Raw genomic sequence first — 51,501 nt, 5'->3', positions numbered from 1 at the left:
GGGGCCGCGGGGTGCTGGAGGGCGCGTTCCTCGTGCTGGAGGAGCTGGCGCGGCTCGGTGAGGCGGGGCTGACGCAGCTGTCGTCGGCGACCGGGCTGCCCAAGTCCACCACGCACCGGCTGCTGGACCAGCTCGTCGCCCTGGGCGCCGTGCACCGCGGGGAGGGCGGCCGCTACCGGGTCGGCGCCCGCGCGTTCCGGCTGGGGCAGATGTGGGAGCCGGCGCCCGTGCTGCGGACGGCCGCCGCCCGTCCCGCGCGGCAGCTCGCCATCACGGTCGGGGAGAGCGTGAGCGTCGCCGTCCTCAACGCCTCGGACGCCCTGATCGTCGCGGGGGTGCTGGGGCGGGCCGACGAGGTCTGGCCCCTGCGCCCGGGAGCCGTCCTCCCCGTCGCGAGCGCGGCCGAAGCGGCGATCAAGGCGTCCCGGCCGCGGGCCGCCGCGCCCGACGGGTATCCCAGGACGGAGTGGACCCGGCGGCTCACCGGCGTGCGCGACCACGGCGTGGCGTTCGACTACGAGTCCGCCCTGCCGCCGCTCGCGTGCGTCGCCGCGCCCGTCCACGACCCCGCCGGGACGACCGTCGCCGCCATCGCGACCGTGGTCCTGGACAGCCGTCGCCTGGCGTCCCTCGCCGAGGCCGTCCGCGCCACCGCCGACAGGATCAGCGCCAACCTGGCCCGCATCCCGGGAGCGAGCCGCGCCCTCCGCCTGCTCGACGAGAGCGAACCCGGCTGACGCGTCCCTGATGACCTGTTGACCCGTCCATGGCCTAGTCGGTCATCGCCCGGGGTATCGCCCGTCGTGGGGCGGGCGGGCTCGTGCGCGTCCGCCTGGATTCCACCGATGAGCGGCGAGGGGGCGCAGGATGGGTTTCGTCACGACGCGCGACGGGGTCGAGATCTTCTACAAGGACTGGGGCAGCGGGCCGCCGGTGGTGTTCAGCCACGGCTGGCCGCTCAACGCCGACGCCTGGGAAGACCAGATGAGATGCGTGGCCGGCAACGGCTTCCGGGGCATCGCCCACGACCGGCGCGGGCACGGCCGTTCCGCCCAGCCGTGGGACGGCTACGACTTCGACACCTTCGCCGACGACCTGAACGACCTGATCCAGGCGCTGGACCTGCGCGACGTCACCCTCGTCGCCCACTCGATGGGCGGCGGCGAACTCGCCCGCTACATCGGCCGGCACGGCACCGGCCGGATCGCCAAGGCCGTGCTGCTGTCGGCCATCCCGCCGCTGATGCTCCGGACCGACGCCAACCCCGAGGGCGTGCCCGCCGAGGCGTTCGAGGCCATCAAGAAGGGCATCCTCACCGAACGTTCGCAGTACTGGAAGGACTCGGCGGAGGGGTTCTTCAGCGCTGGCCGTCCGGGCACCAAGGCCACCCAGGGGAACAAGGACGCCTTCTGGTTCATGGCCATGCACGAGAGCATCCAGGCCGGGCTCAAGTGCGTGGACGCCTTCGCCCGGACCGAGTTCCACGACGACCTGAGGAAGTTCGACGTCCCGACCCTGGTCGTCCACGGCGACGACGACCAGATCGTCCCCATCGACGCCACGGGCCGCAAGGCCGCCGAGCTCATCCCGGACGCCACCCTCAAGGTCTACGAGGGCGGCTCCCACGGCATCGCCCTCGTCCCCGGCGACAAGGACCGCTTCAACGAGGACCTCCTGGCCTTTCTCGCCACCTGATCCACGCGCCCACCGGCGCGCGCCCACCGGCACGCGCCTACCGGCAGGGCGGGCGGTAGTCGACGCCCGGGAAGTAGGCGGCCCAGTCGGCCGAGCTGATCGGCGGGGAGGCGGCCCCGCACAGCCACGCCTCGGCCTGGAGCACATCGATCGGCCCGGGCCAGGCAGCCGGGAACCCCCACCGCACGGCCGTGTCGTCGTCGCTGCCGGTCACGATGGCGCGCCCGTCGGGACTGAACGCCACCGACGAGAGGACGTCGGAGTGGGCCTCCATGACCGCGATCTGGCGGTGGCCGCCTGGCCCCGACACGTCCCACAGCCGCGCGGTCCTGTCCTCGCCCGCGGTGGCGACGCTGCGGCCGTCCGGGCTGAACGCGACCGACCGGACGATGTCGTCGTGGCCGGTCAGCGTCCCGACTTCACGTCCGCGGGCCGGGTCCCAGATCCGCGCCGTCCCGTCCTGGCCGGAGGAGGCGAGCCTCGCGCCGTCGGGGCTGAAGGCGACCCAGGTCACCCCGCGTTCGTGACCCTTGAGGAACGTGGGCGGGCGGGTCTTCGCCAGGTCCCAGAGCGCGACGGTGCGGTCGAAGCTCGCGGTGGCCAGCATCCGCCCGTCCGGGCGGAACGCCACGGCGACCACCTCCGCGGTGTGCCCGGAGAGGGTGCGCAGCGCGCGGGGCCTCCGGGGATCGGCGACGTCCCACAGCGTCGCGGTGCGGTCGGCGCTCACCGCCGCGACGGTGCGGCCGTCCGGGCTGAACGCCACCGCGTTGACCTGGCCGGTGTGCTTGCGGAGCGTCGACAGCCCGAAGGGGCGGCGGCGGTCGGAGACGTCCCAGAGCCTGGCCGTGCGGTCCCAGCCCGCGGTCACCAGCACGCGCCCGTCGGGACGGAACGCCGCCGCGTTCACCGAGCTGGTATGGCCGGAGAGCACCGATAACTGCGCGGAGCGGCCGGGATCGGCGGCGTCCCAGAGCCGCGCGGTGCGGTCATGGCTGGTGGTGACGACGGTGCGGCCGTCGTGGCTGAACGCCACGGAGTTCACGTTCGCCTGGTGCCCCGCCATGCGCCGCCGGTTGGGGAAGGGGAGCGCGGCGAGCACGCTCGCCCGCGCCGCGCGGGTCGGCGCGAGCTGGTAGGCGGCCATGCTGAGCTGGGCGGCCAGCGGCGGGTCCGTCCTGCGCAGAGCCGCCGCCTTGCCCGCGACGATCTCGGACAGGGCCGTGTCCCGCTGCCGTGACACCGAGCGCTCGGTGCTGACGGCGTAGGCCGTCGCGGCGCCGGTCAGCGCCAGCAGGGCGCTGAGCAGCGCCACGGCCTGCCGCAGGCGGCGGCTGTTGCGGCGGGCGAGGCCGCGCTCGGCCCGCTCGGCGGCGAGGCTGGCGTCGAGGAAGGCCCGCTCCCGTCCGGTGAGGGACGCGCCGCCCCCGGCCGCGGCCCATTCGGCCGTCCGCTCCAGCCTGACGCCGCGGTACAGCGCGCCCGCGTCGTGGCGCAGCGCCTCCCACGCGTCGGTCGCCGCCGTCAGCTCCCGGTGCAGGCGCAGCCCCTCGCGGTCCTCGGCGAGCCAGTCGCGCAGCCGCGGCCACGACCCGATCAGCGCCTCGTGCGAGATCTCGACGCTGTCGACGTCCAGCGCGATCAGACGGCTGTCCGCCAGGTGATCCAGGACCCGGCGGGTGTCGTCGTCATCGCCGAGCTCGCCGCGGCTCACGCGCCGCTTGGTGTCCTCGGTGCCCTCGCCGAGCGCGGTCAGCCGCAGCAGCAGGTCCTTCACCAGGCGGCGCTGCGCCTCCGACAGCCCGCCGTACACCGACTCGGCGGTCTGGGCGAGCGCGCCCTCGATGCCGCCCGAGGCGTGGTATCCGGCGAGCGTCAGCGTGTTGCCCCGGCGCCGGCGCCAGGTCTCCAGCAGCGAGTGCGACAGCAGCGGCAGCACGCCGACGCGCTTGGTCGCCTGCGCGACCAGCTCGGCGAGCAGGGCCGACTCCACCGCGCAGCCGGCGCGGACGGCGGGCTGGGTGATCGCCAGGCGCAGCTCGTCCGAGGTCATCGGGCCGACGGTGACGTGACCGTCGCGCAGGGCCTCGACCAGGTCGGGGTAGGCGGTGCAGTGGGTGTAGAAGTCCGCGCGCACCCCCAGGACGACCCGGCACCCGCTGTTGCCGGCCCCCGCCGCCGTGAGCAGCGCGTCGATGAAGCGGCCCCGCTCCTCCTCGTCGCGGCAGAGGGTGAACACCTCCTCGAACTGGTCGACCACGATCACCAGCTCGGTGCCGTCCGGCGCGGCCGTCCGCACGGCCCGGTGAAGCGCGCGCGGGTCGTCCCCCAGCGGCGGCACCGGTGCGCCGGTGCGGCGGGCGAGGTGGATCCCGCACTCCTCCAGCGGATGCACGCCGGGGGTGAACAGCAGCACCGGCCCGTCCAGCCGGGGAATCAGCCCGGCCCGCAGCAGCGAGGACTTTCCGGCGCCGGACGCGCCGAAGACGACGACGACGCGGGACGCCTCCAGCCGGGACGACAGCTCCTCCACCAGGCGCGCCCTGCCGAAGAACCGGTCGGCGTCCTCCGGCTGGAACGCGACCAGCCCCGCGTAGGGCGAGCCCTTCTGCCCGGCCGGCTCCGGCGGCTCCAGGTCCGCCGCCACCGCGCGCCAGCGGTCCTCCCACTCCCGGACGCTGCCGCCGCAGGCCCGTACGTAGGCCAGAGTGACCGCCAGGCTGGGTAATTTGCGCCCCGCGGCGGCCTGCGACAGGGCCGCCTCCGAATAGTGCGCTCGTTCGCTCAGCTCCCGGTAAGTCGGCCTGCCCGCGCGTTCCCGCAACGACCTCAGGTCCCGCGCGAACCGCAGCAGTGCACCGTCACCCTCGGCGAGCGGACGCTCTCGGCGCGGCATATCCCACCCCCGGCCACGTCAATTCTCCAGCTGGAACCGTACCGGACGGCACACCTCTTCGAACCGGTCGCGGACCGGCTTTCTTCGGCCTTTCTTTCTTCAGCGGCCGCCTCCGATCCTAAACAATCCCGCTGCACTACACATGACCTCAGGCGGCCAACCAGCCCGGGGCGACCGGCGAACACAACAGGAGGTGAGGCAGCACAAATACCCGCCCCGGAACCATCCGTAATCGGACCGCCGGCCGCGACCGAAAATCGGCCGGCCCCGGCATCTCGAAGGGAAGACCCAGCAATGAGAAAGCTCTACGCCGGACTCCTCGGCGCCATCGCGCTCACCACGGTGCTCACCGGCAGCGCGCAGGCGGCGGGCGCCTCCGCGGCGCCGGCCAAGCCGTCTCCGCCCGTCTCCAGCACCGTCCTCCGCGACGCCGCCCTCCCCTGCGCGCCCGGCGGGCCGTACCACGAGGGCAACGACGCGGTGTGGCACAACTGCGACGACTCGGTCGACCGCATCAAGGTCCGCCAGTACTTCCCGTATGACAACTACGAGGTCTGCGTCCCTCCGCACGGCGAGCACCGCAACAGCTGGACCTGGACGATCGACATGCACCTGATCCACGACGGCCACTGCTGACACGGTGAGCCCGGTGCCCTGGCGGACCCCACCGCCAGGGCACCGCCCCCACCCCGTCCGCGCCAGACCGCCCCAGACCGCTCCGGGCCACCGGCCGGCGGGAAACGGTGGGAAACAGGCCGCGCGGTTGCATCGCGTCGAGGCCCCCGGTGCCCGGGCGCTTCTGATCGAAGGCCGGACTCCGGGGACCTCATCTGGTCGTTCGGCGTTGTGCTGCTATCTCGGTTCCTGCTTCATCCGGCGTACCAGAAATGCTGGGTCGGCTGCCTTTGGCCGTGGGCGAAGACGTGTTGCTGGTCTCCGCTGGCGAACCCGTTCACATTGCCATCGACGCCGCAGCCCCACCGGTCGCGACGAATCGGCCGGTCGCGCTCCCACCAGAAGTGCTCCACGCAGTTGTCCTTCGTGGCGAAGGCGTGCTGCTGCTCACCGGAGGCGAACGCGGCCGGAGGGGTGTCGATGCCGCAGCCCCACTGGTCGTGCTGGACGCTATTGCCCGGCTCCCACCAGAAGTGTTCCAGGCACTCACCGTTCTTGGCGAAGGCGTGCTGCTGCCTGCCCTGGACGAAAACGGCCGGAGGGCTGTCGATGCCGCAGCCCCACTGGTCATGTTGGATGTCGTTGCTCGCGCGGCCCGGTTCCCACCAGAAGTGTTCCAAGCAATTACCGTTCTTGGCGAAGGCGTGCTGCTGCTCACCGTCGACGAAAACAGCCGGGTAGCCGTCGATGCCGCAGCCCCATCGGTTGCGCTGGATGTCGTTGCTCGCGCGGCCCGGTTCCCACCAGAAGTGTTCCAAGCAATTACCGCTCTTGGCGAAGGCGTGCTGCTGCTCACCGTAGAGGAACCCGGCCGGCGCACTGTCGATGCCGCACCCCCACCGGTTCCGTTTGATCTCGGTGCCGCCCTCCCACCAGAAGTGTTCCAGGCAACCCCCGCCTGCGGCGAAGACGTGCTGCTGGCCGGCGCCGACGTACGCGGCCGGGACGCTGTTGATGCCGCAACCCCACTGGTCCCGGCGCGGACCGCTGGCCGCCGACCACCACATGTGCTCCAGGCAGTTGCCGTCACTGGCGAAGGCGTGCTGCTGGCCGCCGTAGGTGAACACGGCAGGGCGGCCGCCCCGGCCGTTGAGGATGCGGCCCCAGGACTCCTGGTGCACGATCTCCCTCTGCACCTGCACGTCCGCCGGCTTGGCCCTGGCTGCTCCCTTGCACCGGAACGCCTGGCCGGGCGTGGGAGAGGCGGCGACCATCTTGGTCAGACAGGCGCTCAGTGCCTCTTGCCCGAAGGCGTTGGGGTGAATGGCCTCCTGCTGGTGCCCCTGGCTCTCCCAGGGGAACGTGCGCGACCTCAGGTAGGGCAGCCAGCGGACCCATTCCGCGTCCTCCGCCCTCAGTGGGTTGGCCCGACTGTGCTGGCTGCCGGCCTGATCGGCCTCGTTCGTGCACAGCTCATGTCCGGCGAACGCTTCGGACAGGTCCAGGAACGAGGCGTCGGTGGAGAACGCGGCGTCGCGCAGCATGTCCCTGATGCCCGGAACCAGGGACTTGTTGGCCCAGTCGGTGTCGGCGTCCAGGAACGGGCAGCCGCCCCGCCGGTACCGCTCCCAGAAGGCGCCGCGCTCGCGCCAGCGGTACTTGTCGCCCGTCGGGATGGGTGTCGGATAGGACTGAAGGATCAAGCGGTAGCTGCCGCGGTCCTGGCCACTGGCCTGCATGACCCTGTGGATCTCCCGCAGCGTTTCGACGACCTTGCTCCTGACCTCCGGAAGCCGGTTCTCAAGATTCCGCGCCTCGCTGACGCTGCAAAGCGCTCCCCCGCGAAGGTACGCCTCGGCGCATTTCCCGATGATGTCACCGAATCTCAGGTCGTTGCCGCTGATGGACACGACGACCGTGGTGACGTTGTACGACGCGGCGGTGGACTCCAGTTGCGTGATCTGCGGCGCCTGCCCCTTGAAGATGGTGCGCAGGATGCTGTCGGTGGTCGCCCCCGAGCAGGCGAGGTTGAACCTCTCACGCTCCCCTACCCCGTCGATTTCGGCGCCTTTGATCTCCGCCATTCTCGACTTGTGGCACCCGTTGCCCTTGTCGACGTCGGAGCCGTCCAGGTAGACCAGGCTCGGCTCGTGGTCGCAGCGGTCCTCCCGGTCGGGCAGGCAGGAGATCGCGGCGAGGTCGGTGCCCCACGCGGTCCCCCCGGCCCCGGTGTTGGCGTTGCCGGCCCACCGGCCCGCCTCGCCTGAGATGTAGCTGTCGCCGATCGCCACGATCGCCTTCGGCTTGTCCGGCGCGGCCGACGCCGGCGCCGTTGTGAGTGCTGTCGAGACGACGACCGATACCAGAGCGGCCGCCATCGTGAGAGCCAGAGCCATTGCCGTTCCGGTGCGTCTCAGTTCACGCGGTCGACGGCGGACTCCGAACCGATGTTTCGCCATCCACTGACCCCTTTCTGGACGTGGTTGTATTCACTTTGAGTCCGCGAGTCCGGCCCGATCGACCCTGCCTGCGGGAGTGTGCCGGTACAGTCAGCACCACCATCGTGAATCCGCCCTGACCAGAGGGGGTAAAGCCCTTTGACTCCCCCTCTTCGGGGGGAGGGAAGTCAAATGTTAATGCTCATCGAACGAAATTCACATTGACGCCTTGCCGCGATCGTCCTGAGAACCGGGAGGGGCGGCGTCAGCTCTGCGGGGCGTTGGAGCGGGGGGCCAGCAGGAGGCGGCAGGCGAGCCGGATGTCGCCCTCCACGTCGGCCATGGACGCGCGTCCGTTCAGGCTCGCCTGGAGCACCCCGTACCAGCACTGCATCAGCAGCCGGACGAGCGTGACGTCCTGCGCGGTGGGCACCTCGATCCCGACGGCCCGCAGGACGATCTCGCGGAGGGCGCGGTCGATGCGGGCCGTGTCGGCGACGGTCGCGACGTTGGCGGTGTTCGACGCCTGGAGCATGGAGGCCGACAGGACGGGCTGGGCCATCAGCTGGCGGCTCGCCCGCACGAGCAGATCGGCGACCGCGTCCTCGGGGGCGGTGCCGGGCGCGGGCCGGGAGATGCTCTCCTGGAAGCGGTCGACCTGCGCCGCCATCACGGCGGTGAACAGGTGGATCTTGGACGGGAAGTACCGGTACAGCGTGCCGATCGCGACACCGGCGGCCTTGGCGACCTCGTGCATCTGGACGCGCTCCAGGCTCTTCTCGCCGCCGATCCGCGCCGCCGCCCGCAGGATGCGCCGGCGGCGGTCGTGCTGCTCGGGCGAGCTGGGCTCGGCCGACAGCCGCGCCGCCGCGATCCTCGCCACGCGTTCACTCCCGTTCTCGTCCGGTGCTGGCACGACAATACATAGCCGCAGAGCCGGGGATGCGCGGGACCGCGGTCACCAGCCGGAGACGGGGAGTTCCAGGGGGTCGTTGCTGAGGATCCCCTCGCGCCACCGGATGTCCTTCTCGGCGATCGCCAGACGCAGGTCAGGGAAGCGCTGGGCCAGGCCGCTGAAGATGACCCGGAGTTCCGTGCGGGCGAGGGCCGCGCCGATGCAGTGGTTGCTGCCCCAGCCGAAGGTCAGGTGCTGGGCGATCCCTGGTCGTTCGAGATCGACGACCTCCGGCTCGCGCCAGAAGCGCGGATCGTGGTTGGCCGAGTCCAGCGCGACCAGCACGATGCTGCCGGCGGGAATGGGCGTCCCGGACAGTTCGGCGTCATCGACGGCGAGCCGTGGCAGCGCGGTGTCGCTGGGCGAGGTGTAGCGCAGCATCTCGTCCACGGCCTTCTCCAGGATGGACGGGTCCACGGCCAGCCGCGCGTACAGCCGCCGGTCGCGCAACAAGACCGGCAGGGCGCGGCCGACGGTGACCCCGACCGAATGGAAGCCGGCGACTGCGAGCCGAATGGCCAGCACGACCAGTTTCTCTACGGGAACCGTATGCGCGGGCCCGAGCCGGCCGAGCGCCTGCGCGAACATGTCCTGGCCGCCCGCCTGTAGCTTGGCCTCGACCAGGTCCTTGAAGTAGGCGGCGAGTTCGGCCTGGGCGCGCCGGGCGTGCTCGTCCGGGGACCAGTACAGCTGGGCGGGTGCCCGTTCGAGCAACCAGGGCCGGTCCTTTTCGGGGATGCCGAGCAGTTCGCAGATCACCGCCGCCGGAACGGCGCGCGCCAAGAGCGCCATCAGGTCGGCGGGGGGAGGCGACGCCGCGAGCTCGTCCAGCCGCTGCCGCGTGATCCGTTCGATCGCGGGGCGCATGGCGTGCACGCTGCGCGGTGACAGGAAGCGGGTCACGAGGTCGTGGGGAATGGTATGCCCGGCTCCTTGTCGATCGGCCGATTCGCGGAGCGGGGGCGGGGCGTCGGGCTGAAGGTTGATCATCTCCGCGGAGCTGGTCGCCGAGAGGGGGGCACGGCTGAACGCGGGGCTGTCCAGAACGGTCCGCGCGTCGGCGTAACGGGTCACCAGGAAGGCCGGCGCCCCGGTGGGAAGGGTGATGGAGGCGACCGGCATCTCCTCACGCAGCCGTGCGTGCAGGCTCGGCTGCTCGATCGCGGACGCCCGGGGAAGGGGGTGGGCCGGACAGCCCGCGCCCACCTCCGGACCGGAATGTTCACTCATCGTCCCTCCTCCCGTTCGTAAAAGCACTGACGGTGGTGGTGACGTGCCGCGGACGGTCCTCTCAGAAGGCGCAGGGCAGGGCTTTGATCCCGTTGGTGATAATGCCTCCTTCCCGGTCCGGTTCCGCGGTCGCGTGCAGGCCCGGCAGCCGTGTGAGGAGTTCGCGAAGCATCGTCGTCATCTCGTGGCGGGCCAGATGGGAGCCAAGACAGAAGTGCGGCCCCGGAGCACCGAACCCGAAATGGGGGTTGGGGGCGCGAGTAATGTCGAACGTGTGCGGGTCCTTGAAAACGTCTTCGTCCCGGTTGGCCGAGTTGTAGTAGAGGACGACCTTTTCACCGGCACGATAGGTGTGCTCGAATAAAGTATGGTCACGGGTGAGGGTGCGGCGCATCCAGGTCACCGGCGTGGCATATCGCAGGACCTCTTCCACCGCGCCCGGCAGATGCCTGTCCAGGTCGGAGAGCAGAAGCGACTTCTGGTCGGGATGGGCCGTGAAGAGGACGAGGGCATGGGACAGCGCGTGGCGGGTCGTCTCATTGCCGGCCACCGCCAGGAGCGAGAAGAAGCGCCCCAGCTCACGCTCGGTCAGGGCCTCGCCGTCCACATTGGCATGCAGCAGGGCGCTCACCAGGTCGTCGGAGGGGCGTTCGCGCCTGAGCCGTCCCAGGTCGGCCATGAGCTCGTGCAGGTAGGTGAACGATTCGGTGAGCACGGTCTCCCGGCCTTCGCCGTCCGGGCCCAAGGAGTCGAGATCGCCCCGCCCCAGCGTGAGGATGGCGTTGGTCGCCGCGACGACGTCGTCGTACGCCGACTCCGGGACGCCCATCATCGAGCAGATGATCTGCAACGGCATCGGTGTGGCGACGTGGGCGGTGAAGTCGCACGGCCCCCGGCGCACCAGTTCGTCCACGATATGAGCGGCGAGTGCGGCCACGTCGTCAGCGATCTTGTTGACCCTGCGCGGGGTGAAGGAGCGGGAGACGATCCGGCGCAGCCGGGCATGGCGCGGGTCGTCCATACTGATCATCGAGCCGGAGAACTCGCGGATCGGGGGAGCGGGATCGACCAGGCTGCTCGACGTGGGTTCCGAACTGAACACCTTTGGATTCCTGGCCGCCCCGGCGACCTGCTCATATCTCGTCAGCGCGTAGAACCCGGGACCGCCCGGGCGCGGGCAGAACACCGGCTCCCGCGCCACACGCAGTTTCTCGAACAGCACGTCGCGTTCGGCTTGTGGTCGCGCCCAGAACTCCAAGCTCGCCAGATCACGTTCAACAAGCATTTCCTTGGCGCTCCCGCCGAGGGTCACCGCTCATTCTCACGTTAACTCTGCTCCTCCCGGGGGTCAATGCGGGCTGGAGCCCGGCCTCACCTTTCCCGTCTATTCCAAGAGCACCGCCACACCATTCCCGTACCGCAGGCAGACCAGTACCGGAGAACACTGATGCGCCCTCTCTCTGCTCCCCCGTCCGCGTGGCATCGTCGCCTCTTTCCAGCGGAACTTCCCCAGGCCACGGCTCGCCTGCGTGACCGGATCCTGGACCTGGTGGACGACGGCGGCGCGGTGCGCGACCTGTGCCGCAGCCGGGCCTTGGAGACGGCTCTGGCGCTGCGCCTACTGCAGCAGACCGGCCAGCGACCGGACCGGCAAGAGCCCTGCATCCGCTTCCTGCGGTCGCGGCACAGCGGCGACCCGGTCGACGGCATGCTCGCGCGCGTCGCGCTCAGCGACGTCGCCGGCTCACCGGACGCACTCGCGGGATCTCTGCTGGACCGAGCGCCGGCCTTCACCAGAGAGCGAAAACACGCCCTCTTAGTGGCGCTCCTTTCCCTCTGGGACGGCAGCCTGGCGCAGCCGCCGGGGCCCGCCGACCTGACCGGGCTGCACAGTTGGGCCCGCGTTCAGGTCACCGCCGTCAAGGTGGTCCTGGCCATGACGGCCGGGTGCCCGCACCTCGTCGACGACGAGGACGTCCGACTGCTGTTGTCCACCCAGCGCGTCCCGGGCGTCTGGGAGGGCAACGTCTTCATTCACCTCTGGGTCCTGCACGCTCTCAAGCTGCTCCCGGGCACCGCGGACGTGATCGCCGAAGGGACGCGCAAGTTCCTGTCCCACCAGCGGCCCGACGGGGGCCTGCCGTTCGTCACCGACCTGGACACCTGGTGCACCGCCACCGCCGGAGTCGCGCTGTTCAGCGCCGGTGCGCCCGCCGCGGTCCTGCGGCCGCTGGCCGGACATCTGGCCGCCCGGCAGCAGCCGGCCGGCGGCTGGTCCTACACCGACCTGTCCGACCAGACCGACGTCGACAACACCTCGGTCGCCGTGGAGTTCCTCCACCTGCTCGACGCCGTCCACTACGCCGGCCCGATCCGGCGCGGCACCAGCTCACTGCTCAGTGTGCGCGGAACTGACGGGGGCTTCCCCACCTACATCGCCATGGCTCCCGCGGAGCCCTATGCGACGGCCGCCGTCCTCGACGCTCTCACCCTGGACATCGGCGCCCACGAGGAGACCATCCGCGCCGGGCTGGCGTTCCTCGCCGAGCAGCAGCGCGGGGACGGCTCCTTCCCACCCGACTGGAGTTCCAGCCGTCTGCACACGCTGTTCCGGGTACTGCTGGCCTCAAGCCGCGTTCCCCGTTCGCTGACCGGACCCGCCCGGCGGATGCGCCGCCGCGCACTTGATCTCATCCTCGGCTCCCAGGAGCCCGACGGCGGCTGGGGCGGCCAGGACCGTGCCCCGAGCGACCCGATCAGCACGGCGTACGCACTGATCGCCCTGTGCTGCCAGGACGATCCCGCGCCGGCGGTTCGAGGGGTCACGTATCTGCTCAGCCGGCAAAGGTCCGATGGCCGGATCGAGTACGAGCCCGACTCCATCGGTCCCCGCCCGTTCATTTTCTCCCTCCCCGCCCTCGGCGACATTTTCGCGTTGCTGGCCCTCGGCCATCTCACCACCCGGATATCTAAATGTAGCGCGAAGGCCGGAGAATCTACTGACTCTTAGCAATGGTCTTTACTCGGCGGGTTATGGGAACGGGGTCACCGCATCGACGGGTTCCTGGAGGATCCTGATGAAACCCCCCGCCATCCCTGCGGAACTTAGTCCGCTCCACCTTGTGATCGCCGCTCTCACGGCCGAAGCGGCGACCGCCGTGCCGCCGGGTGCCGCCCGTACGGCTGCGGAGACCGCTGCGGCATCCGTCCACGCTGACGCGGTCGGTGAGCGGTCCGGTCGCGATTATTCGCGCGGTGCCCGGGAAGAAGGATGACCGTTCATCTGGTAACGGGCGCGACCGGTTTTGTCGGCGGCGCCCTGGTCCTGGAGCTGCTGGATCGCACGGACGACGAGGTGATCGCGCTGGTGCGGGGCCGCGACCAGGCCGAGGCGGCGGCCAGGCTGCGGACGGCGCTGCCGGCGATGGCGCGGGGCTACGCCCGGACCGACCTGGCCGAGCCGATCGCCTCCCGGGTCGCGGCCGTCTGCGGCGACATCACCGAGCCCGGCTGCGGCGTGGACACCGCACGGGCGCCGCGCGCCACCCAGGTCTGGCACACCGCGGCCTCGCTCCGGTACGAGGAGCGGCACCGGTCCGAGATCGAACGCCACAACGTCGACGGCACTCGCCACGTTCTGGACCTCGCGCGCGGCGCGCGGGCCGAGGTGTTCAACCAGATCAGCACCGCGTACGTGACCGGCGCACGCACCGGGCTCATGCTGGAGGCGCCGGTCACCGACCTCACGCGGGCCAACAACTGCTATGAGGAGACGAAGATCCTCGGGGAGCGGATGGTTGCGGCCGCCGGCCGGGACATGAGGGTCCGCATCCTGCGTCCGGGTGTCGTCATCGGCCACAGTCGCACCGGACATGGCCTCAACTGGTCCGGCATGTACGGGTTCCTGCGGTCCTTGCAGCTCCTCCGCGAGGCCGGCCGGCGCAGGTTCGGGGTCGATCCCGACGGGCTGCGACTGCGCTTCCGGGCCGAACGCGACATCGAGATCAACCTGGTCCCCATCGACCATGTCGCCCGGCTGGCCGTCTCCATCGCGACCTCTGACAGTCCCGGGACCTACTTCCATCTCACCAACGCCACGGCCCCCACCGTCGGCGAAACGCTGACGGCCGTCACCGCCCTCCTGGGCTTCGGCGATCCGATCTGGAGCACCGACACCAGCCGCTTCACCCCGCTGGAGCTCGCCATCGACAGCGAAGTGGGCTTCTACCGCGCCTACCTCAACCACGGCAAGCGGTTCGACCTCACCAACACCCGGGCCGTGGACGCCCGCGCCGACCGCGGCGTCCCCCTCCCCCGGCATGAACTGACCCGCTACCTGCGCTACTACCTGACGGCGCGGCGCAACCAGCCCGGGGCGAGCTGGCGACTGCCCCTGGCCGGCTGAGCGACCCGCTCCCCGGGGACGGCAGTCCTATGGTGGCCAGTGGCATTCCCCACCACGTCCGTGCGGCCGTCCGGGCCGCGGCGGCCGGTTCGCATCGTGGCGGGGCCGCGCTGAGCGCCTATTTCTACGATGTGGACGAGCTGACCGCGCGGGCGCGGTCGATGCGCGCGGTGCTCCCGGATGCGGTCGAGATCTTCTACGCGGTCAAGGCCAATTCGCATCCGGCCGTGCTGGGTGCCCTGGTTCCGCGGGTGACCGGGTTCGAGATCGCCTCGGGCGGGGAGCTGGACAAGGTCCGCGCGGTCGCCCCTGGCGTTCCGTTGATCCTGAACGGTCCGGGCAAGTCGGACGCGGAGATCGCACGTTTCCTGCGCGTCGCCGGCGGAGACCTGATCAATGCCGAGAGCGTGCACGATCTGCACCGGATCGACTGGTTCGCCGGTCGCGCAGGGGTGCGGGCCCAGGTCCTGATCCGGGTGAACCGGGGGGACGCGCGGGTCGCCGGGAGCCATCGGATGGCCGGGGCCGCCACCCAGTTCGGGATCGACCCCGCCGATCTCGACGAGGCGGTCGGACGGGCGCGGCGGCTGCGCGGCATCGCCGTACGGGGGCTGCATCTGCATTCGGTTTCCAACTGCACCGACGCCGCCGCGTATCTGGATTTCGTCGGCGGCTGCATGCGGTTCGCGAGGGAGCTGGAGGCCCGGTACGGCCTGCCGCTCCCGGTGCTGGACGTCGGCGGCGGGTTCGGCGTCGACTACTCCGGCGGAGCGGCGGGTTTCGACCTCCGGCTCCTCGCCGAGGGCCTCCGGAAGCCGCCGCCGACCCGGGTCATCCTCGAACCCGGCCGGTTCCTGGCCGCGCCCTGCGGCTATTACGCCGCGGAGGTGCTCGACCTCAAGCGCTCCCACGGGGTCGCGTTCGCGGTGGTGCGCGGTGGCACGCACCATTTCCGGCTCCCGGCCGCCTGGCGGCACAGCCATCCGTTCGCCGTGGTGCCGATCGAGGATTGGCCGCACCCGTATCCGCGCCCGATCCTGACGGACGCGGCGCTCACCGTCGCCGGCGAGCTGTGCACGCCCAACGACGTCCTGGCCCGCGATTCCCGGGTCGACCGGATCCGAGCCGGTGACGTGCTGGTCTTCCCGCTGGCCGGGGCCTACGCGTGGGAGATCTCCCACCACGACTTCCTCAGCCACCCCCATCCGGAGATCATCGTCGTCTCCCGGCCGCCCGGGGTGCGGGGCCGCCCGGCCTGACCGGGTTGGGCGCCGCCACCGGGCGCCAGCCGAGCTGCCGGCCGGTCAGCCGCATGCGGAGCAGCGGCTTGAGCGGCCACGGGGAGCGCAGCAGCGCGTCGGCGTCGGCGAGCGACCGCTCGTCGCGGGCGCCGTGTGCGATCCGGCGGAAGGAGTCCTGTGCCACGCCCCGGACCAGGCCCCACAGCGTGCGCTCCGGGCGACCGCCCGCGGCCGCGACGGCCGGCACCAGCTCGCCCAGATGGTGAACGAACAACGCGAAGCAGAGATGGGCGCGCAGCATCGCGGGGTCGGGGACGTACAGCTCGGAGTCGGGGACCAGATCGACCGCGTACCCCTGGTGGCCGAGCCGCGGCTCCAGTATGCCGATGCCGCCGAGGTCGCGGACCATGGCCCGGTGCGGCATCGCGTCCCGCAGGACGAGCACGGTGTTCTGCGGATGAGCCTCCATCGCTATTCCGTACCGGGTCAGCAGGGTGAGGGCCGGTGGGACGATCAGCTCCAGGTATCGGCGGAGCCAGCGCGCGGCCGCCCGGGCCCGGCTCGTCCCGTTCGCGAGCTCGGTGATCAGGTCGTCGATGACGGGCCGTCCGGTCAGCGGCGAGCGGGCGAGCAGCGCCGCGGCCGGAAGCGCCACCTCGCCCGGTTCCAGCAGCGTCTCCGGGTCCTCCCGCAGGATCACGCCGACGGACCGGCGGCGGGCGGCGTCAGCGGGGCCCGGCGTTTCCGGCGGCACTAGGCAGGCCGCGGCCAGTTCCCGGGAGAGGGCCAGACCCTCGACCAGGGGGTCATGCTCGGCGATGTCGAGGAGGAGCCGCGAGAGCCGGGGGCCGTTGTGCGCCGCCGGGAAGGAGACCCCGCGCACCGCACTGGTGATCTGTACTTCGAGGGCCGTCTTGACGTGCAGCCGTGCCCGGGAGCCGGGCTCGCCGACCGCCAGCGTCCGGGTGGACATCAGCGACCGCGCCGGCAGCGCCGCCGACAGGGGGACCACCCGCCGGTCGGACAGCGCGTCGGGGTGCAGTGCCGGCACCGCGTGGTCCAGCTGGTGCGGGTGGATCGGAAGCAGCGCGTAGCGACCCGGATCGTCACCGGACGCCGCCAGCTCGGCCCGGCCCGCCGCGACCGCCGCCGGGAAGGCGGCCGCGAGCACCTGCTGCACCGCGAGCGGGCCGGCGGCGGTGTCCGAGGGGTCGGCGCCGTCGCGCCCGTCCGCGCCGGAAGCGGCCGCGGTGGCCAGCGCGACGAGCGGCAGCCGGAACTCGGCACCGAACTCGGGCGCGTACCGCCGAACGTCGTCCACGGACATCCCGATCCTGCTCCGGGCCATCGGATGCAGCGGATGCCCGTCCACGGCCATCTGCTCGAACCCGGCCAGCACCGCTCCCGGAGGCAGGCGCTCGACCAGTGCGGTGAACGGTCGCGCCCCGTCCCAGCCACCGCCCGTGCGCAGCGCGTCCGCCCGCCTCGCCGCGCCGTCCAGCGCCATGGCGTAGCCCTGTACGCTCGCCGCGATCTCGGTACCGGCCCGCTCCCAGTCCAGGCCGTCGCGCGGCAGCAGGCCCAGCCGGGCCAGCTCCTCCAGCAAGCGGATCGGATCCGTGATCGGTTCGTCTCCGCAAGGCCCGGTGCGGGAGACGATCGGGCCATCGACCGCCAGCCGCCCGGCGGAGTTGACCTGCCGCACGGGGAGCCGCAGCCCGCTCGCCCCGCAGCCGGACGGGTCCAGCAAGTTCTCTCGCAGCAGCGCCGAGACGAGCCGGTCGAGGATCCCGGCACGCGCCGCCGACCAGGCCCCCCGCGAAGCACCGTCGGTAAGAAGAGGTTCCCGGTGCGTGTCCAACTCCCGTCCCCGATTCCACTCATGCCCGGCCCACTTCGCTCAGTATACAAACAATGACACTCTGTGAGGGGGTAAGAGAAGAAGGCACTACCGTGAGGGTCTTCTTCCCGGCGCGCGCCCGGACGGCTTCGTCCCGCACCCCGCCGCCGGTCAGGCGGGAGTCTGGCGGGCGTTCTCGCGGAGCGTCCGGGACAGGGTGAGGGCGGCGGTGTGGACGGCCGGGGCCACGGCGGCCAGGTGCATCCGGGTCGGGCGGCCGGACACCGACAGGGCGCCCAGCGCCTCGCCGTCCGGGCCGAGGACGGGGCTGGCGGCGCAGACGATGCCGTGGCCGGACTCCTCCCGGTCGTAGGCGACGCCCTCCTCCCGGATCCGGGCGAGCTCCCTGGCCAGCAGACCCGGCGCGACGACGCTGCGGTCGCTCGCCCGCACCAGGCCCGCGGCGAGGACGGCGCGCACCACCGGCGGCGGGGAGAAGGCCAGGATCGCCTTGCCCACGCCGGTCACGTGCGCGGGCAGCCGCCCGCCGACCTGGGACGGCATCGGCGGGCCGCCGGGCGTGCCCAGGATCTCGACGTAGACCACCTCGGCGCCCTCCAGCACCGCCAGATGGACGGTCTGCCGGGTCGCCTCCCGGAGATCGGACATGTAGGGCACGGCCGCGTCGCGCAGTACCCGCTGCCGCGGGACCCGCTGGCCGATCTCGAACAGCTTCAGCCCGAGCCGGACCCGCCGGCCCTGCCGCTCCAGCAGCCCCGCCTCGACCAGGTCGAGGGCGATCCGGTGCGCCGTGGACTTCGGCAGGCCGCTGCGGCGCGCCAGCTCGGCGGCGCCCAGGCCGTCGTCGTCCGCCCGGAAGGCGGTCAGCACCGCGACGGCGCGGCGCAGGAAGGTGTCGTCGGACGGCATGACCCCACTGTAGGAGACGCGTCCCGCCAGGTGGGACGCGTTCGTTGCCCCCGGCGGCCGCGCGGGCGAGGCTCGGTCCGCGCAGACAACGAGAGGAAGACCATGGACCCGGGTTCCGTGGAGAAGGCCGCGAGCGCACTGCTCGACGCGTACGCGAGCGGCACTCCCATCACTCCCTTGACGACGACGTTCGCCGGGACGGGCTCCGTGCCCGCCCCGTTCGGAAGGGAGGCATCGTGGGCAGGCTGAGCGCCGCCATCGTCGGTCCCGGGAACATCGGCACCGACCTGCTGGTCAAGCTGCTGCGCAGCGAGCTGATCGACGTCCACTCGATGGTCGGGGTGGACCCCGCCTCCGACGGCCTGGACCGCGCCCGCAGGATGGGCGTCCCCGCCTCGGCGGACGGCGTGGACTGGCTGCTGGACCAGCCCGTCCTGCCCGACCTGGTGTTCGAGGCCACCTCGGCCAAGGCGCACCTGGCCAACGCCCCGCGCTACGAGGCCGCGGGCATCGCCGCCGTGGACCTCACGCCCGCCGCCACCGGGCCGTTCGTGTGCCCGCCGGTGAACCTGGACACGCTGTCGGACGCCCCGAACCTCAACATGATCACGTGCGGGGGGCAGGCGACGATCCCGATCGTGCACGCCGTCTCGTCCGTCGTCCCGGTGCCCTACGCCGAGATCATCGCGTCGATCGCGTCCCGCTCGGCCGGTCCGGGCACGCGGGCCAACATCGACGAGTTCACCCAGACCACGGCCCGCGCCATCGAGCGGGTCGGCGGCGCCGCGCGGGGCAAGGCGATCATCATCCTGAACCCGGTGACCCCGCCGATGATCATGCGGGACACCGTGTACTGCGCCATCCCGTCCGACGCGGACACGCGCGCCGTCGCCGAGTCGATCCGCAAGATGGTCGCCGAGGTCGCCGCCTACGTCCCCGGCTACACGCTGCGCGCCGAGCCGCAGTTCGACGGGCCCCGCGACCTCTGGAACGGGATGGCCCGCGTCGCGATCTTCCTGGAGGTCCGCGGCAACGGCGACCACCTGCCGCCCTGGGCCGGCAACCTCGACATCATGACCGCGGCCGCCGCCCGCGTGGGCGAGCAGCTGGCGCGCAGGAAGGCCACAGCATGAGCGAGCACGGCATGAGCCAACAAGCTCCAGCCAAGATCAGGATCACCGACTCCACGCTGCGGGACGGGAGCCATGCGATGGCGCACCGCTTCACCGAGGGGCAGGTGCGCGGCGTCGTGCACGCCCTGGACAGCGCCGGCGTGGAGGTCATCGAGGTCACCCACGGCGACGGCCTCGGCGGCTCGTCCTTCAACTACGGGTTCTCACTGGAGGACGACGTCAAGCTCGTCGCGGCGGCCGTGGACGAGGCCGAGCGCGCGAAGATCGCCGTCCTGCTGCTGCCCGGGCTCGGGACGGTGGAGGACCTGCGCATGGCCCACGGCGCCGGGGCGTCGGTCGCCCGCGTCGCCACCCACTGCACCGAGGCGGACGTGTCGCTCCAGCACTTCGCCGCCGCCCGCGACCTCGGGATGGAGACCGTCGGGTTCCTGATGCTCTCGCACCGGATCGGGCCGGAGGAGCTGGCGCGGCAGGCGCGGATCATGGTGGACGGCGGCGCGCAGTGCGTCTACGTCGTCGACTCCGCCGGGGCCCTCGTCCTCGGCGACGCGCAGGAGCGGATCAGCGCGCTGGTCAAGGAGATCGGGCACGAGGCGCAGGTGGGCTTCCACGGCCATCAGAACCTCTCGCTCGGCGTCGCGAACTCCGTCCTGGCCCAGCAGAACGGCGCCCTGCAGATCGACGGGGCGCTGTGCGCGCTCGGCGCCGGGGCTGGCAACTCCCCCACCGAGGTGCTGGTCGCGACGTTCGAGCGGCTCGGCGTCCCGACCGGCGTCGACGTCCAGGGGGCGCTGGCCGCCGCCGACGAGGTGGTCAAGCCGTTCCTGCACCGGCTGCCGTTCGCCGACCGGGGCGCGATCACGCAGGGCTACGCGGGTGTGTACTCCAGCTTCCTGCTGCACGCCGAGCGCGCCGCCGAGCGGTACGGAGTGCCCGCGCACGCGATCCTGCAGAAGGTCGGTGAGGCCGGCTACGTCGGCGGCCAGGAGGACATGATCATCGACGTGGCGCTCCAGCTCGCCGCCGAGCGCGACCGGGCGGGCTGAGCGCGCCCCAGGGGAGGCGGGTCCCCGCCTCCCCGGGCGCGGTCAGCGGGCCGGGGCGCCCGTCTTCGGATCGAGGAGGAGCCTGCCCGCGCGCGGGCGGCGCAGGTCCAGCAGCCCGTCCAGGCCGCCCGCCCGCGCGTCGAAGGACGTGCCGCCGATGCGGCCGAGTCCCCAGTTGTCCTCGATGAACCTCAGCACCGAGGTCTGCTCGGTGAAGCGGTGGTCGATGTGGTTGACCCGCGCGTACGGGGAGATCACCAGCAGCGGCAGGCGCTGGCTCGGGCCGCAGCGGTCCTGGTGGCCGCCCGCGGCGGGGACCTTGCCGCACTGCGGGGTGTCCACCGCCGCGTCCGACGAGCCGTTGAGGATGCGGGGCGCCCGGTGGTCGTACCAGCCGTCGGAGTCGTCGTAGGCGATCACGATCACGGTCGACTTCCACTCCCGCGACCTCTGGATGCTGTTGACGGACTCGGCGACGAAGCGCTGCTCGTCCAGCGGGTCGGAGTAGGCGGCGTGGCCGTCCTGGTAGGCGGGCGCCTTGAGGAAGCTGACCGCGGGCAGGCGGCCGCCCTTCAGCGCGGTGTCGAAGTCGGCCAGGTCGTACTGGTGGTTGGCCCGGTCGGTCCGGCCGATCGCGGCGGGCGAGGACGGCGGCAGGTGCTTCTCGTTGGCCGTGGACTTGTAGTACTGGAACGGCTGGTGGTGCGGGATGTAGTCGATGACCTGGTTCCCGCCGATGTTCTGGTGCGCCGCGCCGCAGACCGCGTAGCCGTTCTCCTTGCCGGTCGGGCGGAACCCGCCCTGGAACCAGCCCCAGGTGACCTTCTTCCGGTTGAGCAGGTCGCCGACGTTCGTGCCGGTCATCACCGCGAGGTTGTTGTGGGCGGTGTGGTTCTTGGCCGAGCAGTCGTCGAACGCCGGCTGCGGGTCGTTGATGACCGACCCGATCCCGTTCTTGTCCGGCGACTGGACGACCGAGGCGTCGGTGACCCTCTTGTGGGTGTACGGGTCGACGGCATAGGCGCCGTGGGTCTGCCCGGAGGCGAGGTTGAGCGCGCCCGGCGTGGACGGGCCGAAGATGGTGTCCCAGGAGTTGTCGCTCATCGCGTAGTGCTGGGCGTAGTTCCACAGCGCGGTGACGGTGTTGCCGTCGTAGTAGTCCATGACCAGGCCGGGCGCGCCGTACAGGATCGGCTGACCGGTGCACTTGTCGCGCTCGGTGAATTCGACGAACTTGTCCATCCGCCCGCCGTTCACGGCCTTCTGCTCGTTGGCGTACGAGTGGTCCTGGTCGCAGGTGAGCGCCTGCTCGTGTGCGAGGCGCTTCGGGTTGTACCGGTTGGGGTTGCGCTTGAGCAGCCGCTTGGTCAGCCCGTCGGCGCGGGGCGTGCGCCGGGACGGGGTGAACCACGTCCCGTCGGTGTTGGCGGCCTTCGGGTAGGTGCCGAAGTAGTGGTCGAACGAGATGTTCTCACCGAAGATCACGACGACGTGCTCGATCGGCGTCCGGGGCCGCGAGGACGTCCCGGACGCGGTGAGCGCCGTCCGGTCCCGTCCGGTGGGCTCCTTGCCGCCGTCGCCGCCGGACGCGCATCCCGGCACCGCCGCCAGGACCAGCGCCCCGGCCGCCGCCGCGGCCGCCGCCCGCCGCCTGGTCCGCTGCCGGTCGCCCATGCCGCCTCCCTGCCGTCCGTCCGACCTTAGGTGATCAAGCCGCGGCCGAGGAAGTCCGCCGCGCCCCGCACTCCCGGCAGCACCAGGAAGTACCCGCCGCCGAACGGGCTGACGTAGTCGGTCAGGGGCTCGCCCGCCAGCCGGTCCTGCACCGCCTCGAACTGCCGCCGGACGTCCCGCTGGTAGCAGGTGAAGATCAGGCCCATGTCGAGGTTCCCGGCCCCGTCCGTCTCCCGGTCGTAGTTGAAGCTGCGCCGCAGGATCCGCTCGCCGTCCGTCGCGGGCGTGCGGGGGTTGGCCAGCCGGATGTGGCTGGTCAGCGGGATCACCTTGCCGACCGGGTCCTCGGCGTAGCGGGGCTCGTCGGTCTCGCGGACGCCGTCCAGCGGCGCGCCGGTGTCGCGGGAGCGGCCGAACATCTGCTCCTGCTCGGGGAGCCCGACCCGGTCCCAGAACTCCACCAGCGTCCGGATCAGCCGGATCACCACGTACGAGCCGCCGGACGTCCCGCCGGGCCCGCCGAGCCACACCAGCCGGTCCATCGCGCGGGCGTCGGACGCGTCCGGGTTGGCGGTGCCGTCCTTGAAGCCCAGCAGGTTGCGGGGCGCGCCGTCCGGCCTCGGGGGCCCGGCGAAGCCGCCGATCCGCCACCGCACCTGGGCGGCGCCGCGCGTGTGGCGCGTGATGTCGCGCAGCGCGCGCAGGACCGTGTCCTCGTCGCCGGCCGACAGCTGGACGCTGAGGTCGCCGTGGCACCAGGCCGGGTCGAGCGCGTCATCGGGGAAAGTGCGCATCCGCGTGAGGCCCGCCGGCCTGCGGCCTGCCAGACCGTAGCGGCCGTCGAACAGCGAGGCGCCGACGCCCACGGTCACCAGCAGCCCCGCACCGGGTACGTCCGGGCCCAGCACACCCGAGTCGGCGGGCGGCGCGGCGATCCCCGCCTCGTCCGGCGCTCCCCCGGCCATCAGGGCGCGGGCGCGATCGGTGAGGGCGCGGAGCAGGTCGGTTAGCTCGCGGCGCCCGTCGGCGATGACGTCGAAGGACGCGACGACCGTCCGCCGCCGGGGCTCCTCCAGGACGCCCGCCTGGTGCTCGCCGTAGAACGACCGGCCCCGCGCCGTTCCGGCGGTGGCGGGCGAGGGGCCCGCGACGGCGGACGGGCCCGCCGCCAGACCGGCGGCCCCGGTCGCCCCGGCGGCGAGCGCGCCGCGCAGGAACGAGCGGCGGCCGGTCGCGCGCTTCCCGCTCACCGGGGAAGCCTCGGCTGCGCGACGGTGGCGACGGACGCGAGCAGTTCCACCAGCCGCCCCACCGTCCCGTTCAGCTTCTCGCGCCGCTCCCTCGGCAGCGCGTCCACCGACGATCGACCCCTCAGCTGGTCGTCCAGGCGGTCCAGCCAGGAGTCGGCCTCGGCGAGGGCGGGGAACCTCGGCCGCAGCACCGGGCGGAGCACGCCGAGCACCTCCCTGGTGCCCTCCAGGTTGGCCGCCGCCGTCCGCAGCGTGGTGCCGCTCCCCTGGTCGGCGGCGCCGGTGAGCTGGAAACGCAGGGTGTCCTCCAGGATCTCGTGTGCGCGCAGCGGCAGGTCGGCGGGATCCACGCGCGCGCCGTCGAACTCGCGGCGCAGGGCCCGGACGTCGCGGACGAGGCGGTCGGCCGGGCCTTCCAGCGCCGCCATCGCCTCGCCGTGCCACAGCCCGTGCTCCAGCCGGTGGAAGCCGGTGAAGCCCGCGTCCCGGACGCCCCGGGCCAGCCCGTCCGGCAGCCCGTTGATCGCGCCGTCGAGGTCGCCGAACGCGCCGTAGGCCGCGCCGAGCCGCTCGTAGGCCAGGTGGGCGGGCGTCCAGGCGGCCCGCGCCGCGTCCAGGTCCCCGGCGTGGACGGCGGCGCGCAGGGCGCCGGTCCTGGCGATGAGGCGGCCGAGGCCCGCCGTGACGTACCGGCCGTAGGCGTGCGCCGGGCCGTACAGGTCGTTCTCGCCGACCGGGAGGACGGCGGGACCGCCGCGTCCCGGGCCGCCGATCCGGACCGGCGGCCCGGTGACCGGGTCGCCCGCCCCGTCGTCGGCGCAGCGGAACGCGTACGCGCCCGCGCCGAGCCGCACCCGCATCGGCCGGACGGTCCCCGGGGCCAGACCCTCGATCTCGGCGAACACGGCGCCGCTCGCCGCGTCGACGAGCGTGACCTCCGCGACGGCGCTGCCGCCGTTGCGCACCAGGAGCGTCTGGGACCCCGCGTGCGGCCGCGTCCAGCCCGCGCCGCACCGTCCGATCGCCGCGTCGATCACGGGACGGCCCGCGACGCCCTCGGCACCCGGCGCGTGCCCGATGCCCCGCGCGGGCAGCCCGTCCCCGGCGGCGGCCAGCAGCAGCGCCGCGCCGACGATCACCAGTGGCACTCGCATGACGCCGACACTCTAGGACGCCCGGGGCGGCCGGCCCACCCGCGGGGCGCGGGGTGCGGAGGTTCCGGACACCGGGACCGCGCCTTTCCCGGGGGCGGATCACCGCCGCGTGGCGGCGGCCATGCTTACGATCGTCCGGGCGTGGGGACAGGTGGCAGGGAGGCGCGACCGAAGGAGAACTCCATGCTGGTCCGCGAGGCGATGACCTCTCCCGTCGTGACGATCCCGCCGTCGGCCACCGTGCGCCAGGCCATCCGCGTCCTGGACGAGCACGACATCACCGCGCTGCCCGTCGTGGAGGGCACCGGGCGGCTCGTCGGCATCGTCAGCGAGATGGACCTGCTGCGCGGCGAGTTCGACGCCGACCCCCGGGCGTTCGCCCGGCCGCTCCCCTCGTCCCGGACGCCGACGCCGCGCCGGGTCGCGGACGTCATGACGCGCGACGTCCGGACCGTCCGGCCGGGCGCCGACGTCGCCGAGCTGGCCGAGACGATGATGAGCACCCGGGTCAAGAGCGTCCCGGTGGTGGACGGCCACGACGTCGTGGGCATCGTCGGCCGCCGCGACCTCATCGCCGTCCTGGCGCGCGGCGACGCCCGCATCCGCGACGACGTCGTGACCGCCATCGCCGAGTACGGCCCGCCGGGCTCCGGCTGGGACGTCTCGGTCGACGGCGGTGTCGTGGAGCTGCGCGGCCGGGCCGACGCGTCCGCCCGGCGGATCGCCGGCATCCTCGCCCAGACGATCCCCGGCGTCACCCGCGTCTCGATCCACGGGCCGGACGCCGGCCGGGGCGGCTAGGGCGCTTCTTATGGATCTACGTTCTGTTGCGCGACGAACAAGACCCATAAGAAGCGCCCTACTCGCCGTCGTAGGCCCGCCGCAGCGCGGCGATGTCGAGCTTGACCATGGAGAGCATGGCCTTGGTGGCGCGCGCCGCCTTCTCCTGGTCGGGGTCGTGGGCCATCTCCAGGAACGCCTTGGGGACGACCTGCCAGGACACGCCGAACTTGTCCTTCAGCCAGCCGCACCGGGCCTCCTGGCCGCCGTCCTCAAGGAGGCGGGTCCAGTAGTGGTCGACCTCCTCCTGGTCGTCGCAGAGGATCTGGAACGAGATCGCCTCGGTGAAGGTGAACTCGGGGCCGCCGTTCAGCCCGACGAACCGCTGGCCGTTGATCTCGAACTCGACCGTCAGGACCGCCCCGGCGGGGCCTGGGCCTGCGTCGTTCGTGCGCAGGACGGCACCGAGCCGCGCGTTCTTGAAGATCGAGACGTAGTGGTGCGCCGCCTCCTCGGCCCGGCCGTCGAACCACAGGCACGTGGTGAATCCATCGGTGGTCATCGGTACCTCCCGCAGGGTGGGTGTGTTCGGTGGTACCGACCCGGCGCGTCCCCGAAACTCATCGGCCGCCGCCGCGCCACCCGGGGTCCTCTATTTTCGATATTGGCGGATGACTTCCCGGTCAGCCCATTATCGCGGCCGGGGACATTGGCGGGCGATCCACTAAATAGTGGTCAGGAAAGGTCAATCCATCCATTTGGTGACGTAGTCGGCGGGACCCCCGCGCCGTAGGTTGGCAGCGTCATCCTGCGCCGTTCCGTCCCGACCGAGTTGTGGAGAGCCTTAATGGACCACCCGTATGTCATTGACCCGTCCGGCAGCGATATCCAAGGCGAGGCGGCGAAGATCCGGGCACGCGGAACGGTCACGCCGGTGGAACTGCCCGGCGGTGTCGTCGCGTGGGCGGTGACCGGCCACGAACCGCTGAAACGGCTACTGGCCGATCCCCGCGTCTCCAAGGACCCCGACCTGCACTGGACGAAATGGATCGGCAACGAGGTCCCCGGCGACTGGCCGCTGGACTCGTGGGTGTCGGTGAGGAACATGTTCACCGCGTACGGCGAGGACCACCGGCGGCTGCGCTCGCTGGTCTCGCGGGCCTTCACCCCGCGCCGCACCGAGGCGCTGCGCCCCCGGATCGAGGAGATCACCCATGATCTGCTCGACCGTCTCGCCGCGCTGCCGCCGGGGCCGGCGGACCTGCGGGAGGGCTTCGCCTACCCGATCCCGATCGAGGTGATCTGCCGCCTGTTCGGCATCCCGGACGGCACGCGCCCGGCCCTGCGCCGCGTCGTCGACGGCGTGTTCAACACCGCGCTGGGCCCGGCGGACTCCGCCGCCAACCAGCGGGAGCTGTACGAGATCATGGAGGACCTCGTCGCCGCGAAGCGCGCCGCGCCGGGCGACGACCTGGCGAGCGTCCTCATCGCGGCCCGCGACGACGACGGCTCGCGGCTGAGCGAGCCGGAGCTGGTCGGCACGCTGATCCTGATGATCTCCGCCGGGCACGAGACGACGGTGAACCTGCTCGACCACGCCATCGCGGCCGTCCTCACCCATCCCGGGCAGCGCGCGCTCGTCCGCGCGGGGAGCGTGCCGTGGAGCGAGGTGATCGAGGAGGCGCTGCGCTGGCAGGCGCCCGTCGCGAACCTGCCGCTGCGGTACGCGGTGGAGGACATCGAGGTGGACGGCGTGACCATCGCGAAGGGCGAGGCGATCCTCGCGGGCTACGCGGCGGCCGGACGGGACCCGGCGCTGCACGGGGACGACGCGGACCGGTTCGACGCCACCCGTCCGGGCAAGGAGCACCTGGCGTTCGGGCACGGCGCGCACTTCTGCCTCGGCGCGCCGCTGGCCCGGCTGGAGGCGCGGGTCGCGCTGCCCGCGCTGTTCGAGCGGTTCCCCGACCTCGCCCTCGCGGTCGGCCCGGACGAGCTGCGGCCGGTGGAGTCGTTCATCTCCAACGGCCACCGCGCCCTCCCGGTCTTGCTGAGACCGGCCTGACCGAAAGACGCCCGAGCGCGGGTCTTACTCGCCGTGGTCGGCGAGGTGCTCGCGCTGGAACGTCGTGTACAGCCACCAGAGGGACGGCAGGAGCAGGACGGCGCCGACCGCCAGGGAGCCCAGGCTCGCGGCCAGGACGGCGCGGGTCGCAGCCGCGTCGTCCAGGTCGACGCCCGGCAGCAGGTGGGGGTACTGGCCGAGGCCCCATCCCCACAGCAGTCCGAGGACGGCCAGCGCCGCCGTCGCGCGGACGGCGACGTAGGCGCGGCGCCACAGCAGCACCAGCGAGGCGAGCCCGGCCGCGATCGACACCACCAGCAGCGGCAGCGCGCGTCCGGAGGTCAGCTCGTCGAACAGGTGGGGCGCGTCGGCGCGCAGTACCAGCAGCCCGGCGGCCGACAGCACACCGACCGCCACGCCCGTGACGAGCGCGCGCCGCCGGAACTGCTCGCTCAGGTCCGTCTCGCCGCCGCGCTCGGCGTCGCGGGTGAGGTAGACCGCGGCGAGGTAGGCGGCCGTCCCGACCGCGAGGGCGCCGCTGACCGCCGAGGTCGGGTTCAGCCAGCTGGAGACGAGGTCGCCCTCCGCCACGCCGGGCGGGACGCGGCGCGAGGCGACCGCCCCGGCCACGGTCCCGAGGAAGAACGGCGTGACCAGCGAGGAGAACGCGAACGTGGCGCCGAACAGCCGCTGCTGCCACGGCTCCGTGCTGGCCTTGCGGAACGCGAACGCGGCGCCGCGCGCGATGATGCCGAGCGCCACCAGCGTCAGCGGGATGTAGAGGGTCGAGGCGATCGCGGCGAACACCGAAGGGACGCCCGTCCACGTGATGACGATGACGAAGATCAGCCAGACGTGGTTGGTCTCCCATACCGGGCCGATGGAGTGCTCCACCAGCGTCCGCTGCGGGCGCCCGCGCTCGGCGCCGCCGGCCAGCAGGTCCCACACGCCGCCGCCGAAGTCGGCGCCGCCGAACAGCACGTACGCGCTCAGGCCGACCCACAGGACGACCAGCATGATCTCGGCGAGCGGCACGGGTCAGACCACCTTGAAGGACGTGACGTCGCGTTCCTGCGGCGCGACCGGGACGGGCTTGTCGCGGGCCATGCGGCGCAGCACGTACACGGACGCGCCGGTGAGCAGCGCGTACACGGCGGCGACGAGCGCGAACCCCCACACCAGCCCGGGCGCCGGGTTGACCGCGTCGGACGTGCGCAGCACCCCGTACACGATCCACGGCTGCCGGCCGACCTCGGTGACCACCCAGCCCGACTCCAGCGCCACCACCGCCGCCACCCCCGCCAGGGACGCGGCGCGGAGGAACCACGGCGTGCGCGGCAGGTCGCGGCGGCGCCACCAGGCCAGGCCCAGCCAGGCCCCCAGCGCCAGCATCGCGAAGCCGAGCCCGACCATCGCCTGGAACGCCAGGTGGACGGCGTTGACCGGCGGGCGGTCGCGCTCCGGCACCTCGTCCAGCCCGGCGATCGCGGCCTTCGGGTCCCAGTGCGCCAGCAGCGACAGCCCGTCGGGGATCTCCACCGCGTACCGCAGCTCGCCGTCGACCGCGACGCCGCCCACGTGCAGCGGGACGCCGCTCTCGGTCTCGTACACGCCCTCCATCGCGGCCAGCTTGACCGGCTGGTTGTCGGCGACGAAGTGCGCCGCCCAGTCGCCGACGACGACCTGCGCGGGCGCGATGACGGCGGCGACGGTGAAGGGCAGCAGGAAGCCCAGCCGGTGGTAGCGGTCGCGGCGTCCCCGCAGCATCGCCACCGCGTACACCGAGGCCATCCCGAACCCGGCGACCATGAACGCGGCCAGGATCATGTGGACGGTCTGGGACGGGGTGGCGGGGTTGAACATCGCCTCCCACGGCCGCACCCGCACGATCCGCCCGTGCTCGGTGTCGAAGCCGGTGGGCTGCTGCATCCACGCGTTGGCGGTCACGACGAAGAACGCGCTCGCGACCCCCGCCAGCACGATCGGGACGCCGGACAGCATGTGCTGGACGGGCGGCATCCGGTCCCACGCGTACAGGTAAAGGCCGAGGAAGATGGCCTCGATGAAGAACGCGATGCCCTCCAGCGAGAACGGCAGCCCGATGACCTGCCCGTAGGTGCCCATCAGGCCCGGCCAGAGCAGCCCCATCTCGAAGGACAGGATCGTCCCGGACACCGCGCCGACCGCGAACAGCACGCCCATCGCCCGCGCCCAGCGCCGGGCGAGCAGCCGGTAGGCGGCGTCGCCGGTCCGGTGGCCGCGCCATTCGGCGATGAGCGTGATGGCCGGCATCCCGACGCCGAAGCAGGCCAGCACGATGTGCCAGCCGAGCGACAGCGCCATCTGCATGCGCGCCGCGCCGAGGTCCGCCTCCGTGGCGGCGGCCGCCCACTGCCCGCTCACCGGTCACCCGCTCCCTCGCGCCGAGGTGCCGTCCTGGCCCCATCGCGGCGTCGGCATACCCGGCCCGGCGGCACGCCACACTCAAGAGATCATGGTCCGGCGGCGAGCGGTGCGGGCGTCAGAGGCGGCGGTTGTAGGCCACGAGGGCCAGCGGGAACGCGACGAGGGCGATGGCGGCCGCCCACAGCAGGGAGAACCAGATGTGGTTGCCCGCCGGCGTGCCGAGCGTGAGGGCACGGATGGCGTCGGCGAGCTGGCTGATGGGGTTGATGTCGACCCAGGACCGGAGCCAGCCCGGCATGCTCGACGTGTCGGCCATGAAGACGCTGCTGCCGAACGTCAGCGGCATCGACCACATGAAGGTGAAGCCCTGGACGGCGTCCGGCGAGGGGGCCATGAGGCCGACCAGCAGGGAGAACCAGCTGATCGACAGGTAGTAGAGGTAGGCCAGGCCGTAGGCGGCCAGGATCGACAGCAAGTCGTTGTGGAAGCGGAAGCCGAGGGCCGCGCCCAGCGACGTCAGCACCGACATCGTGATGCAGAAGCGGACCGTGTCGCCCAGGACGGCGCCGAGCAGCGGGGCCGAGCGGGCGATCGGCATGGTGCGGAAGCGGTCGAAGACGCCCCGGTGGATGTCCTCGTTCATGGACGCGCCGAGCCCCATCGTGGCGAACATGGCCATCTGGGCGATGAGGCCGGGGAGCAGCAACTGGAGATAGGACGAGGTGTCCCCGGCCAGCGCGCCGCCGAAGACGTAGAGGAACAGCACGAGGAAGACGATCGGCAGGAGCGTCACCTCGACGAGCTTCTGCGGGGAGTGCTTGAGTTGGAGGACGTTGCGCCAGGCGAGCGTCATCCCGCTGCGGACGGTGCCGGCGGGGGTGCGGCCGGGCTTGCGGCGGACGGCCGGGGCCGCGGTCAGGGCGGTCATGCGACGCTCCCTTCGAGATCGGGGTGCCGGCCCTCCGCGCGGTGGCCGGTGAGGGTCAGGAAGACCTCGTCGAGGCTGGGCAGGCGCAGGGTCAGCTCCGCGGCGACCACGCCGGCGGCGTCCAGGTGGCGGACCAGCGCCGACAGCAGGGCCGGGTCGGTGACCGAGGCGGTGACCAGGCCGGTGTCGGCGTCGACCTCGGGACCGGCGCCGGTGAGCCGGGCGACGATCGCGGCCACCTCGGTGACGCGGAGGCGGTCGACGGGGCGCACGGCCAGGGTCTGGCTGCCGATCCGCGCCTTGAGCTCCTCCGAGGTCCCCTCGGCCACGACCGTGCCCCGGTCGATCACGGCGATCCGGTCGGCCAGGGCGTCGGCCTCTTCGAGGTACTGGGTGGTGAGCAGCACGGTCGCCCCGTCGCGGACCAGTTCCCGGACGGTCGCCCAGACCTCGTTGCGGGCCCGCGGGTCGAGCCCGGTCGTCGGCTCGTCCAGGAAGATCACCTCCGGGTGGGTGATCAGGCTGGCGGCGAGGTCGAGCCTGCGCCGCATCCCGCCGGAGTAGGAGCGGGCCGGCCGGCCCGCCGCGTCCGTCAGCGAGAAGCGGCCCAGCATCTCGCGCGAGCGCCGCCGCGACTCGGCGCGGCCGTAGCCCTGGAGCCGGGCGATCATCACCAGGTTCTCCAGGCCGGTCAGTTCCTCGTCCACCGAGGCGTACTGCCCGGTCAGGCCGATGCGCTCGCGCACCTTCGCGGCCTCGCGGACCACGTCGAACCCGCAGATCTCCGCGGTGCCCTCGTCGGGCTTGAGCAGGGTGCTCAGCACGCGGACGGCGGTGGTCTTGCCCGCCCCGTTCGGGCCGAGCACGCCGAGCACCGTGCCCCGGCGCGCGACGAGGTCGACCCCGTCGAGGGCCTGGGTCGATCCGAAGCGCTTGCGGAGCCCTTCGGCCTTGATCTCATCAGTCATGTCGTCCCTCCTGCGGCCCACGCTAGCAGCAGTCATTGCTAATTTACAATGACTGCTATTTTGCTCTGCGTGCGCGAAGGAGTCTGGCCTTGGTCCGCTCCACCGCCAGCATGAGGTTCAGCAGCGCCGGCATCGGGCCGCGCGCCCCGCGCATGCGCAGCAGCTCCAGGCCGAGCCAGAGCTTGGTCTCCTCGACGTGGGCGGGCGAGCCGTGGACGTCGTCGTGCTCCAGGAGCCGCAGGTCGCGGACGTGCTCGCGGAGGCGCAGCGGGTCGGCGGGCGGGATGATCTCGTCGCGCCGGCTCGCCACGTAGGCGACCGGGACGTCCAGCCCGGCCAGCCGCCCGGCGGGCAGCGCCCAGGACCGCAGCCCGTCGAGGTCCGTCCCGCTGAGGTGGGCGAGGGTGTCGACGGTGATCCGCGGCAGGTCCTTCTGCCAGACCTGGTCGGTGAAGAAGTCCGTGACCGGCGCGCCGACGGTGAGCACGCCCCTGATCCGGGGGTCGTCCATCGCGCAGCGCAGCGCCTGGTGCCCGGCGAAGCTCATCGCCAGCGCGTAGGTCCGCGAAGCGTCCGCCCGCCCGCCGATCGCGTCGATCACCCCGGACAGGAACCGCCAGCTGTCGCCGTCGTAGGCGAGCGGGTTCTCCCCCACGCCGGGCATCTCCAGCGCGACCGCCGCCATGCCCAGCCGGGCGAAGATCGGCAGCGCGGGCGCCCACTGCTCCTTCAGCGTGATGAACCCGCCCGTCACCAGCAGCAGCGGCCGGGGCTTGGCCGCGGAGAGGCCGGTCTGCCAGATGCCGAGCCGTGTGCCGTCGACCTCGATGTGCTCCTTGGTGATGCCCTTGCCGGCGCTCCACCGCTGGAACGTCTCCAGGGACTTGTCGTAGGCCGCCTGCCGCGCGGGCCCGTCGACGAACGGGAACCGCGCCATCAGGTAGTGCCTGCTGGCCTCCAGGTCCCGGCCGGCGGCGGCGAGCCGGTCGCCCTCCGCGCTCCACTCCCCCGCCCACGAGCCGGGGCCCGCGCCGTCCTCGGTGATCCGGTCGAGCAGCCGCCCGTAGCCGGAGATCTCCAGCCCCCGGGCGTGGACGATGGCGTACCGCTTGAGCTCCGCGACGTCGTTCATGCGAACTTCTCCAGGGCTTCCTTGAGGTCGGCGAGCACGTCGGCGGCCTCGGCGCCGTCGATCACCCGGTGGTCGAAGGTGAGCGACAGCCGCATGACCGGGGCGATCTCCACCTGCCCGTCCCGCGCCACGGGGCGGTCGGCGATCCGGCCGATGCCGAGCGTGATCGTGGTGCCGCCGATGGAGTAGAACCCGTCGACCGGCCGGTGGCCGAGCGAGGTCACCGCGAACGTCCCGAACGCCTCGGACCGGCGGCCCAGCGGGCGGACGCCCAGCCGGAACAGCAGCCCGCCGACCGGCCACGGCAGCCGGTGCAGCAGCCGGGCCGCGGCGAACTCCGGCATCAGCGCCGGGTCGCCGTCGCGGAAGTGCTCGATCCGCTCCTGGATCTCCTCCAGCGTCGCCGTCTGGAGGTCGGGCAGGACGGCCGACAGGACGATCCGCCGCCCGTTCAGGTGCCGGTCGAGGGTGAACTTGCCGTTGACCGCCGGGTACCGCGCGACCTTCGGCCGCGCCCTCCCGGCGATGGCGGCGTTGGCCTCGGGGTGGGCGGCCAGCACCCGGGCGGCCGCGTACAGCACGTACGTCACCACCGAGAAGCGCCGGACCGACAGCCGGTGCTCCTCGATCGCGCTCATGTCGATCTCCGTGCCCAGGAAGACCGGGGACACGGCCCGGATCTCCTCCAGGAAGTGCAGCGTGTGCCGGCGTTCGCGGGCGATGGGGCGGGCGGTCATCGGGATTCCTCTCCCTGGAGGTGCCCGGCCAGCAGCGAGGCGACCAGGCCGGGCTCGACGTTGCCGCCGCTGAGCAGGACGCCCACCGCGGCGGGGCGCGGCGCGGGCAGCCGGAGCGCGGCGGCGAGCGCGGTGGCGGCGGCGGGCTCGACGAGCAGCCGGGCGTGGACGAGCGCCAGGCACAGGGCCTCGGCGATCGCCGCCTCCGGCACGGTCACGACCTGGGCGACCTCGTCGCGGGCCAGTTCGAACGCCAGCGTGCTGATCCGGTCGGGGCGCAGGCCGTCGGCGATGGTCGTCCCCACCGGGACGGTCACCGGCCGGCCCGCCCGCAGCGCCGCGCCGAGCGCGGGCACCGCCAGCGGCTCCGCGGCGATCACCCGGATGCCGTGGCCCCTGGCGGCCAGGCAGGCCCCGGCGACGGCGCTGCCCCCGCCGACCGGGACCACCACCGCGTCCAGCGCCGTGCCCTCGGCCCGCGCCTGGCGGATCAGCTCCGCGGTGGCCGACCCCTGCCCGGCGACGACATCGGGGTCGAGATAGGGGTCGATGAGGTCGAAGCCCCGGGCCGTCCGCACCTGCTCGACGAGCGCCGTCCGCTCGGCGAGCGCCGTCCCGGCGAGGACGACCTCGGCGCCGGCGGCCCGGATCGCCGCGATCTTGGTGGGGGCGGCGTCTACGGGCAGCACGAGCACGGCGGGCAGCCCGTACTCCCGCGCGGCGCGGGCCACGGCGATCGCGTGGTTGCCGGTGCTCTGCGCGACCACGCCCCGGCTTCCGTCCCCGGCCAGCCGGGCGACGGCCAGGAGCGCGCCGCGCATCTTGAACGACCCGCCGAGCTGAAGGTTCTCCGCCTTCAGCCACAGCCGGGTCCCGGCCAGCCCGTCCAGCGCCTCGCAGCGGACCACCGGGGTCGTGACGAGACGCTCGGCGAGCCGCCTGCGGGCGTCCTCGACGCCCTCCTTGGTGAGCTGCGGCAGGTCGTCCGCGACCGCCGTGCCGATCCCTGCGGTTCCGGTCATGGGGCCATCATCGATAGGGGTCCTAAACCCCGGCTAATGCCCGGCTTGGATAGGGGGCCGGGCCTTTTGTAGGGGCGCGGTCGGGGTTACCCGGGGCAGAAGGCGCTGCCTAGACTCCGGCTCAATGCCGGAATCCCAGAAGGGCAGGTAGATGGCCCCGTTCAGAGGTCCAGAATCATGGGTCCGCGTGTTCCATCCATCGGCGGAGAGCGAACTGCGGCTTGTCTGCTTTCCGCATGCGGGTGGTTCCGCGTCCTATTTCTTTCCATGGTCGCAGGCGCTCGCCCCCGGAATCGAGACGCTCGCGCTCCAGTACCCGGGCCGCCAGGACCGCAGGGCGGACCCCCGCCCCGGGAGCGTCGCCGAGCTGGCCGACCAGGTCTTCGCCGCGCTGGAGGGGCTGGCGGGCGGGACGTTCGCGTTCTTCGGCCACAGCATGGGGTCGGTGCTGGCCTTCGAGGTGGCCAGGCGGTTCGAGGACAGGACCGGCGGCGGGCCCGCCCACCTGGTCGCCTCGGGCTACCCGGCGCCGTCGCGGCTGCGCGGCGGCGACGTCCACCTGCGGGGCGACGCGGGCATCGTCGAGGAGCTGCTGGCCTCCGGCGGCTCCGACCCGCGCGGCCTGCGCGACGAGGACATGCTGGCCATGATCCTGCCGCCGGTCCGCGACGACTACCGGCTGATCGAGAACCACCCGCCCGTGCCGGACGCCGTGCTGAAATGCCCGATCACGATGCTGACCGGGGACGCCGACCACCACACCACCCGCGAGGAGGCCGCGGCGTGGCGGGACCACACCGCCGGCGAATTCCGCCTCCGCGTCTTCTCCGGCGGGCATTTCTTCATCGACCCGCACCGGGACGCGGTGCTCGGCGAGATCTCGGCGGCCCTCAAGGGAATCGCCTACTCATCCAGCGGGACATCGGAGGAGCAGTGAAGTACGAGCTTTTGGGAACGCTGCGCGTCGTCGACGACGACCGCAGATCATCGATCAGCGCACCGAAGATCGAGGTGCTCCTCGCCACCCTGCTCGTCCGCGCGGACCACGTCGTGACGACCGACCAGCTGATGGGGGAGATCTGGGGCGAGCGGCTGCCCCGCCGGGCCACCGCCGGCCTGCACGTCTACGTGTCCGAGCTCCGCAAGTTCCTGCACCGCCCGGGCCGGGCGGACGGGCCGATCGAGACCCGCTCCCCCGGCTATGTGCTGCGCCGCGGCTCCGACAGCCTGGACTACCAGGCGTTCCTGGAGCTCACCGACCTCGGCAGGGCCCGGATGCGGGAGGGACGGCACGCCGAGGCCGCCGAGCTCTTCGACGCGGGGCTGGCCCTGTGGCACGGCCCGGTGCTCGGCGACATCGGCACCGGGCCGATCCTGCGCAGCTTCGTCACGCGGCTGTCGGAGGTCCGGATGGAGTGCACGGAGATGCTGGTCGACTGCCGGCTCCAGCTCGGCCACCACCGCGAGCTGATCGGCACGCTCTTCACGCTGACGACGGAGAACCCGCTGCGCGAGGCGTTCTACCGGCAGCTGATGCTGGCGCTGTGCCGCTCCGAGCGGCGCGCCGACGCGCTCAAGGTCTACCAGTGGGCGCGCACCACGCTCATCGACGAGCTGGGCCTGGAGCCGTGCGCGCAGCTCCAGGATCTGCACCGTGCGGTCCTCCAGGCCGACGAGCGCGTCCTGGAACTCTGCGTGGCCTGACCCGGCCCGCGAACGGCGAGTGCCCGCCCCGGGAGAAGGGGGCGGGCACTCGCCGTTCGCGGGCGCTGAGCCGGTCAGGACGCCCGGACGTGGGCGGCCAGGGCGCCGGGGGTGGGGGCGGCGAACAGGTCGGCGAGCTTGACGGTCAGCCCGCGGGTCTCCTCAAGGCTCTGGAGGAGCTTGGCGCCGAGCAGGGAGTGGCCGCCGTGGGTGAAGAAGTTGCTGTCGGCGGTGATGTCGTCGCGGCCGAGCAGCTCGCCCCACAGCTCGATGAACGCGTCCACCAGGGCGTCGTCGGTGCCGCCCCCCGCCGCCGGGCCCCGGGCGGCGGCGCGGCGCTCGGCGGCGAGGCGGTCGAGCTCGGGGTAGTCGACCTTCTCGTTGGCGTTGGTCGGGAAGGACTCGACGACGATGAAGTCCTGCGGGATCGCGGCGCGCGGCAGCTCGGCGCGGGCGAACTCCCACAGCTCGTCGACCAGGTCGTCCTCGGCGGACTCGACGAAGGCGACGAGCCTGCCGTCGGCGCTGCGGTCGCCGACCACGACGGCGGCCGCGCCCTTGACCTTCGGGTGCCCGAGCAGCGCGGCCTCGATCTCGCCGAGCTCGATCCGGTTGCCGCGCAGCTTGACCTGCCGGTCGGCGCGGCCGAACAGCTCCAGGGTGCCGTCCGGCAGCCAGCGGCCGACGTCGCCGCTGCGGTAGTACCGGCCGTGCACCGGATGGTCGCCGAACCGCTCGGCGTTGAGGTCGGGGCGGCCGTGGTAGCCGAGCGCGACGCCGTCGCCGGCGATCCACACCTCGCCGCGGACCCCCACGGGCAGCTCGCGCCCGTCCGGGGCGACGACCATCATGCGGGTGTTGGCGATCGGGCCGCCGATGTCGAGCCGCTCGCCGAGGTCGGCGGGCAGGACGCCCCAGGTGCACCAGGTGGTGGTCTCGGTCGGGCCGTAGGCGTGGTGGACCTCGCAGCCGGTCTCCAGCAGCCGCTTGGCCAGCGGCACCGGCACCGGCTCGGCGCCGATGACGACCCTGCGGCCCGCGAGCAGGCCCTCGACCTCGTCCAGGACGAGCCGCCAGGTGGTGGGGGTGGCCTGGACGATGCCCGGGTCGAACCGCTCGATCAGGTCGCGGAGCACCCGGCCGTCGACGCGGGCCTCATCGGGGGCGATGACGATCCGGCCGCCGGAGTACAGCGGGACGTAGTGCTCCAGGTTGGCCATGTCGAAGGCGAACGTCGTCATCCAGAGGGTGGCGTCCTGGGGGGTGGCGCGCAGGCGCTCGGTGTAGTCGGCGGCGATGTTGGAGATCGCGCGGTGCGGGATCGTCGCGCCCTTGGGCCGTCCGGTGGAGCCCGAGGTGTAGATCAGGTAGGCGGGGTGCCCGGGGTCGACGGCAACCTCGGCGCCTGCGGGCGGGCCGTCCTCGGGCGGGCCGTCGGTGAGCGGCGGCAGGGGCAGCACGGCGACCCCGGGGGCGGTGAACGCCGCCGGGTCGCGGTCGGTGAGGACGACGCCGGCGCCGGAGTCGGCCAGCAGGTAGGCGACGCGCCGGGCGGGGTGCTCGGGGTCGATGGGCAGGTAGGCGGCGCCGGCCAGCCAGGTGCCGAGCACCGAGGCGACCAGCTCGGGGCCGCGCGAGGCGGCGATGGCGACGGTGTCCCCGGGGCCGACGCCCGTGGCGCGCAGCGTGTCACGGGCGGCGACCGCCGAGTCCCACAACCGCCGGTAGGTGACCAGGCGGTCCTCGTGCTGGACGGCGACCGCGTCCGGGGTGGCGCGGGCGTGGCCGTACACCGCGCTCGGGACGTCGGCGGGGTCGTGGCGGCGCGCGGTGGCGTTGGCCGCCTCGATGACGGCGCGGTCCTCCTCGCTCCAGGCGAGCAGCTCGCCGGTCGGCCGGTCCACGTCGTCCGCGACGGCCACCAGCAGGGCGTCGTAGCGGAGCAGCAGCGCCCGGACGTCGTCCTCGGCCAGCGCGTCCAGGCCGTACCTGGCGTTGATCCACAGCCGGCCGGGCGAGGACGCCACGAAGAACTCCAGGTCGAACTTGCTGTAGCCGTTCTCCACCACGACCGGGCGGGCGGGCGTCCCGTCAAGGGCGAACTCCCCCAGCTCCAGCTCGGGGAAGTAGTTGAACAGGTGGCGGCACAGGCGGTTGCGCCAGCTGGAGTCGGCGCGCGGGACCAGCTCGGAGATGCTGTCGACGGTCACCCCGGCGTGGCCGAGCGCGGCGAAGTAGGCGTCGCGGGCGCGCCTGGCCAGCGCCCCGAACCCCTCGGCCGGGTCGACGAGCACCCGCACCGGCAGCACGTTGGTGTGGTGGCCGACGATGCGCGGCGCGTCCTTCGGCCGGACGCTCACCGGCGAGCCGACGGTGATGTCGGGTCCCGCGCCGTGCGCGGCGAGCAGCAGGTCGAACGCGGCGAGCAGGACGACCGACTCCGGCGCGCGCACCTCCCGCCGCAGCCGCTGGACGGCCCGCACGGCGTCCTCCGACAGCTCGTGCCCGACCTGGTCGCCGCGCAGCGTGGCCGGGCCGGTCCCCTCGGGGGCGCCGCACCACAGGTCGTGGGTGCCCGGGTCGAAGTCGCCGAGCCGCTCGCGCCAGAACGCCAGGCTCTCCTCGGGCGGGTCGGGCTCGTGGAAGGCCGGGACGGTCTCCAGCAGGTGGGCGGGGACGGGCTCGCCCGCCGCGCAGGCGTCGTAGGCGGCGACGAACTCCTCCAGCAGGAGGGTCCCGGAGATGATGTCGTAGACCAGGTGGTGGAAGGTCAGGCAGAGCACGTCGCCGCCGGGGTGGTGGAACAGCCCGGCGCGGACGAGCGGGCGGCCGTCGAAGACGAAGGGGCGGGTGACGAACGGGCGCAGCGCCGTCCCGATCTCCGCGGCGGGCGGGGCGAAGTCGGGGAAGTCCTCCACCTCGATCCGGAAGCCGTCCGGCGGGACGACGCCCTTGACCAGCTCGGCGCCGGTGGCGAAGTAGACCGTGCGCAGGACCTCGTGGCGGCGCAGCAGGACCGCCAGGGCGTCGCTGAGCGCGCCGGAGTCCAGGACGCCCTCGGCCTGGAACGCCAGGACGAGATTGTTCGAGGCGCTTTCCGGGACCAGCCTTTCCAGCAGCCAGAGCGACACTTCTTTACGCGTGGCAACCGAAAGATCACCAGTGGAGCGGGTGATCGTCTTCGTGGGGCTCTCCATTGGGTTCCTCCCTCCAGATACAAGACGCACATGCTCCTGCGGACGATACGAGCGCGCGGAAAACACGCCTACCCCTAAGCGTCGCGCACACCCCCTAAGGCGTCCGATAGGGGTGCCTCGCGCGCCGGGCCGCGCTTTACGCTTTTACGGAAGATCGGTCGACCCGACTCCCGGGAGTGACGAGTGAGCATTTCAGCGGCATGGAAGACATTGGCGGAGTCCGAGAATTCGGCGGGAATTATCCTGGCCGTCGATTTCGACACCACCGGACGGCCGGAGGCGCGCTTTTCAGATCTGGTCGCCCACATGGGGCCCGGCCACACGGTCTGGGAGAGCGTCCCGCCGCCCGGCGGGACGCTCGGCCCGGACGACTACATCGAGCACTGGGCAGCCCCGATCGAGGCCGGGCGGCGGCCCGTCCGGGCGCTCACCGGGTTCTGCGCGGGCGCGGTCTACGCGGCGGCGCTGGCCGAGCGGATCCGCGCCGTCCAGGACACCGAGCCCCGGCTGATCCTGTTCGACCCGGAGCTGTCGACCGCGCAGACCCTGATGTGGCAGTACCACAAGGTGATGGGCTTCATGTCGGCGGTGCTGTCCGCCGACGAGATCGCCGAGGCCCGCGCCGCGGGGCAGCGCCTGCACGACCGCGACCCCGAGGTCGGCGCCCTCAAGGACGCCCTCATCGCCCTGGCCCGCGAGACGGGCGAGCCCGCGCTGACCAAGGCCGGGCTGGACGAGGCCCGCCGCGAGGAGCTGTTCGAGGTCTTCGAGTCCTTCCTGGGCTACCTCGCCGCCGCCGGCCGGATCGACCCGCTGCCGGAGTGGCGCAAGGCCATCGCCTTCAGCTCCGCCAGCCCGCTCAGCGGCCTCAACGCGATGCGCGCCTCGGGCCTGGGCGGCGAGGTCACCGTCGCCGAGGAGATCGGGATCGACGTCGACCACGGCACGATGCTCGCCCACGCCGGCCTCGCCGCCTCCTTCACCGCCCTGCTGCCATGAGGGCCGCACCGAGCCCGGCCCGGCCCGCCGCCGCGACCGCCTACCTGCCCTACACGCTGGAGGAGTCCGCCGGGACGAGGCTGTTCTGCTTCCACCACGCCGGCGGGTCGGCGTCGTCGTTCAGCGGGTTGCAGCGGGCGCTGGGGCCGAAGGTGAGCGTGGCGCCCGTCCAGCTGCCCGGACGGGAGCGGCGGGCCGCCGAGCCCCGGTTCACCGAGATCGGGGCGCTGGTCGAGGAGCTGGACCGCGAGCTCGCGCCGTACCTGGAGGAGACGCCGCACGCGTTCCTCGGGCACAGCATGGGGGCGATCGTCGCCTACCGGCTGGCCTCCCGCCGGGTGGCGCGCGGGGCCGTCCCGCCCTACCGGCTGGTGGTCGGCGGGTACCCGCCGCCGCACAGGCCCGCGCCGATCTCCTGGGCGCTGGAGCTGCCGGACGAGGAGCTGGCGCGGTTCCTGGTGTCGGTCGGCGGGATGTCGGAGACGATCCTGCGCTACCCCGCCTGGATGCGGCCCGCCCTCGCCCAGATCCGCGACGACCTGCGCGTCTGCGAGAGCCACCGCGTGCCGCCGCCGGACTGGCGGCTGCCCGTCCCGATCGAGGTCTTCGCGGGCGCGGACGACCCGCTGATGCCGCCTTCGGCCGGCGAGGGCTGGTCGCAGCACACCTCGGCGGGCAGCCGGGTCCACGTGCTGCCGGGCGGGCACTTCTTCCCGCACGAGCGGCCGGCCGAGTTCCTCGTCAGCCTGTCGTCCGTCCTTTTCCCGGCCTAGTTCCCGCTTTAGCGGTCGGCAAGGGGCCGCTTAGGCGGGCGGCGAATGCTGGGGGCATGCCGGAATCCATGCCCGTAGAGGCCGTCGCCGTCGTCGGACTGTCCTGCCGCCTCCCGCAGGCCCCTGACCCCCGTGCGTTCTGGGAACTGCTGCGCCGGGGCGGCAGCGGCATCGGGGACCTCCCCACGGACCGCTGGGCGGGACCGCTGCCCGGGGGTCCCGCGCAGGGCGGGTTCCTCGACCGGGTGGACGCCTTCGACGCGGGGTTCTTCGGGATCGCGCCGCGCGAGGCGGCGCGGATGGACCCCCAGCAGCGGCTGATGCTGGAGCTGGCCTGGGAGTGCCTGGAGGACGCGGGGATCGCGGCGTCGGCGCTGCGCGGCGGCAGGACCGGGGTCTTCGTCGGGGCCATCGCGTCCGACTACGCGACGCTGGCCGTCCGGCAGGGCCCCGAGGCGGCCACCGCGCACACCGTGACCGGGCTGAGCCGGGGGATCATCGCCAACCGGGTCTCCTACACGCTGGGGCTGCGCGGCCCGAGCCTGACGGTCGACGCCGCGCAGTCGTCCGCGCTGGTCGCGGTGCAACTGGCCTGCGAGAGCCTGCGGGACGGCGAGTCGGACCTGGCGATCGCCGGAGGGGTGAACCTGATCCTCGCGCCGGACAGCACCGTCGGCCTCACCCGGTTCGGCGGGCTGTCGCCGGACGGGGTCGCCTACACCTTCGACGCCCGCGCCAACGGCTACGTGCGCGGTGAGGGCGGCGGGGCGGTCGTGCTGAAGCCGCTGGGCCGGGCGCTGGCCGACGGCGACCACGTCTACTGCGTGATCCGCGGCGGCGCGGTCAACAACGACGGCGCGACCGGCGGGCTGACCACGCCCAGCGCCGCCGCCCAGGCGGACGTCCTGCGCCGGGCCTGCGAGCGGGCCGGGGTCGAGCCGCGCGAGGTCCAGTACGTCGAGCTGCACGGCACCGGGACCCGCGTCGGCGACCCGATCGAGGCGGCCGCGCTGGGCGCGGTCTACGGGCCGGACCGGGCCGCCCCGCTGCTGGTCGGCTCGGCCAAGACCAACGTCGGCCACCTGGAGGGCGCGGCGGGCGTCGTCGGCCTCCTCAAGACGGCGCTGGCGATCAGCCGCCGCGAGCTGCCGCCCAGCCTCAACTTCGCGACCCCCAACCCCGACATCGACTTCGCGGGCTGGAACCTGTCGGTCCAGACCGCCGCGACGCCGTGGCGGCCGGGCCGTCTCCTCGCGGGCGTCTCCTCGTTCGGGATGGGCGGCACCAACTGCCATCTGATCGTCGAGGAGCCGCCGCCCGCCGCCGTCCGGGAGCGGAACGGCGCGTCCGGCGCGTCCGACGCGCCCTGGCCTGTGTCGGGACGGACGGAGGCGGCGCTACGGGCGCAGGCCCGCAACCTGCGGCGACACCTGGCGCAGCGTCCCGGGCTGGACGCGGGCGACGTGGCGTACACCCTGGCCAAGGGGCGGTCGGCGCTGGAGCGGCGCGGCGTCGTGCTGGCCGGGGACGACCAGGCGGGGGCGTTGAAGGCCCTCGCGGACGGGAAGCCGCATCCGGGGCTGGTCACCGGGAGCGTGATCGAGGGCAAGCGCGTCTTCGTGTTCCCCGGGCAGGGGTCGCAGTGGGCGGGGATGGGCCGGCATCTGCTGGAGCACGAGCCGGTGTTCGCCGCGCATCTGCGGGCCTGCGCGGACGCGTTCGGCCCGCTGGTGGACCAGGACCCGGTCGCGGCGCTGCGCGAGGCCGACCCGGCGATGCTCGGGCGGGACGACGTGGTGCAGCCCCTGCTGTTCGCCGTCATGACCGGGCTGGCGGAGCTGTGGCGGCACCACGGGATCGCGCCGGACGCGGTGGTCGGGCACTCCCAGGGCGAGATCGCCGCCGCGTACTGCGCTGGCGCGCTGAGCCTGGACGACGCCGCCCGGATCGTCGTGCTGCGCGGCCGGGCGGTGCGCGGGCTCGCGGGGACCGGGGCGATGATGTCGCTGCCGCTGCCCGTGGACGAGGCGCGGAAGCTGATCGGGCCCGGGATGCACCTCGCGGCCGTCAACGGGCCGTCCTCGACGGTGCTGTCCGGCGACACCGGCCCGATCGAGGCGCTGCTGGACGAGCTCCAGGCGCGGGGGGTGCGGGCGCGGCGGGTCCCCATCGACTACGCCTCGCACAGCCCGCACATCGAGCCGCTGCACGACGACCTGCTCGCCGTCCTCGACGGCATCGCGCCCCGGCCGTCCGAGGTGGCCTTCTACTCCACCGTCACCGCCGCCCGGCTCGACACCGCCGAGCTGACCGGCGAGTACTGGTACGGCAACCTGCGCCGGCCGATCCGGTTGCAGGAGACCGTCGAGCTGCTGCACGAGGACGGGCACGCCTTCTTCGTCGAGGCGAGCCCGCACCCGCTGCTGGCGCTGGGCATCCAGCAGACCTTGGAGGGACGTCCCGTCGCGGTGCTCGGCACCCTCCGCCGCGATGCCGGCGACCGGATGCCGGTCGCGCTGGCCGAGGCGCACGTCCGGGGCCTGCCGGTGGACTGGCGGCTGGAGGGCACCCGCGTTCCGCTGCCCACCTACGCCTTCCAGCGCCGCCGCCACTGGCTCGACGGCACGACCGCCCGCCCCGAGGACGCGCCGGAGGCGCCTCCGCGCGCGAGCGACCCCGCGGAGGAGCCGGACGCGCCCGCGGACGAGCCTGCGGACGAGTCCGGCGCGGCCTCGCCGTGGGACGGTCTCCAGCCGCGCGAGCTGGAGAACGCGCTGCACGACCTCGTCCGGGTGAACGCGGCGGTCACGCTCGGCCACGTGACGGCCGAGGCCGTCGACCAGGGCATGACGTTCAAGGACCTGGGGTTCGACTCGGCGCTGACGGTCGAGCTGCGGGACCGGCTGAGCGCGGCCACCGGGCTCGACCTGCCGCCCGGGCTGCTGTTCGACCACCCGACCCCGGACGCGCTCGTCCGGCACCTGCGCTCGGCGCTCGGCGGCGGGCCCGCCGTGGAGCGGGTGGTCGCGGCCGTGGCGCACGACGAGCCGATCGCGGTGGTCGGGATGGCCTGCCGCTACCCGGGCGGGGTCGCCTCGCCGGAGGACCTGTGGCGGCTGGTCGCCGAGGGCCGGGACGCGATCACCGGGTTCCCCGAGGACCGGGGCTGGGACCTCGCCGGCCTCTACGACCCCGACCCGGCGCGCGGCGGTCACACCTACACCCGCAGCGGCGGCTTCCTCGGCGACGCGACCCGGTTCGACCCCGGCTTCTTCGGGATCTCCCCGCGCGAGGCCACCGCGATGGATCCGCAGCAGCGGCTGCTGCTGGAGACCTCGTGGGAGGCGTTCGAGCACGCCGGGCTCGACCCCTACCGCGCCGCGGGCCCGGTAGGGGTGTTCGTCGGCGCGATGGCCCCGGAGTACGGGCCGCGGCTGCACGAGGCCGCCGACGGGCTGGACGGCTACCTGCTGACGGGCAGCACGGTCAGCGTGGCGTCCGGCCGGATCTCCTACACCTACGGCTTCGAGGGCCCGGCGGTGACCGTCGACACGGCCTGCTCGTCGTCGCTGGTGGCGATGCACCTGGCGGCGCAGGCGCTGCGCCAGGGCGAGTGCGGGCTGGCGCTGGCGGGCGGCGCGGCCGTGATGGCGTCGCCCGGCATGTTCGTGGAGTTCGCCCGCCAGCGCGGGCTGTCGCCCGACGGCCGCTGCAAGGCGTTCGGGGCGGGGGCGGACGGCACCGGCTGGGCCGAGGGCGCGGGCCTGGTGCTGCTGGAGCGGCTGTCGGACGCGGTCGCGAACGGCCACCGGGTGCTGGCGGTGATCCGCGGCTCGGCGGTGAACCAGGACGGCGCGAGCAACGGGCTGACCGCGCCCAACGGGCCGTCCCAGGAGCGGGTGATCCGGCAGGCGCTCGCGGGCGCGCGGCTGTCGCCCGCCGACGTCGACGCGGTCGAGGCGCACGGGACCGGCACGGCGCTGGGCGACCCGATCGAGGCGGGGGCGCTGATCGCGGCCTACGGCGACCGTCCGGCGGAGCGTCCGCTGTGGCTGGGCTCGCTGAAGTCGAACCTCGGCCACGCCCAGGCGGCGGCGGGGGTCGGCGGCGTCATCAAGATGGTGATGGCGCTGCGGCACGGCGTGCTTCCGCGCACCCTGCACGCCGAGACGCCCAGCCCGCACATCGACTGGTCGTCGGGACGCCTCGCGCTGCTGACCGAGGAGCGCGACTGGAGCGGCGCGGAGCGGCCTCGCCGCGCCGCCGTGTCGTCCTTCGGGATCAGCGGCACCAACGCGCACCTGATCCTCGAAGAGCCGCCCGCGCCCGCCGCGGCGCCGCCGCAGGACAGGTCGGAAGACGGCCCGCAGCACGGGCCGGTCCCTGTGGTGCTGTCGGCGCGGACCGAAGGGGCGCTGCCCGCCATGGCGGGACGGCTGCTCGACGCCTTCCCCGAAGGGGCCGGGAGCGAGGTCGCGCGGACGCTGCTCGGCCGGGCGCGGCTGCCGCACCGGGCGGTCGCGCTGACCTCGGACGCGGTGCGGGCGCTGGCCCAGGGCGAGCCGCACGGCGACCTGGTGACCGGGGCCGCGCGCACCGGCAAGACCGTCTTCGTGTTCCCCGGGCAGGGGTCGCAGTGGCCGGAGATGGGGCGGTACCTGCTGGAGCGCGATCCGGTGTTCGCCGCCCACATCGGGGCGTGCGCCGAGGCGTTCGCGGCGTGGACGGACTGGGATCTGGTAGGGCTGCTCGCCGACCCCGACCCTGAGGCGCTGGAGCGCGTCGAGGTGATCCAGCCGGTGCTGTTCGCGGTCATGACCGGGCTCGCCGAGATGTGGCGGCACCACGGGGTCCTGCCGGACGCCGTGGTCGGCCACTCCCAGGGCGAGATCGCCGCCGCCTACTGCGCCGGGGCCCTCGGCCTGGAGGACGCCGCGAAGGTCGTGATCCTGCGCGCCCAGGCGCTGATCCGGCTCGCCGGGACGGGCGCGATGGCGTCGGTCCCGCTTCCCGCCGCCGAGCTGGACGGGCGGCTCGGGCCGGACGTGCACGTCGCGGCGGTGAACGGGACGGCCTCCACGACCGTGTCCGGCACGCCCGAGGCGATCGACGCGCTGATCGCGGAGTTCACGGCACGCGACATCCGGGCGCGGCGCGTGCCCGTCGACTACGCCTCGCACTGCCCGCACGTCGAGCCGCTGCGCGACGACCTGCTCTCCGCGCTCGCCGGCATCGCGCCCCGCCCGTCCGAGGTGGACTTCTACTCCACCGTGGCCGCCGCCCGGCTCGACACCACCGAGCTGACCGGCGAGTACTGGTACACGAACCTGCGGCAGCCGGTGCGGCTGCACGAGACCGTCGAGCTGCTGCACGCCGAGGGCCACCGCTTCTACGTCGAGAGCAGCCCGCATCCGGTGCTGACCATCGGCGTCCAGCAGACCTTGGAGGACCTGCCCGCCGCCGTGTTCGGCACGCTGCGCCGCGACCGGGGCGACCGGTTCCCGCTGGCGCTCGCCGAGGCGTTCGCCGCGGGGATCGAGGTCGACTGGCGGCTGCCCGCCCTCCCGCCGCCGTCCGCCGACGCGCCGACCTACCCCTTCGACCGGCAGCGCTACTGGCTCGACGCCCCGGCGGACCGCTCGGACCCGGCCGGGCTGGGGCTGACGCCCGTCCCGCATCCGCTGGTGGGCGCCTCCCTCACCACCGCCGAGGACGGCACGGTGCTGCTCACCGGGCGGCTGTCCCACCGCACCCACCCGTGGCTGGCCGACCACGCGGTGGCGGGCACCCCGCTGCTGCCGGCCACCGCGTTCGTGGAACTGGCGCTCCTGGCGGGCGACCACGCCGGCCTCGACCTGCTCGACGACCTGGTCCTGGAGGTTCCGCTGGCGATCCCGGCGGGCGGCGCGGCCGACGTCCAGATCGAGGTCTCCCCCGGCGAGTCCGCGCGGCCGCTGGCCTTCCACTCCCGTCCCGGCCCCGACGCCCCGTGGACGCGGCACGCCACCGGCTCCCTCAGCGCGTCGGCGCCGGGGCCCGGCGCGGCGGAGCTGACGGCCTGGCCGCCGCCGGGCGCGGTCGCGGTCGGCCTGGACGACGCCTACGAGCTGCTGGCCGACCACGGCTACGGCTACGGCCCGGTGTTCCAGGGGCTGCGGGCGCTGTGGCGGCGCGGCGCCGACCTGTTCGCCGAGGCGGCCCTGCCCGACGGAGCCGACCCGGCCGGCTACCGGCTGCACCCCGCGCTGCTCGACGCCGCGCTGCACCCCGCCGTGCTGGCCCCGCTGCGGGACGGCTCCACCGAGACGGCGCTGCCGTTCTCGTGGTCGGGCGTGCGGCTGCTGGCGACGGGCGCGACCGAGCTGCGGATCGCGCTGACCGCGACGGGGCGGGGCGGCTACGCGCTCGACGTCGCCGACGGGACCGGGATGCCGGTCGCGTCCGTGGCGGAGCTGACGCTGCGCGCCGTCCCCGCGGCCGTGACCGCCGCCACCGACCTGCACACCGTGGAGTGGACCCCGGTCCCGCTGCCCGACGCGGAGCCCGGCGGCTGGACGGTCCTGGGCGGGGGGCCCGGCGACTTCGCGGCGGACGACGCCGCCGAGACGCTGATCCTCCCGCTGGCCCCCGGGACCGGCACCGCGGACCTGCCGTCCGCCGCCCGGGACGCCGTCCAGGACGTCCTGGCCCGGCTGCGCGCCTGGCTGGCCGACGAGCGGGGGACGCGGCTGGTGGCCGTCACCCGGGGGGCCGTCGCCGCCCTGCCCGGCGCGGACGTCACCGACCTGCGCAACGCCGCCGTGTGGGGGCTGCTGCGCACCGCGCAGACCGAGCACCCGGACCGGCTGACGCTGCTCGACCTCGACGACGACGATCCGCGGACGCTGGCCGCCGCCCTGGCCACCGGGGAACCCCAGCTCGCCGTCCGCGACGGCAAGGCGCTGGTCCCGCGCCTGCGGCGGGAGCCCGCAGCGGACCGCGCGGAGTTCGACCCGGACGGCCTCGTGCTGGTCACGGGCGGCACCGGGACGCTCGGCCGGCTGCTGGCCCGGCACCTGGCGACCGTCCACGGCGTGCGGCGCCTGCTGCTGACCAGCAGGCGCGGGCCGGACGCGCCCGGCGCCTCCGGCCTGCGGGAGGAGCTCGCCGCGCTCGGCGCCGACGCGGAGATCGTCGCCTGCGACGTCGCCGACCGGGACGAGGTCGCCGCGCTGCTCGCCCGGCGGACCGTCTCGGCGGTGTTCCACGCGGCCGGAGTGCTCGCCGACGCCACCATCGAGGGCCTGACGCCCGCGCAGGTCGAGGCGGTGCTGCGGCCGAAGGCCGACGCCGCCTGGCACCTGCACGAGCTGGCCGGGGACCTCGCGCACTTCGTGCTGTTCTCCTCCGTCGCCGGGGTGCTCGGCAACGCCGGGCAGGGCAACTACGCGGCCGCCAACGCCTTCCTGGACGGGCTGGCCGCGCACCGCCGCGCACACGGGCTGCCCGCGGTGTCGCTGGCCTGGGGGCTATGGGCCGAGGGCAGCGGGATGACCTCCGACCTGGACGCGGCCGACCACGCGCGGCTGCGGCGCGGCGGGGTGCTCCCGCTCGCCACCGGCGAGGGGCTGGCGCTGCTGGACGCGGCGCTCATGTCGGACCGGGCGCTGGTGCTGCCCGCCCGGCTGGACCTCGCCGCCGTCCGGAACTCGCCGCCGCCGCTGCTGCGCGGGCTGGTGCGGGCCCCGGTGCGGCGGGCGGTCGCCGCGGCCGGAAGCGAGGGCTGGGCCGGGCGGATCGCCCGGATGCCCGCCGAGCACCGCGACGAGGCCGTCCTCGACCTGGTCAGGATGCAGGTCGCGCTGGTGCTCGGACACGCCGGCACCGCGACCGTCGACCCCGAGCGGGCGTTCCGCGAGCTGGGGCTGGACTCGCTGACGGCCGTCGAGCTGCGCAACCGGCTCGCCGCCGCCACCGGGCTGCGGCTGCCGTCGACGCTGCTGTTCGACTACCCGACGCTCAAGGCGCTCGCCGCGCGGCTGGTCGACCTGGTCACCGGCGAGCCGGTGGAGGCCGGGCCCGCGCGGGCCGCGGCGGTCGCGGACGAGCCGATCGCCATCATCGGGATGGGCTGCCGGTTCCCCGGCGGCGTGCGGTCGCCGGAAGAGCTGTGGGACCTCGTCGCTGCGGGACGGGACGCGATCACGCCGTTCCCGGACGACCGCGGCTGGGACCTGGCGGCACTCTACGACCCGGATCCCGACAACGAGGGCCACTCCTACGCGCGGGAGGGCGGGTTCCTGCACGACGCGGCCGACTTCGACGCCGAGTTCTTCGGGATCTCGCCGCGCGAGGCCCTCGCGACCGACCCGCAGCAGCGGCTGCTGCTGGAGACCGCCTGGGAGGCGGTCGAGCGGGCGGGGATCGGCATGACGTCCCTGCGCGGCAGCAGCACCGGGGTGTTCGCGGGCGTCATGTACAACGACTACCGGTGGCGGCTGCGGGACGCACCGGAGGGGTTCGAGGCGTACCTGGGCAACGGGAGCGCGGGGAGCGTCGCGTCCGGCCGGGTCAGCTACACCTTCGGGTTCGAGGGCCCCGCCGTGACGGTCGACACCGCCTGCTCGTCGTCGCTGGTCGCGCTGCATCTGGCGGCGCAGGCGCTGCGGCGGGGCGAGTGCGCGCTGGCGCTCGCGGGCGGGGTGACGGTCATGGCGACGCCCGCGCCGTTCGTCGAGTTCAGCAGGCAGCGCGGGCTGGCCCCCGACGGCCGGTGCAAGTCGTTCGGCGCGGGCGCCGACGGCGCGGGCTGGAGCGAGGGCGCCGGGCTCCTCCTGCTGGAACGGCTGTCGGACGCGCGGCGCAACGGGCACCGGGTGCTGGCCGTCGTGCGGGGCAGCGCGATCAACCAGGACGGCGCGAGCAATGGGCTGACCGCGCCGAACGGCCCTTCGCAGCAGCGGATGATCGGTCAGGCGCTCGCCGACGCCGGGCTGGCCCCGTCCGACGTGGACGCGGTCGAGGCGCACGGGACGGGCACGACGCTCGGCGACCCGATCGAGGCGCAGGCGCTGCTGGCCACCTACGGCAAGCAGCGGCCGGAGGGGCGCCCGCTGTGGCTCGGGTCGCTGAAGTCGAACATCGGGCACGCCCAGGCGGCGGCCGGGGTCGCCGGGATCATCAAGATGGTGATGGCGATGCGGCACGGGATCCTGCCCCGGACGCTGCACGCGGACGAGCCGACACCGCACGTCGACTGGGAGGCGGGCGCGGTCGAGCTGCTGACGCGGGCCCAGGAGTGGGAGCGCGGCGACGGCCCGCGCCGGGCGGCGGTGTCGTCGTTCGGGATCAGCGGAACGAACGCGCACGTGGTCCTGGAGGAGGCGGAACCGGAGCCCGAGACGGTGCCGGTGCCGGTGCCGATGCCGGTGCCTCTGGCCGACTCGCCGGGGCCGGAGGTGTGGGCGCTGTCGGCGCGGTCGCCGGAGGCCGTGGCCGAGCAGGCGCGGCGGCTGCACCGGCGCGTGGCGGACGATCCGGGCCTCGCGGCCGGGGACGTGGCGCACACGCTGACCCGGTCCCGGGTCCTGTTCGATCACCGGGCCGCGATCGTGGGGACCGGACGGGAGGAACTGCTGGCGGGGCTGGCGGCGCTGGGGGCCGGTGAGGCGCATCCCGGAGTGGTCGCGGGGAGCGCGGGCGGCGGGCTGGCGTTCCTGTTCACCGGTCAGGGGTCGCAGCGGGCCGGAATGGGGCGCGAGCTGCATGCCGCGTATCCGGTGTTCGCCGACGCCTTCGACGAGATCCTGACGCACTTCGACCCGTCGCTGCGAGACATCATCTTCACCGACGAAGACGGGACTCTCGACCAGACGCTGCATACCCAACCGGCATTGTTCGCCCTGGAAGTCGCGCTCTACCGGCTCTACACCTCCTGGGGACTGACCCCCACCCACCTCACCGGGCACTCCATCGGCGAAATCGCCGCCGCCCACTGCGCCGAAGTCCTCTCCCTCGACGACGCCTGCACCCTGGTCGCCGCACGCGCCCAGCTCATGCAATCAGCACCGTCCGGCGGCGCCATGACCGCGATTCAGGCGACCGAGGACGAGATCCTGCCCATGCTGGATGACCGCGTCTCCATCGCCGCCATCAACGGGCCCACCACCATCGTCATCGCAGGCGACCCCGACGCCGTTCAACCGATCGCCGAACACTGGAGGCAACTCGGCCGCAAGACCAAGAACCTCAAGGTCAGCCACGCCTTCCACTCCCCCCACATGGACCCCGTCCTCGACCATTTCCAAGC

At 73.4% G+C, this 51,501-nt stretch carries 35 protein-coding genes; 16 read left to right on the top strand and 19 right to left on the bottom strand.

Annotation, left to right across the window (positions count from 1 at the left end):
• Together E1298_RS07390 and E1298_RS07385 are read left to right on the top strand one after the other, a co-directional pair.
• A partial coding sequence (locus E1298_RS07390) for an IclR family transcriptional regulator (RefSeq protein ID WP_131890281.1) occupies window positions 1–737 on the top strand: 737 nt, incomplete at its 5' end.
• 130 nt (window positions 738–867) lie between these two features.
• Window positions 868–1,695, top strand: a complete 828-nt coding sequence (locus E1298_RS07385) for an alpha/beta fold hydrolase (RefSeq protein ID WP_131890279.1) — start codon at window positions 868–870, stop codon at window positions 1,693–1,695.
• Window positions 1,696–1,732: 37 nt separating this feature from the next.
• On the opposite strand, the gene E1298_RS07380 is transcribed toward E1298_RS07385, so the two are convergent.
• Window positions 1,733–4,591, bottom strand: coding sequence for an nSTAND1 domain-containing NTPase (locus E1298_RS07380; protein WP_131890277.1), 2,859 nt, complete (start codon window positions 4,589–4,591; stop codon window positions 1,733–1,735).
• A 294-nt stretch (window positions 4,592–4,885) separates the two neighbouring features.
• Between E1298_RS07380 and E1298_RS07375 the strand changes: the two genes are divergently transcribed.
• Entirely contained in the window at window positions 4,886–5,227 is a 342-nt protein-coding gene (locus E1298_RS07375; RefSeq protein ID WP_131890275.1) for a hypothetical protein, read from the top strand.
• Window positions 5,228–5,460: 233 nt separating this feature from the next.
• On the opposite strand, the gene E1298_RS07370 is transcribed toward E1298_RS07375, so the two are convergent.
• From E1298_RS07370 to E1298_RS07355, 4 genes are all read right to left on the bottom strand, one after another.
• On the bottom strand, window positions 5,461–7,602 hold the full coding sequence (locus E1298_RS07370; RefSeq protein WP_165975351.1) for a GDSL-type esterase/lipase family protein: 2,142 nt from the start codon (window positions 7,600–7,602) through the stop codon (window positions 5,461–5,463).
• A gap of 307 nt (window positions 7,603–7,909) precedes the next feature.
• The gene (locus E1298_RS07365) at window positions 7,910–8,527 is read right to left on the bottom strand and encodes a TetR/AcrR family transcriptional regulator (RefSeq protein ID WP_131890271.1); all 618 of its coding nucleotides are present in this window, start codon (window positions 8,525–8,527) and stop codon (window positions 7,910–7,912) included.
• Window positions 8,528–8,602: 75 nt separating this feature from the next.
• Entirely contained in the window at window positions 8,603–9,829 is a 1,227-nt protein-coding gene (locus tag E1298_RS07360) for a cytochrome P450 (protein ID WP_131890269.1), read from the bottom strand.
• Between the two features lie 61 nt (window positions 9,830–9,890).
• Entirely contained in the window at window positions 9,891–11,114 is a 1,224-nt protein-coding gene (locus tag E1298_RS07355) for a cytochrome P450 (RefSeq protein WP_131890267.1), read from the bottom strand.
• A 264-nt stretch (window positions 11,115–11,378) separates the two neighbouring features.
• Between E1298_RS07355 and E1298_RS07350 the strand changes: the two genes are divergently transcribed.
• The 3 genes from E1298_RS07350 to E1298_RS07340 all read left to right on the top strand — a co-directional run bounded on the left by E1298_RS07350 (window position 11,379) and on the right by E1298_RS07340 (window position 15,493).
• Window positions 11,379–12,839, top strand: coding sequence for a prenyltransferase/squalene oxidase repeat-containing protein (locus E1298_RS07350; RefSeq protein ID WP_165975350.1), 1,461 nt, complete (start codon window positions 11,379–11,381; stop codon window positions 12,837–12,839).
• A 261-nt stretch (window positions 12,840–13,100) separates the two neighbouring features.
• Window positions 13,101–14,234: an SDR family oxidoreductase gene (locus tag E1298_RS07345; protein ID WP_131890263.1), complete on the top strand. Its 1,134-nt coding sequence runs from the start codon at window positions 13,101–13,103 to the stop codon at window positions 14,232–14,234.
• A 29-nt stretch (window positions 14,235–14,263) separates the two neighbouring features.
• Window positions 14,264–15,493, top strand: coding sequence for a type III PLP-dependent enzyme (locus E1298_RS07340; RefSeq protein WP_131890261.1), 1,230 nt, complete (start codon window positions 14,264–14,266; stop codon window positions 15,491–15,493).
• Here the strand turns inward: E1298_RS07340 and E1298_RS07335 are convergent.
• A complete protein-coding gene (locus tag E1298_RS07335) occupies window positions 15,447–17,336 on the bottom strand; it encodes an IucA/IucC family protein (RefSeq protein WP_131890259.1) in 1,890 nt (629 codons plus the stop codon). The genes E1298_RS07340 and E1298_RS07335 overlap by 47 nt on opposite strands.
• Before the next feature lie 150 nt (window positions 17,337–17,486).
• Window positions 17,487–18,245 carry an IclR family transcriptional regulator gene (locus E1298_RS07330; RefSeq protein ID WP_131890257.1) on the bottom strand — a complete coding sequence of 253 codons (759 nt, stop codon included), beginning with the start codon at window positions 18,243–18,245 and terminating at the stop codon, window positions 17,487–17,489.
• Between the two features lie 102 nt (window positions 18,246–18,347).
• Between E1298_RS07330 and E1298_RS47865 the strand changes: the two genes are divergently transcribed.
• Genes E1298_RS47865 through dmpG form a run of 3 tightly spaced genes read left to right on the top strand, consistent with a single transcriptional unit; the run spans window position 18,348 to window position 20,424 of the window.
• A complete protein-coding gene (locus E1298_RS47865; protein WP_165975349.1) occupies window positions 18,348–18,494 on the top strand; it encodes a hypothetical protein in 147 nt (48 codons plus the stop codon).
• Window positions 18,482–19,378, top strand: coding sequence for an acetaldehyde dehydrogenase (acetylating) (locus E1298_RS07325; protein ID WP_131890255.1), 897 nt, complete (start codon window positions 18,482–18,484; stop codon window positions 19,376–19,378). Before E1298_RS47865 ends, E1298_RS07325 begins: the two co-directional genes overlap by 13 nt.
• Window positions 19,375–20,424 carry a 4-hydroxy-2-oxovalerate aldolase gene (dmpG, locus tag E1298_RS07320; protein ID WP_243725430.1) on the top strand — a complete coding sequence of 350 codons (1,050 nt, stop codon included), beginning with the start codon at window positions 19,375–19,377 and terminating at the stop codon, window positions 20,422–20,424. Before E1298_RS07325 ends, dmpG begins: the two co-directional genes overlap by 4 nt.
• Window positions 20,425–20,466: 42 nt before the next feature.
• Here the strand turns inward: dmpG and E1298_RS07315 are convergent, their stop codons facing one another.
• From E1298_RS07315 to E1298_RS07305, 3 genes are read right to left on the bottom strand one after another with little or no spacing between them, the layout of a single operon-like run.
• Window positions 20,467–22,098 (bottom strand): phospholipase C, encoded by a 1,632-nt coding sequence (locus tag E1298_RS07315; RefSeq protein WP_131890253.1) that lies wholly within the window; start codon window positions 22,096–22,098, stop codon window positions 20,467–20,469.
• Window positions 22,099–22,124: 26 nt separating this feature from the next.
• A complete protein-coding gene (locus tag E1298_RS07310; RefSeq protein WP_131890251.1) occupies window positions 22,125–23,348 on the bottom strand; it encodes a Dyp-type peroxidase in 1,224 nt (407 codons plus the stop codon).
• Entirely contained in the window at window positions 23,345–24,502 is a 1,158-nt protein-coding gene (locus tag E1298_RS07305; RefSeq protein ID WP_131890249.1) for an EfeM/EfeO family lipoprotein, read from the bottom strand. Before E1298_RS07305 ends, E1298_RS07310 begins: the two co-directional genes overlap by 4 nt.
• Before the next feature lie 183 nt (window positions 24,503–24,685).
• Here E1298_RS07305 and E1298_RS07300 point away from each other — a divergent pair, with 183 nt between their 5' ends.
• Complete coding sequence (locus E1298_RS07300; protein WP_131890247.1) at window positions 24,686–25,303, top strand: CBS domain-containing protein; 618 nt, start codon at window positions 24,686–24,688, stop codon at window positions 25,301–25,303.
• Between the two features lie 58 nt (window positions 25,304–25,361).
• Here the strand turns inward: E1298_RS07300 and E1298_RS07295 are convergent, their stop codons facing one another.
• Window positions 25,362–25,844, bottom strand: a complete 483-nt coding sequence (locus tag E1298_RS07295; protein WP_131890245.1) for a VOC family protein — start codon at window positions 25,842–25,844, stop codon at window positions 25,362–25,364.
• Between the two features lie 285 nt (window positions 25,845–26,129).
• Here E1298_RS07295 and E1298_RS07290 point away from each other — a divergent pair, with 285 nt between their 5' ends.
• A complete protein-coding gene (locus E1298_RS07290) occupies window positions 26,130–27,347 on the top strand; it encodes a cytochrome P450 family protein (protein ID WP_131890243.1) in 1,218 nt (405 codons plus the stop codon).
• A 24-nt stretch (window positions 27,348–27,371) separates the two neighbouring features.
• On the opposite strand, the gene E1298_RS07285 is transcribed toward E1298_RS07290, so the two are convergent.
• From E1298_RS07285 to E1298_RS07255, 7 genes are all read right to left on the bottom strand, one after another.
• Window positions 27,372–28,382 (bottom strand): cytochrome d ubiquinol oxidase subunit II, encoded by a 1,011-nt coding sequence (locus tag E1298_RS07285; protein WP_131890241.1) that lies wholly within the window; start codon window positions 28,380–28,382, stop codon window positions 27,372–27,374.
• 3 nt (window positions 28,383–28,385) lie between these two features.
• The gene (locus E1298_RS07280; protein WP_243725429.1) at window positions 28,386–29,750 is read right to left on the bottom strand and encodes a cytochrome ubiquinol oxidase subunit I; all 1,365 of its coding nucleotides are present in this window, start codon (window positions 29,748–29,750) and stop codon (window positions 28,386–28,388) included.
• 118 nt (window positions 29,751–29,868) lie between these two features.
• A complete protein-coding gene (locus E1298_RS07275; RefSeq protein ID WP_131890239.1) occupies window positions 29,869–30,681 on the bottom strand; it encodes an ABC transporter permease in 813 nt (270 codons plus the stop codon).
• Window positions 30,678–31,649: an ATP-binding cassette domain-containing protein gene (locus E1298_RS07270; RefSeq protein ID WP_131890237.1), complete on the bottom strand. Its 972-nt coding sequence runs from the start codon at window positions 31,647–31,649 to the stop codon at window positions 30,678–30,680. The genes E1298_RS07275 and E1298_RS07270 overlap by 4 nt, the downstream gene beginning before the upstream one ends.
• A 55-nt stretch (window positions 31,650–31,704) precedes the next feature.
• Complete coding sequence (locus E1298_RS07265; RefSeq protein ID WP_131890235.1) at window positions 31,705–32,781, bottom strand: alpha/beta hydrolase; 1,077 nt, start codon at window positions 32,779–32,781, stop codon at window positions 31,705–31,707.
• A complete protein-coding gene (locus E1298_RS51140) occupies window positions 32,778–33,518 on the bottom strand; it encodes a 2-oxo acid dehydrogenase subunit E2 (protein ID WP_131890233.1) in 741 nt (246 codons plus the stop codon). The genes E1298_RS07265 and E1298_RS51140 overlap by 4 nt, the downstream gene beginning before the upstream one ends.
• Window positions 33,515–34,540: a threonine ammonia-lyase gene (locus tag E1298_RS07255; RefSeq protein ID WP_131890231.1), complete on the bottom strand. Its 1,026-nt coding sequence runs from the start codon at window positions 34,538–34,540 to the stop codon at window positions 33,515–33,517. Before E1298_RS07255 ends, E1298_RS51140 begins: the two co-directional genes overlap by 4 nt.
• Window positions 34,541–34,727: 187 nt before the next feature.
• Between E1298_RS07255 and E1298_RS07250 the strand changes: the two genes are divergently transcribed.
• Window positions 34,728–35,477 (top strand): thioesterase II family protein, encoded by a 750-nt coding sequence (locus tag E1298_RS07250; RefSeq protein WP_207944490.1) that lies wholly within the window; start codon window positions 34,728–34,730, stop codon window positions 35,475–35,477.
• Entirely contained in the window at window positions 35,474–36,244 is a 771-nt protein-coding gene (locus E1298_RS07245; RefSeq protein WP_131890227.1) for an AfsR/SARP family transcriptional regulator, read from the top strand. The genes E1298_RS07250 and E1298_RS07245 overlap by 4 nt, the downstream gene beginning before the upstream one ends.
• A 74-nt stretch (window positions 36,245–36,318) precedes the next feature.
• Here E1298_RS07245 and E1298_RS07240 read toward each other — a convergent pair whose 3' ends face one another.
• Window positions 36,319–39,441 carry a non-ribosomal peptide synthetase gene (locus E1298_RS07240; RefSeq protein WP_131890225.1) on the bottom strand — a complete coding sequence of 1,041 codons (3,123 nt, stop codon included), beginning with the start codon at window positions 39,439–39,441 and terminating at the stop codon, window positions 36,319–36,321.
• A gap of 183 nt (window positions 39,442–39,624) precedes the next feature.
• On the opposite strand from E1298_RS07240, the gene E1298_RS07235 reads away from it, so the two are divergent.
• The 3 genes from E1298_RS07235 to E1298_RS49335 all read left to right on the top strand — a co-directional run.
• Window positions 39,625–40,440 carry a hypothetical protein gene (locus E1298_RS07235; protein WP_131890223.1) on the top strand — a complete coding sequence of 272 codons (816 nt, stop codon included), beginning with the start codon at window positions 39,625–39,627 and terminating at the stop codon, window positions 40,438–40,440.
• Complete coding sequence (locus tag E1298_RS07230; RefSeq protein WP_131890221.1) at window positions 40,437–41,213, top strand: thioesterase II family protein; 777 nt, start codon at window positions 40,437–40,439, stop codon at window positions 41,211–41,213. Before E1298_RS07235 ends, E1298_RS07230 begins: the two co-directional genes overlap by 4 nt.
• A gap of 56 nt (window positions 41,214–41,269) precedes the next feature.
• On the top strand, window positions 41,270–51,501 hold a 10,232-nt coding region (locus E1298_RS49335; protein ID WP_131890219.1), incomplete at its 3' end, for a type I polyketide synthase.

It is taken from the genome of Actinomadura rubrisoli (assembly GCF_004349215.1).
Lineage (GTDB): Bacteria > Actinomycetota > Actinomycetes > Streptosporangiales > Streptosporangiaceae > Spirillospora > Spirillospora rubrisoli.
Note: the sequence above shows the minus strand (reverse complement) of the source record. Positions and strands in the feature narration are given on the sequence as shown.

Bases quoted from the DNA above. Each gene is read 5' to 3' on its own strand.
- E1298_RS07385 (WP_131890279.1), top strand. From the start codon at position 868: ATGGGTTTCGTCACGACGCGCGACGGGGTCGAGATCTTCTACAAGGAC.
- E1298_RS07380 (WP_131890277.1), bottom strand. From the start codon at position 4,591: ATGCCGCGCCGAGAGCGTCCGCTCGCCGAGGGTGACGGTGCACTGCTG.
- E1298_RS07375 (WP_131890275.1), top strand. From the start codon at position 4,886: ATGAGAAAGCTCTACGCCGGACTCCTCGGCGCCATCGCGCTCACCACG.
- E1298_RS07370 (WP_165975351.1), bottom strand. From the start codon at position 7,602: ATGGCTCTGGCTCTCACGATGGCGGCCGCTCTGGTATCGGTCGTCGTC.
- E1298_RS07360 (WP_131890269.1), bottom strand. From the start codon at position 9,829: ATGAGTGAACATTCCGGTCCGGAGGTGGGCGCGGGCTGTCCGGCCCAC.
- E1298_RS07355 (WP_131890267.1), bottom strand. From the start codon at position 11,114: ATGCTTGTTGAACGTGATCTGGCGAGCTTGGAGTTCTGGGCGCGACCA.
- E1298_RS07345 (WP_131890263.1), top strand. From the start codon at position 13,101: ATGACCGTTCATCTGGTAACGGGCGCGACCGGTTTTGTCGGCGGCGCC.
- E1298_RS07340 (WP_131890261.1), top strand. From the start codon at position 14,264: ATGGTGGCCAGTGGCATTCCCCACCACGTCCGTGCGGCCGTCCGGGCC.
- E1298_RS07330 (WP_131890257.1), bottom strand. From the start codon at position 18,245: ATGCCGTCCGACGACACCTTCCTGCGCCGCGCCGTCGCGGTGCTGACC.
- E1298_RS47865 (WP_165975349.1), top strand. From the start codon at position 18,348: ATGGACCCGGGTTCCGTGGAGAAGGCCGCGAGCGCACTGCTCGACGCG.
- dmpG (WP_243725430.1), top strand. From the start codon at position 19,375: ATGAGCGAGCACGGCATGAGCCAACAAGCTCCAGCCAAGATCAGGATC.
- E1298_RS07315 (WP_131890253.1), bottom strand. From the start codon at position 22,098: ATGGGCGACCGGCAGCGGACCAGGCGGCGGGCGGCGGCCGCGGCGGCG.
- E1298_RS07305 (WP_131890249.1), bottom strand. From the start codon at position 24,502: ATGCGAGTGCCACTGGTGATCGTCGGCGCGGCGCTGCTGCTGGCCGCC.
- E1298_RS07300 (WP_131890247.1), top strand. From the start codon at position 24,686: ATGCTGGTCCGCGAGGCGATGACCTCTCCCGTCGTGACGATCCCGCCG.
- E1298_RS07295 (WP_131890245.1), bottom strand. From the start codon at position 25,844: ATGACCACCGATGGATTCACCACGTGCCTGTGGTTCGACGGCCGGGCC.
- E1298_RS07290 (WP_131890243.1), top strand. From the start codon at position 26,130: ATGGACCACCCGTATGTCATTGACCCGTCCGGCAGCGATATCCAAGGC.
- E1298_RS07275 (WP_131890239.1), bottom strand. From the start codon at position 30,681: ATGACCGCCCTGACCGCGGCCCCGGCCGTCCGCCGCAAGCCCGGCCGC.
- E1298_RS07270 (WP_131890237.1), bottom strand. From the start codon at position 31,649: ATGACTGATGAGATCAAGGCCGAAGGGCTCCGCAAGCGCTTCGGATCG.
- E1298_RS07265 (WP_131890235.1), bottom strand. From the start codon at position 32,781: ATGAACGACGTCGCGGAGCTCAAGCGGTACGCCATCGTCCACGCCCGG.
- E1298_RS51140 (WP_131890233.1), bottom strand. From the start codon at position 33,518: ATGACCGCCCGCCCCATCGCCCGCGAACGCCGGCACACGCTGCACTTC.
- E1298_RS07255 (WP_131890231.1), bottom strand. From the start codon at position 34,540: ATGACCGGAACCGCAGGGATCGGCACGGCGGTCGCGGACGACCTGCCG.
- E1298_RS07240 (WP_131890225.1), bottom strand. From the start codon at position 39,441: ATGGAGAGCCCCACGAAGACGATCACCCGCTCCACTGGTGATCTTTCG.
- E1298_RS07230 (WP_131890221.1), top strand. From the start codon at position 40,437: ATGAGGGCCGCACCGAGCCCGGCCCGGCCCGCCGCCGCGACCGCCTAC.